Raw genomic sequence first — 57,671 nt, 5'->3', positions numbered from 1 at the left:
CGCCACCGCCTGCTCTGAGCGACGCGCCGAGACGCCTTCAGGATGGTTCGGCATTCGCCGCAAAGACGACCCAGCGTCTCCTGGATATCCGCACGGCCTCCGCCGAGCCGAAGAGCGTGCGTCCCGCGCTCACGCTGATTGGCCGCGTCATTGCGAATCCCGACCGCAGCAGCATCGTGCAAAGCGTCTACGGGGGCCGCGTCGTTCCCAGCGAGATCGCGATACCGCGCATCGGTCAGGAGGTCCGCAAGGGAGACGTGCTGATCCGGATCGAACCTCACCTGCCCGTGGCGGACCGGACGACGATCCTGGAGAAGGTGGGCGAGATCGAGCAACTGATTGCGGTCGCAGAAAACAAGATACGCCGGTTGCGCCCGCTGGCGGAACGGGGAGCCGTCCCCCAAGGTCAAGTCAACGATCTCGAGAGCGAGTTGGAAGGCCTGCGTGCCAGGCGCGAAACCGTTCGCAATTCCCGCAGCGACCATGAAGTGCTGCGCGCATCGACCGACGGAATCATCACCACGGCCAAGGTCGTGCCGGGCCAGGTCATCCAGCCTCAGGATGTTCTGTACCAGATCGCCGATCCCAAGGGGCTTTGGGTCGAGGCTCTGGCCTACGGCGACATCGACCTGAACGCGCCCGTCGAAGCCACGGCCGTCGCTTCGAACGGGCAATCGATTCCGCTGTCACATCTCGGAACGAGCCGGGCACTGAGGCAACATGCGTCCGTGGTCCATTTCGCCATTCCGGAGGCGCCGGCAGGGCTCAACATCGGCCAGCCGCTCACGGTGATGGTTCAAAACGGCACGCCCACTGAAGGGTTGATCTTTCCCCGCGACTCCGTGGTGCGAAGCGGCGCCGGCGAAAGCATCGTGTGGGTGCACGTGGCGCCGGAACGCTTCGAGCCAAGACCCGTGCGGGTCCTGCCGGTTGACGCCACCCGCGTGATCGTCGCCGCGGGTCTCGGCGGTGGCGAGCGCGTCGTCGTGCGCGGCACCGATCTCGTCAACCAGATCCGCTAGGAGCCACGATGTTCGAGCTCATTGTCCGGGCCGGTTTGCGCAATCGCCTGTTCGTGTTGGCCGTCGCGGCGGCACTTGTGGCCTATGGTCTGTATGTCCTGCCGCGCATTTCTGTCGACGTGCTTCCCGACATCAACCGGCCGACCGTCAACATCCTGACCGAGGCGGAAGGCTTGGCTCCTCAGGAGGTCGAGCAGCTCGTCACGTTCCCGATCGAGACGTCCATGAACGGTATGCCGGGCGTCATCCGCGTGCGTTCCGTCTCCGGGGTCGGCCTTTCCGTGGTCTATGTTGAATTCGACTGGGGCGTCGACGTCTATCGCGCCCGGCAGTTCGTCTCGGAGCGCCTCGCGCTGATCCGCGAGCAACTGCCGTCGTCGGTCAATCCGCAGATGGGGCCGGTGACCTCCATCATGGGCGAGATCATGCTGATCGCGCTCACCAGCGACGGCAATGCGTCGCCCATGGAAGTTCGCGAGATCGCGGATTTCGTCGTCAGACCGCAGTTGCTGGCCATCCCCGGTGTCGCCCAAGTGATACCCATCGGCGGAGAGGTCCGCCAATACCGGGTGACGCCGAACGTGGCGACCATGCAGGCACTTGGCATCAGTCACGACCAGATCGAAAAAGCGATCGCCGGGTTCGGAACCAACAGCGGCGGCGGATTCGTTGACCAGCATGGCCGCGAATACCTGATTCGCAATGTAGGACTTTCCCGGCAGATCGACGACCTTGGCAACACGGTGGTTATGGAGCGCGAAGACCAGCCCATACTGCTCAAGCAGGTCGCTCTTGTCGAATTCGCCGCGCGTGCCAAGCGCGGAGACGCAGGCTATAACGGAAAGCCGGCCGTCATCGTCAGCGTGCAGAAGCAGCCCGCCGCCGACACGGTGGCTCTGACTCGAAGCATCGAAACTTCCTTGCGCGACCTGCAGCGCACGATGCGGGCGGGAGTCACCGTCACGAACGTCCAGTTCCGACAGGCCACATTCATCGAGACATCGATCGGCAACGTAAAACGGGTGTTGATCGAGGCCGCCGTCGTCGTCGCGCTGATTCTCTTCGTCTTCCTGATGAATGCGCGCGCGACGCTGGTTTCCTTGACCGCAATCCCGATATCGATCCTGATCACCATCCTGGTCTTCCGCGCCTTTGGAATGACCATAAACACGATGACACTCGGCGGCCTGGCCATTACGATCGGCGAACTGGTCGACGATGCAGTGGTGGACGTCGAGAACATTCTGCGGCGCCTGAGGGAGAACTCCGCGTTGCCGGAGCCCCGGGCTGTACTCGAAGTGATCGTCCAAGCGAGCCAGGAAGTCCGCTCCAGCATCGTCTATGCAACGGCGATCATCGTCCTCGTTTTCGTGCCGCTGTTCGCCCTCCCCGGCATCGAGGGAAGGTTGTTCACGCCGCTGGGCATCGCCTACATCGTGTCGATACTTGCTTCACTGCTGACGTCGGTGACGGTAACGCCGGTCTTGTCCTACTACCTCCTTTCCGGCAGGGCGCATTCGGGCGAGCGTGACAGCGCGCTCGTTCGGATTCTGAAGGAGGGCAACCGCCGTCTGCTGGGCTGGGCATTCCAACGGCGCGGGCTTGTGCTTGGCACGGCGGCCGTCGCCGTCGTGTTTGCGGGCTATGCGGCGACGCTGATGCCGCGCAGTTTTCTGCCACCCTTCAACGAGGGAACGCTTGTTCTTTCCCTGCAATACAATCCCGGCATTTCGCTCGCCGAATCGCATCGGCTTGGACTTCTTGCCGAACAATTGCTTGCAAAAGTCCCCGGAGTGAAATCGGTGGGACGCCGCACCGGCCGCGCCGAACTCGATGAGCATGCCGAGGGGGTTCATTTCAGCGAGATCGACGTCGATCTCGTCCCGTCGAAGCGCCAAAAGGCAGACATCTATGCCGATGTCCGGGACGCTCTTTCCGGCCTGCCGGCTTCGGTCGCCATCGGGCAGCCCATCAGCCATCGCCTCGATCACCTGCAGTCGGGCATCCGTGCGCAAGTCGTTCTGAAGATCTACGGCCAGGATATCGAGGTGCTGCGCCGGCTTGCGGAAACGTCGCGCCAGCGCCTTTCGACGATCTCCGGCCTGGTCGATCTCCAGGTGGAGAAGCAGGTACTCATCCCGCAGGTGCGGGTGCATATCGACCATGCACGCGCGGCGCTGCACGGCGTGACGCCAGCCGCCGTGACGCAGGCGCTCGACACCCTGTCGAACGGACGCAAGGTCTCGCAGATCGTCGACGGCAACCGCCGGTTCGACGTGGTGTTGCGGCTATCGGACCAAGATCGCTCGACCACGGGTCTACACAACCTCCTGATCCCTACTTCGTCCGGATTCGTGCCGCTGCACGCGCTGGCCGAGATCATCGAGACCGACGGGCCCAACCAGATCCAGAGGGAGGGCACGCAACGCAGGATCGTGGTCTACGGCAACGGGGACGGCCGCCGCGATATGGCCGAAATCGCTACCGACATGCGCCGCGCCCTTACCGAACTGGACTTCCCGCAGGGCTACACGGCGAACCTGGAGGGCACGTTCCAGGCACAGGAGGAAGCCGCATTGCACATCGGCATCCTGTCGCTCGCTTCGCTGGCGATGATTTTCATCGTTCTCTACAGCCGCTATCGGTCCCCAGCCCTGGCGCTCATCATCATGGGCGGCATTCCGCTCGCCCTGATCGGCAGTGTCCTCGCCTTGAAGATCGCCGGACAACGCTCTCGGTCGCATCGATGGTGGGTTTCATCACGCTGGCCGGCATCTCCGCCAGAAACGGGATTCTCAAGATTTCCCACTATATCAATCTGGCCCTCCACGAAGGCGAGCGCTTCGGAACGGGCTTGATCGTCCGGGGAAGCCTGCAGCGGCTCAGCCCCGTTCTGATGACCGCGCTTTGCGCCGGGCTCGCGCTGACCCCGTTGTTGTTCGGGGTGGATGAGCCGGGACGCGAGATCCTGCATCCGGTCGCCGTCACGATCTTCGGCGGTCTACTCAGCGCCACGATGCTGGATACCGTGGTGACACCCATCCTCTTTCTCTTGTTCGGCAGAAAACCCCTCGAGCGTCTTCTGACCGAACGCAGCGCAACGTTCGAACCGGCCCAAGCGTTCTAATCCACCACACTCACCTATGGAGAACAAGATGATCAAGTATGCATTCCTGGTGTTCATCGCCGCAATCACCGCCATGCCCGATTTTGCCGCTGCACAAACCAAGAATGGCAAAAACGGCGGTCCCGTTGTCACCTCCCAGGGGCATCCGATCGAATTCGTCCGGAAGGGCATGGAGATCGTCTTCTACGTCAGCGACGACGACGGATCTCCGCTTTCGACAAAGGAAATGCGGGGGCGCGCGACCATTCAGGACGGCGGCAAGACCGTTACGGTGCCGCTCACTCCGGACAGTCCCAACATGATGGTCGGCAAGATCCAGGCCGAACTCACACCCAAAGCGCGGGTGGTTTTTTCGGCCAACCTGCACGGCCACTCCCTGACCGCCAGATACACGACGGAATAATGCGGGAGTTTCCATGCTGTCCGTCCTAGCCGATCGGACCTACCGCCATCTGTTCTCCGCGCAGGTCATCGCGCTGATCGGAACGGGCATGATGACGGTCGCACTCGGGCTACTGGCGTTCAAGATCGCCGACGACAAGGCGGGCGCCGTGCTCGGCACCGCGCTCGCGATCAAGATGGTCGCCTACGTAGGTGTGGCGCCAGTCGTCGGTGGATTTGCCAACTATCTGCCGCGGCGGGCGTTCCTGGTATCGATGGACCTGATGCGCGCGGCGGTCGCGATCGCGCTGCCGTTCGTCGACCAGGTCTGGCAGGTCTACGTCCTGATCTTCGTGCTGCAGGCCGCCTCCGCCGCCTTCACCCCCACCTTCCAGGCCACCATCCCGGACGTGCTCCCCAACGAGGCTCAGTACACCCGCGCATTGTCGCTGTCCCGTCTCGCCTACGACATGGAAAGCCTGCTCAGCCCGACGCTCGCTGCGGCCCTCCTGACGCTCATCACCTACAACTGGCTGTTCGTTGGCACCGTCGTGGGTTTCCTGTGCTCGGCCGGGCTGGTGCTCTCCGTCACCGTGCCGCAACCCGAGCCGTCCGCGCGCAAGGGCGGCATCTATGCCAACACGACGCGCGGCATCCGGATCTATCTCGCCACTCCGCGCCTGAGGGAGCCTGCTGGCACTGAATTTGTCGGTGGCCGCCGCCGGCGCCATGGTGATCGTGAACACGGTCGTCCTCGTGCGCAGCGTCTTGGGCGGATCCGACAGCGAGGTGGCTCTCGCGCTCGCCTGTTTTGGCGGCGGCTCGATGACCGCAGCACTTCTGCTGCCCAGGCTGCTGGACCGGCTGTCCGATCGTGCAGTCATGCTTCCGTCGGCAGGCGTGCTCGGAGGGGCGCTTCTCGCCTTCGCGGCGATCGCGTCAGTGCCCGAGACCGCCGAGTGGCTCTGGCCGGCCCTGCTGTCGGCGTGGACGCTATTGGGTGCCGCCTACTCGGCGGTGATGACGCCCTCCGGCCGCCTGCTGCGGCGATCCGCCCGCGCTGCGGACCGCCCGGCAGTGTTTGCGGCGCAGTTCGCCCTCTCCCATGCCTGCTGGCTGCTGACCTACCCGCTCGCCGGCTGGATCGGCTCTACGATCGGAATGATCCCGACCCTGCTGGTCCTCGCCGGGATCTCTTTCTGCGGCGTCTTCCTCGCACGCGTGCTATGGCCGTCCGATGATCCCGATGTCGTGCATCACGAACATCCGGAGCTCCCCGCCGAGCATTCACATCTGCGCGGTGGGCGATCTCATCACGCTCATGCCTACACGATCGACGAGCTTCATCACCGGTGGCCATAGGCCACGAAGACCGGCCGCGCCATTCTCCGGTAGGATGTGCGACAAAGGCCATGTGACGGCGTACCAGGGGCAATAAGACTTATGCTATCGATCGAACTCGGAATTGTGACTGTTCTCATCGTGGTCAACGGTCTGTTGTCCATGTCTGAACTGGCCATCGTCTCCTCGCGTCCTGCCCGTTTGGCTGCACTCGCTGAAAAAGGCGTGCCAGGCTCGCGGCGCGCGCTCGCTTTGGCCTCGGACCCCGGGAAATTCCTGTCGACGGTTCAAATAGGCATCACCCTGATCGGTGTATTGTCCGGCGCCTTCTCGGGAGCCACCCTTGGCCTTCGGCTGACGAATTGGCTTGTCGAGACTGGAGTTTCACAGGGAGTCGCGGATGCCATCGGCGTGGGGGCCGTCGTAACGGTCATCACCTATACCTCGCTCATCGTGGGCGAACTGGTTCCCAAGCAGATTGCCTTGCGCAATCCTGAACTGGTGGCGGTCCGTGTCGCACCCTACATGGTGCTGCTTTCCAAGATTTCCCTGCCGCTGGTTTGGCTGCTTGATCGCTCCGGAAAGGTCCTGTTGTGGCTGCTTGGTCATCGCGGGCAGGCTGAGGAGAAAGTAAGCGAAGACGAAATCCGGTCCTTGGTTGTCGAAGCCGAGAACGCGGGCGTACTGGAGGCCGGAGAAAAGGAAATGATCGCAGGCGTCATGCGTCTCGGCGACCTTCCCGTCGCCGCCGTGATGACCCAGCGCCATGAAGTCAGCATGATCAGCCTGACTGATGCTTCGGAGGTTATCAACACGGCATTGGCCAACAGCGCCCATTCGCGTTTCGTGGTTTTCGAAGGCGATCGAAACTCAGCAGTGGGAATTATCCAGGCGAAGGACCTTCTCGATATCTATCTGTCCGGCAACACGCCGGATTTGCGCAAGCTGGTCCGGGACGCGCCGGTGATTCCTGAGTCGCTCGACGCGCGCGACGTGGTCTCGATTCTTCGGGATTCGCCCGTGCATATGGGTTTGGTGCACGATGAGTACGGCACCTTCCAGGGCGTGGTGACCAGCGCCGATATCCTGGAGTCCATTGTCGGCAGCTTCCATACCGACGAAGGGCCGGCCGAACCCGCAGCGGTCAAGCGTGATGACGGATCTTATCTGATCTCGGGATGGATGCCGGCGATCGAATTTTCCGAATTGCTCAAGATCCCGCTCCTCATCTCCCGGCGGTACCAGACCATCGCGGGCTTCCTGTTGCACGAGTTCGGCACCATTCCTAACGTCGGCGAGCATGTTGAGACGCATGGATGGCGGTTCGAAATCGTCGATGTAGACGGACGGCGCATCGACAAGGTGCTGGCAACGCCGCTCTCGACCTGAGTGGTACAACTTGAGTGGATCCCCCGCGTCCATTTTGACGGCCCGCACCGCGGCCGCGCAGCCACGCCCCTGTTACCGTCTCATTGGCGGTTCGACCGATATGAGGCTGGGCACAAGCGCATCGATGTGCCCAATGATGACGTCACGGGCGGCGGTGTAGTCAGTGGTCGGCAGCGGCACATCCGACCAATATGTGACCTCGGACGTTCCGCGGCGATCACCGGACACGGGGTCGAAAGCGAGCACCCTAATTGCCGCTTCGGCCTGTCCCGAGGTCAGCTCCAGCGGGACGTCGTTGACGGGCTCAAGGCCATCCAGGCTTAGGCCGTCCCTGATGCGGGTGGGGATCGAACCATCCACCTGAATTCCACGGGAGACCGCCGTAAAAGGCAGTCCCCGTTCCCTCGCAACGCGGTTGAAGTGGGCCGCAGCCATCTGGCTCTTCACCGAACCATGGAGGCAAACGAAGACGATCGTATTGTTGCGACCCTCCGCTACCGTATCCGAAGCGAGCGTTGGTGAATCGAATCCGATCGACAGTAGACCTGCAACGAGCCACGTGCGAAGCGAAGATTTCCGAACCGATTCCGTCACGATTGACTCTCCTCCATTGCTCCCTGATCCGATCAGCGCTGCGCGACGGCGGTCTTGTCGAGTGCCGCACGCACGCCTTTCGCCAGCTTCATCGCGTCATCGTTCGCCCAGAAATGGATGAAAAACATGCGCGGCTGCTCGTCGAGCATGTGACTGTGGATCGCGGTGACTTCGATGTCGCCGGCGCGCAGCGCCCGGATGAGCGGATTGACCTCGTCGCCGGTCACCAGAAAGTCGCCCGTGATCGCCGCCTTGCCGCCGCCGGTCGGCTGGAAGTTGATCGCGTTTGCCCCGCCCAGCGCCGGGCTGACCGCCATGCCACCTTCCGTCGCCGGCTGCCGGCGCGGAATGCCGAACTGATAGACGCCGCCGGTCGCATTGCCCTTGGCTCCCATGATCTCGTCCAGCTTCGCGGTTTCGAGATCGACCGCCGGCGCCGCTGCGGCGGCGGTGGCCGGCGGATCGAACGGCGTCTTGCTTTCCGAGGTTAGCGCCGAGCGGATCGCGGTGGCCATCTTCTCCGGATCGCCGTGGCCGGCCATGTGCATGTAGAAGGTCGCCGGAGAGGCGCGAAGAATGTGGTTGTGGATGGCGGTGATGTCCAATCCGCTGTTCAGCAGTTTGGTCATGACCGGGGTGATTTCGGTCTCAAGCAGGACAAGGTCGCCCATGACCATCGCCTGGCCGTGCATCGGTGCAAATGCGACCCAACCGCCCAGCGCCAGTGCGGGCTTGATCTGGACCCCGTCCAACGTGATGTGCAGGTCCGACCGCGGCAGGCCGTAGCGGTGGACCTCACCGCTGACGGCGGCGGTCTTGCCGAGCGCCGCATCCACCTTCTTCCAGTCGATGTCGGCCGCCCTGGCGCCGTACCCTTGCAGGGCAAGCCCGAGCGCGATGATAGCGAACGTGCGTTTCATGTATCCTCTCCTTTGCTTCGCCCCTTTCCCTAGATGACGCCCGCTGCGCGCAGCAGGACGCCGGTGATGCATGATGCGGCGAGGACGACGAGCATCCCCACATTGAAGCGGAAGATCGCGGTGGCGGCGGCGATCGAAAGGACGAGCGCCGGAACATCGACGCTGGAGAATATCGGCGCGTCAAAAGAGAAACCAAATCCCTGAACGGGAACGGTCTGCCTGAACAGCGTGTGCAGCGCGAACCAGATCGACAGGTTGAGAATGACGCCGACGACCGCCGCCGTGATGGCGGTGAGCGCCCCCGCGAGCGACTTGTTGCCTCGCAGCTTTTCGATGTACGGCGCGCCGAGAAATATCCAGAGGAAGCACGGCGTGAACGTGACCCAGGTGGCAAGCAAGCCGCCGAGGGTTGCCGCAACCAGCGGTGAAAGCCCGCCGGCATCGCGGAAAGCGGCCATGAAACCCACGAATTGGACGACCATGATGAGCGGTCCGGGCGTGGTCTCCGCCATGCCCAGGCCGTCGAGCATCTCGCGCGGCTGGACCCAGTGATAATAGTCCGCGGCCTGCTGGGCGACGTAGGCCAGCACCGCGTAGGCGCCGCCGAACGTGACCATCGCCATCTTGCTGAAGAAGATCGCGATCTGGCTGAAGACGTTCGCGGGGCCAAGCCCAAAGACGATCGCGCCGACGGGGATGAGCCAAAGCGCGAGCCAGACGGCCGCGACGCGCAGCGCCCGGGCCGGGGTCGCGCGCACATGTTCGGGCACGGCCTCATCCATCATGCTGTCGACCGCCGCGTTGCCCTTGCCGCCATGCTCGACGGCAGCGAACTCCGGCCTGCCGGCTCTCGCCCCGGCGAAGCCGACGATGCCCGCGGCGACGATGATCAGCGGAAACGGCGCGCCGAAGAAGAAGATCGCGATGAAGGCAAGCGCCGCGATGGCGATCATGACCCGATTGCGCAACGCGCGTTTGCCGACGCGGAACACAGCCTGGATCACGATGGCAAGCACCGCGGCCTTCAGGCCGAAGAACAAGGCCTCGACGAAGCCGACATTGCCGTAGACCGCGTAGATGTAGCTGAGACCCATGATGGCGATGACGCCGGGCACAATGAAGAGCACGCCGGCCATTATGCCGCCGGCGGTCCTGTGCAGCAGCCAGCCGATATAGGTCGCAAGCTGCTGCGCTTCGGGTCCCGGCAGCAGCATGCAGTAGTTGAGCGCATGCAGGAAGCGACCTTCCGAGATCCAGTTCTTCTCCTCGACGAGGATGCGATGCATCACCGCGATCTGGCCCGCGGGCCCGCCGAAGCTGAGCATTGCGACGCGAAGCCATACGACGAACGCTTCGCCGAACGAAATGCCGTGCGCGTAGTCGGTCGACGTGACCTTTGGATTCGCCGCAACGTCCGTCATGGCTTCGCCTTGTTGGTCGGCCAATTGTGCGTTTCCTTGGTCGCGTCACGGCACCAGCGGAAAAACGCGTCGTACAGCAGCATTCCGGCGCTCAATTGCTCGAGGTCGTCGTCGTACATGCGCGACAGGCCAAGGGACGCCGCGAGCAGCCCGGCTGCTTCGGGCGAGAGATCAAGACGACCGGTATCCGCCGCGCGCACCATTGTCGCCAGGCGTTGCAGAGGCGGCGTCGCGAGCCCGAACTCCTCGACCATCACGTCGAAGGTGCACAGATCGCCGCGGTGGCTCCAGAACACGTTTTCCACGTCGAAGGGGGTGGCGTCGAACCGCTCGGCCACGGCTTGGACTTCGGCCGACGCGACGAACAGGAAGACGGCGGCGGGATCGATGAACCGGCGGATGAGCCACGGGCAGGCGATGCGATCGATCTTCGGGCGGGACCGCGTGACCCATACGGTCCGGCCGCGTCCGTCGCGCTTCGGAATTTTACCGGCAGGGACGGTCGGCAGTTCAGCCTCCTTCCAGCCGACGTGCCCGTCTTCGAGGACCTCCGCCGCAACTTGGGCGTGGCGCAGCCACGCGGCAGTACCCTCGCTCAATTTCTGACCCTTTTGGCAGACGACCACGACCGACTGGCCGGTCAGGCGCGAAGCCCATTCCTGGACCTCGGCGTGCGGCCGTCGCATTGCGCCCGGAATCAGGCGTGGGTCGGCGGCGAAATCTTCGTCGATGCGGACGTCGATCAGCGTAGGCGCGTTGGCAGTGCCAATGAGCCGGGACAGTTTCTCGGTGGATATGGAGGTATATGAAGACATGCGTGCGCCCTTTGTGAAATCAGGACGCGATACTTGGGCATGTCGCCTCGCGAGGGGATCGCGACCCCCGTGCCTCGAATTAGACCCTTGAGGAGCCGGCTGTCAATCCGCGTTCATAGGTTCAACTCCACGTCGGAGAGTAACATGGGCGTAATACGATCTTTCGGATGGTGGCTTCGCCGATAGTCTCGCGAAAGCCGGCGGCCGAGCGACGTCCCACCCGTACGCGCAGCAGCCTCATCACGAACATTTTAACCGTGCCGGACGCAATGGTTCCCGTTCCAGCCAGGTCATCCGACGTTCGCTCAACTCTTATCGGCTGTCGCGCCAGGCGATCAAATACAAGGGAGACCTGCGCACTTCATCGACGGTCGTCCTCGATATGCCCATGTCGGCGATCAGCCGGTCATCAAGTTCGAGAAGTTGCTTGTACTGGCGTCGCCGTTCCCATCCCAGGCTCGTTGCGACCAGCCACGCAAGCGGCGTTTTCCGTGCCCACCTGAGGTCCCGAAAAGAGAGGGAAGCTGCGTCCAGAATGCCGGTTGAGGTAGTGCTGCCGCAAGACATGGTTTCACCTCCGTAATGGAGCGAAACAACGCTTGGCTGCGGGAGCTCATCGGGCGGTTGTCAAAGGCCCGAGTGATTACTGTATCATGCCAACTTCCACTGCTCAAGCGAAGCATGTGATTCCCTCGTCAAATGGTCACTGCGCAGCGAGACGGGCGATCAAGTTCTCGACGCGGCCTGTAATGAAGGTCCAGGCGATATCGAAATCGTCGCTAACCGCGGGACATTCATCCCAACGTTCCTCAGGTTTGGAAGACGCAAGTCGTCGAGCGGCATCGCATGCGAAAGACACGATCAAGTCAGCGTTGGTGAGCTGATCTGCCGCGATCAGAGTAGGACGGTACTGCCCGACATCGATGCCGCGGCTCTTCAAACCGGCCACTATGTTTTCAGGCACCTCATTGTCGGGTTCAGGACCCGAGGTGGTGGCTCGAAGCGGCAGGTTTCTCTCGGTCGCAATGCGATTGAAATATTCCGCCGCGATAAGGCTCTTTGCCGAGCCGTGCAAACACACAAATGCGATCTTCTTCGGGTCCATGACTTTCTCCTGATATGTCCTTGAATGCTTTCGATTGATCCGCTCGCGCGGTGCGACGGTATCAGTTCATGAAGTCGCCGTTCGGCTTGCCGCGCTTTACCATCTCGCCGCAGTACGCATAGAGCGCGTCGTACACGATCCACTCCGCCGCATTGTGCTCATGGTCGTCCCGGAAGCCGAGATGCCGGAAGCCTTCGGCAATGGCTTCGAGGCCGGGTCCCTCCGGCTGGTGGTACAGCGTGTTATCGGTGTCGGCACCATTGACGATCCGCCCGAGCAGCACCAGCGCCGGGTCGCCGGTCAGCTTGTACTTTTTCAGGATCGCTTCAAAGGAACATTCCTTGCCGTGGTGACCAAGTTCGACGTCCTTGACGTCGTAGGGAATGGCATCGAGGCTCTTCGCCTCCGCCATCACCTTATCGCCGGGCACGAACACGAATTCGGCATCCTTGTCGACGAACTTCTTGATGAGCCACGGGCATGCGACGCGGTCGACCTTGACCTTCTCGCGGGTGATCCATTTCATGTTGCGTCTCCTGTGTAGTTGTTGTGTCCGCGGACATCAGGTGTCCGAGAGGACGAGGATTCCGCCATGCGCGGGTGAGATGACGTAAAGCCGGTCCGGCGCCACCAGCGCCGTCGTATGCGCCCCGGCGCCGGTCACGGTTCGCGTGGTATGGCCGTTGCGCGGGTCAATGGAGTCGACAAGCCCGGGCTCCCCGATCGCGACGTGAACGAGCCCGGTTGCCGGGTTGAAGAATGTGACATCGGGTGGGCCTCCGATCGGCCAGACGTTGGTGACTTCGCCCGAGGTGCTGCTCATCTCGACAAGGGTTGCATCATCACAGGCGACATAAAGACGGCCCCTGGAATGGTCGATGTCGAGACCATGCGCGCCCGACGACGGGACCATCCATTGGGTCACCTCGCCGAGATCGGGCAGGCGCGCCACCAGCACCATCGAGGGCTCGCGGATGCAAAGGAATATCCGCTCGGCGGCCGCGTCGGTGACGCACCAGCGTGGCCGTCCCGGCAGGTTGATCGATACATGTCGTCGATCGCTCAAGCCGTAAAGCTGCAACGTCGGCGTTTCTCCATCGACGCCGATGCAGGCTGCGATTCCGAGACCGAGGCGGGCGACGATCACGGCACCGTTCGGTCGCCCGCCGGTCTTGTACGTGGCGCGCGTTTCCAGTGTGCCGGCATCGAGCAGCGCGATGCTGGCGCTGCCACGGTTGGTGATCAAGATCTGTCCGTCGTCGGCGACGGCGCCGGCCACGCCCGGAAACCCCGGCAGCGTCGCCAGGTGCCTGCTGGCGTCGTGGTCGATCACCTCGACGCGGTCGCGAGCAGTGTGAGCTATGAAGACGCGTCGGCTCTTGGCATCGAAGGCGCCGTGATCGAACTCGCTTCCTTCGGCGTTCGGTATGGCGATAGTTCCAACTGTTTTCAGCGACATGGCGTCCTCACGGTTTGGCAAGCACGGCCGGCACGATCAACGACAGGCCGGCGAGCAGGATCAGTATCAGCACCACTTTCCGGAACATCTCCTCGTCGATCTTTCCGTACAGCTTGAAACCGCTCCAGAGGCCGACGAGCAGAAACGGCAAACCGAGCCCGTACAATTTGAGGGTTTCCGTCGTGAAGGCGCCGGTGGCGGCCATCGAAATCGAGATCACCACAAAGGCCGCGAACAGCACCGGCTGGAACACCGCGCGTTGCAAGTCCCTCGTCCAGCCCCGCCATTGGCAGGAGATGGTCGAGACGACGCCACCCAGACCGGTCAGCCCTCCGACCAGGCCGTTAACGAAGCCGATGCCGATGTCGGGTGCTGCACCGATCTTCATCGGCTTGATCGCCGGTCGGGACAGGCTGTAGATCGCATAGAGCACTAGCAGCACGCCGACGCCGAGCCTCAGATAAACCGGGTTGAGGTAGGTCAACAGATACACTCCGACCGGGATGCCTATCGTCGTGCCGAGCGACAGCGGCCAGATGGCCTGCCAGTTCAGCGCCAGGCGTAGTTTCAGGATGCCGTAACCCTGCGTGAGCAGGCCGTATCCTGCGATCAGCGCCGCGGTCTGGATCGGCGTGATGATGTGCAGCCAAACGCCGGACACGACGAGTCCCATCGCGAATCCCGAAAACCCGCTGACGAAGCCGCCGGCAAAGGCGGCGAAAACAAACAAAACCAGAAACAGTCCATCCATCGGCCGCTCCCCAAGGCGTCTACACTTTCGTGGGCCCGCCTATTTCCCTTCGCCGTAGGTGATTTGATCGAACAGAGTCACGCTGTCGGCCTTGGTCCACAGCCCGACCTTGCCGGCATCGGCGAAGGTGGAATCCTCGACCTCGAAAAGTTGTTTGCCATTGAACGACAGGCGAAAGCGCGAGCCGCTGAAATCGACGCGCAGGCTGTGCCACGTGTTGGCCGGAACCTTGACGTCGGTTCCGTACCCTCCCTTGCGGCCGGCAATGTCCAGCGGGCTGCGGACGCCGTTGACGGTCTTGTAGAGAACGACGTTGTCCTCAAGGGCATTGGCGCGGGCCACGTAGTAGTTGTTCGCGTCCTTTGCGCGCCAGACGACGCCGGCGGCGCGGTCCTGCGATCCCGAGATGGCCTTGAACTTGACCTCGACAAAGCCGTCCTTGATGCTGCTGTCGTTCTTCAGCAGCAGCGGGTAGGTCGCCCGGCCGGATTGCTTGATCACCTTCGATTTTGACGGTGCGGTCTCGTCGCTTTCGACCGTCCACTTAGGATCGCCCGAGCCCGTGAGGGTGGAGGTCCAGCCCTCGGGCGCAGCACCCGTCTGCGTGCTCTCGAAACTGATCGCATGGTTCGACATGGCACTCACTCCAATGAAGAAAAGTATGGCCGCGATGATGGCCCTGCGGCGTTGCGGATGTGACATGGCCGGGCTCCTGCGCTATCGGTCACTCAAGAGCTTCACCGGGCCCTTGATTGCCTTCCAGGCATAGTGTCCGCCCACCATGTACCGGGCATCAAATCCTGCCTTGCGCAGCGCCGAAGCGGCCTGACACCCGATGTGGAAGCCATAGACACAGAAAGTGACGACGGGTTCGGTCTTCGACAGGGTGCCGATCCAGTCGTCGAGGCGCTCGGGGTCGCGCCATACGGCTCCGTCCATGATATCCTGGGCTTTCGTGGTGTAGTGCTTCGGGCGCGCATCGATGATCTGAACCGGCGTCCCCGACCTCATCATCTCCCGGACTTCCTCGACCGAGATCGACGGCACGTCGGCAAATTCCCTTTGCTCGAGTGGCCGCGGTGGCGCGACCTTGATGGCATCCTCATAGCGCTGCTCTACGGCGGACCAATCGATGTTACGCATGAAGGCGGCGATGTAGGCGCCGGCGTTCGCGCCGAATTCCAGGTGGAAGGCGTGCTCGTACATGTCCAGGGCGAGGATCGGGACGCCGCCCGCGATGCTTTGACTGTGTTCCGCCGCTATCTGATTGATGAGCCGTCCGTCGCGCGGAACATAGGTTAGCAACACCCAACCCGAGCCACCGGCCAGTCCGGACGCAATGCCGACGAACTCTTGGCGCCAGCGATCCACCGATCCAAAATCCTTCGCGATGGCGCTTGCGATGACGTCTGGCACGACGCGTCCGTCGCCGCCGAGACTTGCAAAATACAATTCGTGCAGAAGCGTCGAGTTGAGCGCGACGATTTCGTCGCGCTTCAGCCGGGCAAGCGACGGGTTCGGAGCATTACCAAGATCGAGGCATTCAATCTCCTCGGAGATGGCGTTCAAGCGATTGAGGGCGCCGCCGTAGTTATTTTCGTAGTGGCTTTCGATGAGGCGTGCGGAGATCCCGTTCAACGTCCACGGACGGCAATAAAGCGGTGCCAGTTGGTAACGCATCGTAATTCTCCTTTGGCGGTCTGACTTTTCCAACTAATGGAGGGTTGAGACTTCGAAGTTTTCGAACACGTTCATGCTGTCGGCCTCGGTCCACAGGCCAACCTTGCCTGCAGGACCTGGACGCCTTCTGTCGGTCGCGACAAAAAGCTCCTTGCCGTCGAAAAATACCGTGAGCCGGTCCTCGCTCGCCGCGATGCCGAGCGTATGCCGCGCCTGGCCCGACACGTTGATGTCCATACTTCCGATCGTCTCTCGCCGTCCGGCAGCGATGCGATAGAGGTTCACGTTATTTTCGAGTGCGCTGGCGCGTACCGCGTAATAATCATTAGGCGATCTAAACCGGACGAATACACCGGCAGCCCGGTCAATCTTGCTGGAATCGATCATGAAGCACGTTGGCACGTAGACGTCGCGTCCGGCGAGCGGACGGTAAAGCGCAAACGCCAGGGGATTTTCAATTGGATCAGAGGCGACCTGCGCCAATCCTCGACCAGCGTCGCTATCAATGACCAACCATCGGTGCGGCCTGCCGTCGCCCGAGGCAAAAAAGACAAAATCGTCAAGCCGTTTTGCCGTGTCGAACGTGATGGCATCGGGGGGGCCACGCGATGCCGTTGGAACACATGCAAACAACAGCATGCAAAATGGTAGCCAGTATGGAATTACGCGCGTCTTCATGGCTTTCCACCTCCGTAGGGAGGCTTCACGCGCTCAGGGTGTTGTTCGACGTCGACGACCCCCATTGCGCGCAGCGCAATCAGGAATCCTTCGCGTACTTCCGCCTCATCGCGGTAATAGACGGCGACCGAAGGCGCGTCCGGGGGATCGTTTCGGCAGGGCTCGGGCGGCGGATCGATATCCGCAGAAGTCCGCTCGAAAGCAGACCGCAAAGGAAAATCGCTGGGAGGAATGGGAGGGCCGTTCTCGTCCATATGTGCAATTCCTCGACAAGTCGAGCGTTGCACAGTTCTTGGACCGAGGCCTCAAGGGGAGACTGCATTTCCCCTGGACACGACATAATTCAGTAAAGCGACAAATGCAATACAGCTGTTGATCGGCACTGACGTCCGTTTCGCGCTGCCTTACCTGTTGCACGCGTAGTTAGATTCAAATGACGGCGCCGATTGCTGCGGATCAAGAGTCTGACTTCGCTGTTCCGCCGGACGACCGCTTTGCGCCAGAAGCGTCCAGTCGCAAATTGCGTCCGCCAGATGGGTCATCAAGGCCTATGGACACGTCGTGCCGCGTGTTTACATCGACCCCGCCACATTCCCAGACTGATGCGCCGCCCATGGCACAAGCCCGGACAGCGCCGGACGCAGAAAGTTCGTTGCGGCTGCGGTAGCCGAGAGATACGGCCGATGACCGGCACCGTCTTGGCGGGACGCCGGCCATCGCCAACCCAGCCTCGAACAGCACGGTGGGCCGGGCCTGCCCTGCAACGTCGTCGGGGGAAAACAAGCCGACCAAGGCCACGCCCGATACATCACCTCGTTGATAACGCCACCGACATAGGGATTTCGGACGTTCTGCCATTCGCACGGCGCGAGATCGTGTGCCCCGGAGAATCATCCTCTAATCGAGTGGTACATCAAGCTGGATAGTTGTGCCCTTTGGCGACCGCGATGCGTCCATTGAGTTGGGCAAGCAGGCTCTTGATCACCTTGAAGCCCAGGCTCGCTCGCGGCTGGTCCATATCGAAATCCGCCGGCAGTCCCGCTCCCTGATCCGCTACCACGACATGCAAATCGGCTCCGCGCCCCGCGCCCGCCACCTGGATTTCGCCGGACTTGTCGGAGTAGGCGTGCTTCGCCGCGTTCGTGACAAGCTCATTGATCAGGAGGCCAAGGGGAATTGCCTTGTCCGCCGGAATCATCAGGTGGTCGAAGTTGCAGTCAATCTTGTAGGCGAGCGTTTCCTGCAGCTTCCTGCAAAGCTCGCCCGCGAAGTCCGCAATGTCGACAAACCCGATCCTGGTGCTGCGCCACAGGTGGTCGTGAACCTGGGCGATCGTGGTGATGCGGGAAGCGGCGTCCTTGAGCGCGTTTTGAACTTCCTCGGACTGTGCGCTGCGGGACTGGACGCGGAGCAGGCCTACCACCGACGCCAGGCTGTTCTTGACACGGTGGCTCATCTCTCGGGTTAACATCGCCTGGTGCTCCAGGGCTTTTTGGAGTTCGGCGTCGGCCTGCTGCCGTTCGATGGCGATGCCGAGCAGGCCCGCAAAGCCCGCAAGGAAATCGGCATCCGCAAGATCGAACTGACCCGAGTCCGCGCTGTCGACTTCCAGAACGCCAAACGGTAGATGACCTTCGCCGCCCCGCGCGATCAGAACGTTGATGGCACGCTTGATGCCGTGCTCCGACAGCAGTTTCGGCGTTCGAAAGCGGGTTTCTTCCTGAAGGTGGTTGGAAATGACGATCTGGCCGGTATGGAACGCGTAGCCAGCGGGAGACTCTAGATCGACGCCCAGGGATACCTGGCCGATCGTGTCCGGCGCCCATCCAACGCCTGCGCTCACCAGCAACCTTTTTTCCTCCGGCATGTACTCCAGGACTTTGGCGAAGGGTGTTTCGAGACCCTGCGCGCAGAGCTCCGTCGCACGTTGCAGTATCTGGCCGATGTCCCGGGTCTGCAGCGCGGTTCGGCCGAACGCGCCCAGCAAGGACTGTTGTCTTAACCGGTACGGAAGTTCCTGTCTCGTTGCAGCGGTCGACGCGACTGGAGACGATACGGACTCTTTCCCCGCAGGGGTTGGCATGAATTCGTCCCTTCGAAATCCCGGCGTGGCTGGCCCGCTTTTTTGCTTGTAGCATGATAAGTTGCCCGGTTGGGACGAGTTCGCTTCGAGTTTGCCCTGCGGGATGGAAGATCGCGCGCGCAACCTCTTTCCAAGCGTCTAGTGCTTGGCGCGGCATTGCTGGAAAACCCCTCGGTAGGTCTTAAAGACGGAACTTATTGTTCCACCACCTCTTACCCTGCCGGGGACTGCAACGAGGCAGCCAGGGGGAGATTGGCTTTGAACGATGCGGTTACGATTCTGGTCATCGAGGACGACCAGCTTATTCAGGCTTTGGTCGAAGAAGCGCTTTCGGACGGCGGCTTTGCCTCGGCCCTGACGGCGTCCGGCGAGGAAGCAATTACACTTCTCCAGGACGACAAATCCAAATACCGGGCGGTCGTGACCGACATCAACCTGCTGGGAACGCTCGATGGATGGGAGGTCGGTCGCTCTGCCCGGGAGATCGATCCGACGATGCCCATCATCTACATGACCGGCACTCACGGGGAGGAATGGGCGTCCAAGGGCGTCCCTAACAGCCTACTGCTTGCAAAGCCCTTTGCCCCTGCCCAGATCGTTATCGCGATATCCCAGCTTCTTAACGCGACCCCGCCGATCCCGCCCGCAGTTTAGCGAGCCGGGCCTCATGGCGAGAAAGCTGAAAAACCTATCAAACCTCGCTGGGTTTTTTCGACCAAGCCATCGCGGCCGAGCGGGCCGCATTAGCGCTCGCAAGCCGAGAACGCCCGTTCGGAGAAGCAGAAGCGAAAGCTGGACCTCGCCGTGCGCCGGCCCGCAATAGACTTACGGCGAAGGGGGGAGCGACATCAAGGTGCCCCTGCCCGCGCTGCCGTAGCGCCCCGGCCAGGCGATCCAGATCAGGCCAAAAAAATTTGACTCCCTCTTGAAACCAAAAATCATTTTTGTAATTTCTAAGTCGCCACCGCAGGGTGGCTCCCGGGCGCCTGATGGGCTCGGGAAATACAGACGGGCACCGGTCGTGTCCGGTGCCGCTATTGACCATTTTGCTCCTAGGAGGATCTGGCTATGCGCACTTATGACTTCGCTCCCCTCTTCCGGTCGACCATCGGTTTCGATCGTCTATTCGACCTCGCCGAGACCGCCCAGCGCGGTGCCGAGGAAACCTATCCGCCCTATAACATTGAACGGCTGGCCGAAGACCGATACCAGATCACGCTGGCGGTCGCGGGTTTCTCGCCGGATGAAATTTCGATCACTGCAGAGCAGAACGTCGTCACCATCGAAGGCGGCAAGACCGAGAAAGCCGAGCGCGAGTTCCTTTACAGGGGTATCTCGACCCGGCAGTTCAAACGCCAGTTCAACCTGGCCGACTACGTTCAGGTCAAGAACGCGTCCTTCGACAACGGTCTGCTGAAGATCGAACTGGTCCGGGAGATTCCCGAGGCCATGAAGCCGCGGCGGATCGCCATCAACGGCGCGGCGCAGGCCGACGTGCACCAGATCGAGTCCAAGGCGGCTTGAGCGAACGGGTATAGCGGCGGCACGGAGTTCGGGCTGCCGCCCCACTCGTCTTCGAACGGAGGAAACCATGCGGCCGACGACCGCCACAGACGACAACGTCTTCGACTTTCAAGCGCTCCTTCACCCCGGCACCGTCTTCGAACACCCCAAGGACGTGGTGATGCACCCGTCCCTGACGCTGGCCGAGAAGCGGGCAATCCTCGCCTCCTGGGCTTCCGATGCTTCGGCGATCGCCTCTTGTCCTGCGCTGCGTGCTCCGGAAGGCCTGAATGCGCCTGTCAGCATCGACGCCATCCTCGAAGCCTTATGCGAGCTCGATGGCGGCCCACGGAACCCGCCCGGCGGAAAGCCGCAGCGTCGCTTTTCCACCGCGCGCGCGCAGGCCGCCTGAAGGTACGGGGTCGAAATCCGTCTACCCGGCAGGTGCACGCCGGCCGCTGAGCGCCATTCAGAAACCATCCCTTCCAACCGGCAGGAGATGCGCTATCTCCGCGGCAAGTTGATCTTGCGTGTAAGGTTTCGCGAGACGTGCGACGTCTACCACTTCACTTCCTTCCAGCTCAGCGAACCCCGTCGCAAGCAAGACCGGAAGTCGAGGATAGTGGCGGCGCACTTCCCTGGCCAGTTCGATTCCTGTCATCCCTGGCATCGCGTGGTCGGTTATCAAAAGATCAGCAGCCAATCCACCTTCAAGAAGCCGCAACGCCTCTTTGGCGGAGTGCGCTTCAACCACCTGATGTCCCAGATCTTCTAGTAGATCGACAGTACTGCCGGCGATCAGAAGATCGTCATCCACAAAGAGAATCTTCGCTGGGCCTGAGGCTTTAGTGAGGATATTCCGCGTCTGTCCGGAAGGGACCGCCGTTTCACTGGCAACGGGAAGCCAAAGTCTGGCGATTGTTCCACTTGAGGGGGCGCTTTCGAGCCGCAGGGCACCGCCGGATTGTTGCGCCAGGCCGAACACCATAGACAAACCTAAACCCGTGCCCTTGCCCACTCCCTTCGTTGAGAAGAACGGTTCTACGGCTCTGGCCAACGTCTCTGCGTCCATCCCTTCTCCAGTATCTCGCACCGAGAGCACCACGTATCGGCCCGGCTGGACACCCAGCTGATCGTCGACATCGACAATTTGCTCGGACAGCCCGATCGTGAGGACGCCGCCCGTTATCATCGCGTCCCGGGCATTCACGGCGAGATTGAGCAGAGCCATTTCGAGCTGGTTCGGGTCGACGTCGACGACCGGCATATGGTCTTCGGCGTGAAGCTCGATCCGAACCATCGGACCCACCGAACGATCTATGAGGCCTATCATGTCCTCCACAAGGCTTCGGACATCTGTGGCTTGCGCTTTCAGTTCCTGCTTGCGGGCAAAAGCGAGTAGTCGTTGCGTCAAAGTGGCGCCACGGCGGGCGCCCTCCATGGCGCCATCCAGCAGCCTGTGAAGTCGCGCATCTTCGCCAAGTCTTTTGGAAAGCAGGTCGAGATTACCAATGACAGCCATAAGTAGGTTATTGAAATCGTGCGCGACCCCACCGACAAGCTGGCCCAACGCCTCGATTTTCTGGGCCTGCAGCAACGCTGCCTGAGCCCGTTCGCGACCCGCAATTTCCTCTCGGAGTTGACTGTTCGCCCGCTCAAGGTCGGCTGTTCTCTCCGTCACCAATCGCTCAAGTTCTGCAGCGGCGCCGCGCTGGGCTTCAAGGTGCGCACGAGTTAGATACTGTCGTCTTCGAGCGCGCTCTGCGGAAAGTATCGTGGCCTGAAGCGTGATGGCTTGCAACGGGCGCTCAAGAAAGCCCACGTTACGCAGGCGCATGACTAACTCGCGCCTGAACGCGGCAAACTTGCCACCTTCATTGTGGTTGGTCAGTACGACAAAGGGTTGATCGGACCACGGTGGCTGACGGCCCACCCAGTCCTCCAAAACGCGGGCATTATTGCCGTAGAGCGCCTCCTCCGCCACAACCACGACTTCAACGACCCACTCGAGATTCTCTATCAATTCCTGAAGAGTGTTGCAGACCACGGGACGTAAGCCGGCCATTTCGATCAACCTGGCAACAGTTGCGGCGTCACGTCCGACGGGCATCAGGACCAAAACCACGCCTTTTGGCGTTTCAAGGCCGACCATCGGTGTCCCGAGACATCAAAGGTGTCTCCTCCCCTTTGTACACCGGCGTACCGCCGAAAATGCCGCTAAAACCCCTGAGCGGAGGGCCGACGGTGATGCCTTGGTGGCTGAGTTTGAATTCACGGATGGAATGTTCATGAAGGCCGCTTCGTTTCTTCACGACGGACAGTGCACGCCTCACGCTGCCGTCGAACTCGAAATAACGCAGCATCAGCACGCCGTCGGCGAGATAGCTGATGTCCAGCGGCGTATCCATGGGTCCGACGAGGCCGTGCTGCGCCAGCACGAGGATGGTTAGAACGCCGCGATGGCTGAGATAGCTCAGCAACTCGTGCATCTGAAGAATCAAAAAGCGCTCGTCCGGCATCGCGTTGAGATAGCCATTGAGGCTGTCGATTATCACTATCCGCGCGTCAGCACGTTCTACGCTACGCCGCACCGCGTCGGCAAACTCCCCAGGTGCCATTTCAGCAGGGTCTATTTGCTGAAAATCGATCAGGCCTTTGTCGAGCCCGTCCTGAAGCGGAAGTCCCAACGTCTTCGCACGCGCAATCATGGTTCCGCGTCCTTCGTCGAAGGCAAAAATCACGGAGCGCTCGTTCCGTGATGCGGCTGCGATTGCGTAAGTAAGCGCCATGGATGATTTTCCGACGCCCGCTGAGCCGATCAGGAGCGCATTTGTTCCGCGCTCAAGGCCGCCGCCTAGCAGAGCGTCCAGTTCCGCATTTCCGCTTAGGACGACCTCCGTGTCGAAATCCTGATGATGCTCGGCCGCGACAAGTCGGGGGTAAACTTTGAGACCCCCATGCCTGATAGTAAAGTCGTGAAATCCGCCCTTGAAATCGATGCCGCGCATTTTCACGACGCGAAGGCGTCGCCGCTGCGCACCGTAGTCGATCGCCAGCTGCTCAAGCAGCACGACGCCATGGGCGATCGAGTGCAATTGCAGATCGTTCTGCTGTGATGAAAGGTCATCAAGCAAAACCACCGTGGACTTGCGACCTGAGAAGAAGTGCTTCAACGCGAGGATTTGACGGCGGTATCTAAGCGGGCTTTGGGCCAACAGTCGAAGCTCTGATAGGCTATCGAGTACAATTCGGGCCGGCGCCAACGCCTCGACCCGGTCGAAGATCATTTGCGTCGTTTCGCTGAGCTCCATCTCAGCAGGATGCAGCACAGTGAGTTCCTGGCTCGGATCCAGACTGGTCTCAGCCGGAATTAGTTCAAAGATCGTGATGCCGTTGAGCGACCACCCATGACGCTTCGCGACCAGACGCAGTTCTCGCTCGGTCTCCGATAGCGTGATGTAAAGTGTCGGTTCGCCGGCGCGAACTCCTTCGAGCAAGAATTCCAAAGCCAGGGTGGTTTTTCCCGAACCAGGCTGCCCTTCGAATAGATACATTCTCTCGGGGTCGATGCCGCCGCCCAGTATGTCGTCTAAACCGGCATTTCCAGTGGACATCCTCGGAAGCTCATCCCCGTCGAGCAACTGCTTACCATCATCCATGTCAAACCCCCGTTTCGCCGCAGGCGAACCCTCAACATCGATGTACGGAAACTTTTACCACGGGGCTGGGTTCCCAACCCCAGCTGCTCGGGTGAGTTCACGGGAAATTCTCAGCGCGGAGGGCCTCACATGCCCGCGCACTTTCGATGAGCATTCCACCCACTGCTGGCAACGACGGCGCATTCATCTCAGTGGAGAGTTCGATACGTGGAACCAATGCGCATTCTGCTACGTTGAGTCTGTTTGGGAGCGCTCGACCCGTTGGATAAACCACAATCAAAGCTCGACGGGGTCGCCGACGGCCGGCGACTTCAACTGCTCATAGACGCCATCGTGGATTACGCAATCTACATGATAGATGTAGATGGCACTGTGCGTAGTTGGAACGCCGGAGCGGAGCGGCTGAAGGGCTACTCGGCTCACGAGATTATCGGCAAGCCATTCTCATCGTTTTATCCGCCGGAGGATCACGCTAAAGGGCTTCCCCAAACCGCATTGAGAATTGCAGCTGAAACTGGCCGCTTTAGCTCTGAGGGCTGGCGCGTCCGCAAAGACGGGAGCCGCTTTTGGGCGCTCGTCGTGGTTGATGCAATTCGCGACGAGCAAGGTCAAGTGATCGGCTTTGCAAAGGTCACGCGCGACATCACCGAACGTCAGCAGGCCCACAACGAACTGCTTGAGAGCGAGCGACGATACCGTCGATTGATCGAGGCTGTCGTCGATTATGCGATTTTTCAGCTGGATCCTGCCGGCAACGTAACTACGTGGAATCCGGGTGCACAGCGCATCAAAGGCTACGATCCGCACGAAATTATCGGTCAGCACTTCAGCCGATTCTACACTCCTGAAGATATTCAACTTGGCGTGCCTAAACTGGCTCTCGTCGAGGCAGCCAAACAAGGACGCTTCGAGGCTGAAGGCTGGCGAATGCGAAAGGACGGCAGTCGCTTTTGGGCGTCAGTTGTCATCGATCGCATCACAGATGAGGCCGGCGAACTGGTCGGATTTGCAAAAGTAACGCGTGACGTAACCGAGCGAAAGCAGGCCCAGGACGAACTCCAGCGCGTTCAGCAGCAGTTAGCCGCTTCTCAGAAGCTCGAAGCGGTAGGCCAGCTCAGCGGCGGGATTGCGCACGACTTCAATAATCTCCTGATGATCGTGCTTGGCAACCTTGAGACCGCGGAGCGAAACAGTCGCGGCTTGGCTAACAGCACGAATCTTCAGCGGGCACTGGCCAATGCTAAGCGGGGCGCGCAGCGTGCAGCAGCACTGACTAGCCGCCTACTCGCATTCTCCCGCCGGCAAGCGCTGGATCCGCAGCCTATCAATCTGAATAATTTCCTGAATGGATTGCAGGAGTTTCTGCAACGTACACTCGGCGAACGTATCGAAGTTCAGACCGTCGGAAGTGCAGGTCTCTGGTCGATCGAGGCCGATACCAATCATCTCGAATCGGCCATCATCAATCTCGGTATCAACGCACGCGATGCAATGCCGGATGGCGGCAAACTCACGGTCGAAGCTGTGAATGTTTTAGCTGATGAGGGATATTGCCGGGTAAATCCTGAGCTCTCCCCGGGCCAGTATGTCATCGTTTGCGTAACGGACACAGGTACCGGCATGACCGCGGACGTCCTGAATCATGCCTTCGAGCCGTTTTTTACGACGAAAGAGCTCGGGCAAGGGACAGGCCTTGGACTTAGCCAAGTCTATGGTTTTGTAAAACAGTCTGGTGGGCACGTGAAGATCTACAGCGAGCTCGGCCAAGGTACCAGCATCCGAATGTATTTCCCCCGGTACCATGGAGAGGCCCGACCGGCCGACAGTGATGTAGACGAATTTCGCCCGGAAGGCGAGAAACTTGAGACGATACTCGTTGTCGAAGATGATGCGGAGCTGCGTGCATATGTTTCTGAGCTTCTGCGAGACTTGAATTATCGCGTCGTTCCGGCTTCCAGCGCCCAAGCTGCCTTGACCATCCTCCTGCAGGAAGAGCCGAAGGTTGATCTCCTACTGACGGATGTCGTCATGCCCGGAATCAATGGACGGGAGCTCGGTCGGCGCGCGCAACAGATCCGCCCAAGCGTCAAGATCCTGTATATGACAGGGTACTCGCGAAACGCCGTGGTCCACCAAGGGCGTCTTGATGAGGGCGTCGAGCTATTAGAGAAGCCGATTTCTCAGGCAAAACTCGCTTTGCGTGTGCGCGAAATGTTAGACCGGTTTGGACCAGAGCCATGAATCGACCCCCGCGCGCAGCGAGCAGTCACACATTCCTGCCCCTTCTCGTTGGTCGACCTCACAACTCTGAGGGACAGGGCCACCTGCCCCAATGGTAGCGCCTTTGCCAACCAACTGGGCCTCAAGGTGAGCCCAGTAATGAGACGAGAGACCGCGTCAATTGCAGCCTCACTTTGTCAGTTTGCAGACTTCGCCGGGCTTGAGGTTTAGTTGTTCCAGCGCCGCCTGTGGCTGTTTCGTCACGGGGTTAGTCACTAGCTCCGCCGTCCAGCCCTCCGGGACGGCCGCAAGCACCAACGTCAGCGCTTGACTTGGTTTGGCTGCCGCGACCCAAAACTCCTTCCTTGGTCGTCCCGCAGACCAATCGTCTGCCGTCACCTCAACGATGGTGAATGCGCTGCCAAACGACTCTGCCATGGATAACTAATACTGCGGCCAGCCACTTGTTCAAGTTGGATTCCTCCAAAATCGACTTAGGCCCCAAGGGCTAGTTCCAGTGCCGCTGTGAGAACCTAAGCTGAGTTCGGGTCGATCCGAGAACAAGTTGCGCGGGCCGGACCCGCCGGCTTCGGCTCATATGTCCGCGGCACGACCGCCGATGCCCTGTCTCTCTTCCGTGGAGGGCGTCATCACTGAAAGGGCTCGACCGAGAGGATCTGGGCAACACAATTGCTCTGAAGTCAGTTGAGCAAGAGCCGTCGGACGCCGTACGCATCAGAAGCTCTTGCCGGATTTCTATGAAGCAGGATTAGGCGAGCATCGAGCCTTTTCGATGCTCGCCTTATGTCTGGCGGCGGACGCGCGACGCAGAAACAGGTGCCGCGCGCAAACTCAACTTCGTGGTCGTCATCGCCAGTGGCGATCGCTTGAAGGAGGTCATGCTCGAGCCGCCCAGGGGGTCGGTAGGCAAGGGGCAAGTCGCCACTAAAGGTGCAGCCGAGTCACACAACAAAATTGCACGAGAAGTCGGATTTGGCCAACGGCCGCTTTGCGCCAACAGCGGCCCTTCCCTCATCGAATGTTATGGAACGGCTCTAGCCAACTACTCGTCCAGCAACTCAAGGAAGTCGCTTATTCGTTCGAACGGCTTCGCATTGCGATTGCCGATATAGACCACGCGATCGCCTTCTCGCTCTAGCGACTTCGCTCTCGACTTGCGAAGCCGACCAGGGAGAAACGTCGCCGCAACAGCCTCGGGGCCGACATCAAGCCTCATAATGCCGCGCCGCTTGCAATCTAGCCTGAGCCTCGCCGCCGCGAAAAACTCGCGCGCTTCCAGCGGCAGCCTGCCGAAACGACGTGCGGTTTCGTCCTCCAAATCCGCGAGATCATCCTCGGTGCGGCATCTGGCGATACGGCCATAGATTTCCAGGCGAACAGCGTCCGACTGTACGTAGCCCGTGGGCAGCATGTCGGCGATCGGCAGGTTCAGATCAGGCACCCACAGCTCGGCGCCACCGTCGGTGTCCTTCTCCGACGCCCGCTTGAGAAGATGGCTATAGAGCATCGGCCCGAATACCTGCAGATGGCCAGACTGCTGTTCGGAGAAGAGGTCTCCGGCGCCCCGGAGATCCAGATCACGCTCGCTGATGGCAAAGCCGGCGCCGGGCTTGCTGAACTCTTCCAGCACAGCCAAACGCCTCTCGGATTGTTCGGAGTTCGACTCGTTTAACAAATACGCGAAAGCACGCGTGCCGCCCCGTCCGACGCGGCCCCTTAGCTGATGAAGCTGCGACAGACCAAACTTCTCCGGCCAGCAGATGACGATGGTGTTCGCCCGCGGAATGTCGAGGCCACTCTCCACGATATTGGTCGCGAGGAGCACGTCCGCTTCGCCTTGGACGAAGCTTATCATTCGATCGTCGATATCTGCGGCTGGCAACCGACCATGGAGACATACGATGCGAAGGTCCGGAGCAGTCAATTTTATCCTTGCCAGCATCGGCTCCAAATCCTGGATACGGGGGCAAATCAGGAAGCTCTGCCCGTGGCGCCTTTGCTCACGCAGCAAAGCCGCGGCGATCGCGGCGTCCGATAGCGGAGCAACCTTGGTGACGATAGGCAGCCGATGAACCGGTGGCGTAGCAATAACGCTTAGATCCCTGAACCCCGCAAGACCCGCCGCCAGCGTGCGCGGTATCGGCGTGGCGCTCATCCAAAGAGTATGAACGCCCTTCGCAAGACCCGAAAGTTTCGCCTTCTCCGCCGCACCAAAGTGCTGCTCCTCATCGATGATGACAAGGCCGAGGTCAGCAAACCTCACGTCAGTCGAGCCGAGAGCTTGTGTACCAATAACGACTTTCAGTTTGGCTCGGCGGAGTTTTTCTTTCGTATTTCTTATGTCCGCCGCCGACGCAGCCCGCGACAAATTCGCCACTTCGATTCCGAGCGGGCCGAACCGCTTGCGAAACGTCTCGACATGCTGTCTGGCCAGGACGGTGGTCGGAACCGCAATAGCGACCTGTTTTCCTGACAGCGCGACAGCCGCCGCCGCCCGCAAGGCGACCTCAGTCTTGCCGAAGCCGACATCACCACAGACCACCCGGTCCATCGGGTGACCAGCCGCCAGATCGTCCAGCACGTCCCGGATCGCCTTGGCCTGATCAACCGTCGTGAAATACGGAAAGCGCGCGACGAATCTCTCATAGGCCGCCCCCGGAGCGACCAGCTTGGGAGCACGCCGGCGCCGTCGTTGGGCGATATGTTTCGCAAGCTGCTTGGCTGCTGCTTCGATTTCCTGCTCAGCCTCGCCACGTCTGTTCCACCACGTACTGCCATCGGCCTTGTCTAACGTGAGCTTACCGGGCTCTACAGCGTAGGGCCAGATCAAGGCGAGATCGGCAGGCGGAACAAGCACAGCATCGTCGCCGGCGAATTCGAGCCTGATCATCTCGCGGTTTGTACCGTTCCCCATGTCGAGGGTCTGCAAACGATCCAGTAAAGCCAAGCCCCGCTGGAGATGAACGACGGCCGCGCCGCGCGCGGGAATATCCGGGTGATTGAAGGCGACGGTCCAGGCTTTGGCCATCGGTTGCGGATGATGGGCACGGCTACCGAGCACGTCAGACGCGGTCACAACCAAGGTCTGCTTTTTGCCGGGAGCGAAAAAGCCCGCGTCGAAGTCGGCCAACAGCGCGCCCTCGCGTCTTCTGGCCTCCGCCGCCTCGTCCCAGTTGGCGAAACGATCCGCCCTGATCCCACTCATGCGCTCCATCGCGCGCAGATCGTCTTCGACCGCGGCGACGAAGAGCAAACGAGATCCGGCGCGTTCCGCTCTGGCCACGAACGCGCGAAGCGCTTTCCTCGGCGCCACAACCTTCGAGAAGTCGGGCGTGGCCACAAACGCGGTCTTAGCAGGAAGCACACTCATCCGCTTCTTCAGCTTCTTCCAGTCCCCTCGCCCCAGATACTCTCGTTCGGAATCCCTGCGACCGGCCGCCTCCTCGATCGTGCTGAACCAGCTCTCGGCGTGAGCAGGAACTTGCGCGTCCGCGATCCATCGTGCCCGATCGCAATAGTCCGGGAAGGTAGCCCGCGGCGCCCGGTTGCCGCCCAACGCGAGGCGTTCCGACATCGGATCGACAATCAGTTCCTTGAAATCGGATATGGCGTCATGCTCATTCGGGTCGACGGCAACAATTCTGCGGATCGCACCGCCTGAATGCTCGATCCGGTACGGCCCGAGAGCACCGGCCGGGAAGATCTCGAATGTCTTGCCGTGAAAGAGCGCGGCGCCCGGATATTCTGCCTCTTCGTCGAGATCGTAGCCCAATTCCTCAATGCGTGCCTCGAGGTACTGCTCGGCATACGACGCTTGCACCTTGAGGCCTAGGCTGATGCGCGACCAACTCGCCGGCAAAGGCAGCCGCTCCATGATTGCTTCTGCCGTTGAGACGAGCAGAATCGGCTTCTTTCTTCTGGCAAGACGGCGCAAGACCGAACTCCGCCGGCCGGCGATCTCGCGCGACGGTTCGAGCCCATCGAACGGCAACGTATTCAATCTAGGGAATACGAGAACATCGAGCGATGGATCGAGTGCATGGACGATGCCGCCGAGCCGCTCGGCCCTGTTCTCGTCTTCAGCGAGAAACACCAACCCATCGCGACCGGACTTTTTCCACTGCTCGCGAAGATGAAGCGCCAACATGCCTAGGGGCGAGGACGTCGAGATCGCGGAACCCGAGGATTTTCCCTTCTTGGTCGCGCTTCTGGTCGCACCGCGGGCGCTGACCTTTTTACTCTTCTTCTTCACGAAACTTCCATCGCATTCGAGAACCTAGCTGCTGCGAATCTTCCTGAAACGTCGCGTTAGTGAGCACGCTGCTTCAAGTCAGTCGGTCTAATCCATCATCGGCAAGTAAGCTAGGTCCAGACAACGCGAGCAAATCAAGTCTAACTCCTACGCCTCAACGATTGCTTTGCGCCAACAGCCGCCGGTCGCGAACGCCGTCGTCGAGCCGATCCAGCCGAAGGCCATGCCGGTCATCCTGATGACAGACGAGGAGCGCGACGTCTGGATGCGCGCGCCTTGGGATGAGGCCAAGGCGCTGCAGCGGCCGCTGCCCGATGATGCGAGCAGGATCGTCGCTCGCGGCGCGGAGAAGGAAGACAAGGCCGCCGCATGAATACCTCGCCGTCCGCCGCTCTGCCCCAGAACCAGCCGCGCGCCGGATCCTCGAAATCGCCAAGCCTCTCGGGCCATCTGCTAACAGTTCCCAAGGGATGCTTCGCGGATGTCGGCTACCACACAGACGGCTTGTGTGCTGTTTGGTACACTAGTCGGCATGGCGCAGTCCGATTCGCTCAAAGCTCCCCCGCCGAAGTGCAGCCGCTGCGGTAGCACCGTGTCCCCGCTCTACCGCTTTCTTGACCCGGTCTCCGGCAAGCAGGTCCGCACATTTCGGTGCGAATGCGGCGAGCGCTCCCTGGGCGACGCCTAAAGAGCCGCCCAACGTGTCTCCCCCTGAAAAGGAACCATTCTTTTCCACTGTCACTTACGAAGGCGAGGAAACCGCACAAGCTGGGGGAAAACAGGGCGTGGACGAGCGTATAACCGTTCTGGTGGTGGAAGACGACCACCTCATTCAGGCAATGCTCGAGGAAGCTTTGTCGGATGGCGGGTTCGCAACGGCGACCGTCGCCTCCGGAGAGGAAGCTATTGCCATACTGAAGCCTGATAGCAGCAAATCGAAAGTTTGCGCGGTCCTGACAGACATCAATCTACTCGGCAGCCTAGACGGTTGGGAAGTCGCGCCGAATGAAACGTAGCCGCGCCAGGCGCCGCGGCGGTCAAGTTGGTCTCGACCGAGATTCTTCGCGGACGCAGACGGTCGTTAGCGGGGCTTGTCGTTGCCACCTGTCTGGCTAGTCGAACCCGTGGTCTGGTCCCTTTCTGGTCTGCCCGGAGGATGGGCAGAAGCGCCGGACTTGTCTTCACCGCCCACGTATCCGGACTCTCCAGAGTTGCGGGTCTTGATCCCTTTGTCAGCATCACGCTGCATCTGGATCTGCTCGCTGGTTAGCTCGCTAGGCGCGGCTTGCTGCGCTCCAGGCTGCTGTTGCGCCGTTGCAGGGAAAGCGACCGTGCTTCCAGCGATAACAATGATCGCGAAAATTGATGTTCGCATAGGCTCTCCTCCAGTGGGTTGCCCTAGTGTGGTAACGCGTCAAATTCCGGACGTTTCCAAGCTTAGGCATTTTTAATGAGGCCCTTGCGTCGGATTCCACCATAGCCCCTACGCCGATCCAGAAAAGGCCGCGCGCCGGATCCTCGAGCTAAGGTTGACCTGTCAGGTCTGCGGTCGCCTGGGCGATGTCAGGCGGGTGTTTGAGACGGCGAGGATAGGAACGGGGTTCGTAGGCGCGTTTGATGCTGGCGCCAGTCACGGTCGCCCCCCTGGCTTGGCGCATGGAATGACGGCCCCAGTCTCCCTTCCGGGAGCTGGGGCCGTTTCTCGTTCAGAGCCGGCGAGTTGCTGCGCGCTCAAAGACCCCCCAGCGGGTTAGGGCTGGGCGCCGAGTGTATGCCTCGGAGCATTGGGGAAAGGGCACACGCGACCGGTGCGGGAAAGGCCCGGCGGCATGAATTGGCGGCGAGTAGAGCAAAGGAACGATTTTCACGGCGCCAATGTTAGCCATAGAGACAACGAGGAGCCGCTGATGATCTGCTTTGCTTGCCCTGGAGCCTTCCTAGTAGCTTTCGCTCTTACTGGGCCAGCCTGGGCTACGGGGGGATGCGGCATTGGCTGTCGCACCACGTCAGAAGGAGCGTGCGTTCGCGATGGGTGGCAGGAAGGTTTGCCCGTTCGGAACGTGTGCCCGGCCACATCCCAGCCAACTCCCCCTTGCGGACCATATCACCGATGGAGTCCGCAATCCATGATGTGCATACCGCGTTGAGCAGCCCGAGATACCTGCCCTCTTGGGCAAAGCATCCCATTCGGAAAATGAGAAGACCCGCCAGGCCGCGCAAAGTGCAGCGCCCGGAGGTGAACACGAACACCTCGCAGTCTCGACCGACTTGCCACGTGGTTTGCGGAGAACGACGCCGAGGGCGTTGCCTTTGAGTACGAGGTTTTGGAATAGATGGATGAGGCCCGCCAGCGTAAAACCGCAACTTAGGAACGAACGCGATTGGTACCTGTTTCCCAAGGGTCAATAAGACGAACCCCAGGGAGACCCAATGAAGAAGATACTATTAGCTTCAGCCTGCATCTTCGCACTCGCAACACCCACCGCCTTCGCGCAGACCACGCAGCCCACTGGCGGCGCGTCTAGCCAAGGTAATGTTGGACCAGGCGCGTCCGAAGGCGCGATGAAGGACGGCACCACGAACCAGGGCACCACAGGTACGAGCAGCAAGCCCTCACCCCGCGGCGACGCCAGCACTTCCGGCGCAGATACCGCAGCTGGGACGCACAACACGGGCACTGCAAAAGAACCGGGGGCCGTACAGAAGGGCGTAAACAAACAGTAACAGACGCTGCAAGAAAAGAGGCTGCCCCCGACGGGCGGCCTCTTTCATGACAACAGGTCCACCCGTCTAGAAATCCACCAGCGTGAACCGGCGGGCTTGAATCATCCCACTCTTAGATTTTCCGCAGACGACTTGCCCCGGTTGCTCATTTCTTCGTAGCTCACCTTGGCGCCCTCATTGAGACTGCTAAGGCCCGCCTTCTCGACGGCTGAAATGTGAACGAAGACATCCTTGCCGCCGCTGTCGGGCTGAATAAATCCATACCCCTTAGTCGCGTTGAACCACTTTACCGTACCTGTCGCCACGTTCGTTCTCCCTATTGATTCTAAAAAACACGTAATGTTGGTGACAGAAATCCGGCGAAAGAAAGGGCCCGCCAAGGTGCCCCCGCACGGAAAAGCCCCACTGGGCTGAGACAGCGACGGCTCGTACGCATTATTCTCGCGCAGTGATGACCTCCGCGATTGCTCGGATCCCAAACGCCAGCGCTCGAACCGGAGGCGATACCGGAATCAACGAGCCGTTTCTCTTCCGTGACCGCGGCAGCCCGGCCGAGCGGGCAGTCGGGCCGTCGGAAGGGCCTTCGCGTGAAGTTCCGGCGGTGCATTCCCAGTTATTTTGGTCCGGCAACCTGACGGCTAATCACATCCGCACGCAGGGAGGAAATCAAGTGCGCGGACGTGGACGGGGATAGTCGTCAAACCAACCCGTTCCATCATTCCGCGCTCAATAGGCGATGGCCGGGCGCCCCTCCTTGAATTCGGTGTCCCCCCGCCGCGCCCACGACGGCCTGCAATTTGCCAATGCTGCAAAAAGCTCAATTCCCTCAGGACGAGCCCATACGGGAATTTGCCAAGCTAAGTGTATGAGATAGAGCGCTTTGTTAGTTCTGCAGGGATTGCCACTTTCGTGTTTTTTCGATCACTTAGTCATTCGTTTTCAGTGTCGTTTTTCAGTATCGATCAGGTTTCGTTCGGCACGTGTTCGCGTTGAGCTCAGTAGTCCGCAAAAGGTGAGGCATGGCGGAAGAAGAGCTGTCGGGGTTTCCCATCAAAGGCATTCGATTGAGCCGGGCGAATTTACTCTGGACCTTTATCGACTGGTCTGCATGGTCTCTAGCAGACAGGCAGATCGCGAACCCACGCACAAGCAAAGCCCACGGGCGCTGAAGTTCACTACTGACGCTTCGCGTTCTTCGACGCCCCGAGGTATTAAGCTGCTCAAAAGCCGTTGCGGCTGGCACCTCTACGGGATTCCCGCTCTCGCTGCCGTCAGGCTGGGGACGTTCGCATCCATGATCACCAGGGACATGATTAGGTGGCAATATTCCTTGCAGACCTTGCCAAGATAAGCCTGCCGCCTCACAGCGCTCGCGCTAGATACTTGGCTGTCCGGCTCTGAGGGGCTGACGCAACCTGCTCCGGCGGCCCGGAGGCCACTATCCGTCCACCCTCGGCGCCCGCGCCCGGCCCAATATCAATGATCCAGTCGCTTGCTGCCGCGACTTCCATGTCATGCTCGACGACGAGGACAGTGTTTCCGGATTCGACAAGGCCTTGGAGCTGCTTCAGCAGCTTCGCCACGTCGAACGGGTGCAAGCCCGTAGTAGGTTCATCGAGCACGTATAGTGCCTGGCCTCGTTGCGAACGCTGCAATTCGGTAGCAAGCTTGATGCGCTGAGCCTCGCCCCCGGAGAGTTGCGTAGCGGCTTGCCCGAGCCGAATGTATCCCAGACCGACTTCTCGGAGAACGCCCAGGGATCGACGAAGTGATGTGTCGTTCGAGAAAAACTCGAACGCCGCGTCGACGGTCATGGCCAAGACATCAGCAATCGACCGGTCGCGGATCTTGATCTCGAGCGTTCTGGCATTGTATCGCGCTCCTTTGCAGTTCGGACAGGGTGCGTACACGCTCGGAAGAAAAAGAAGTTCAACGCATACGAACCCTTCCCCTTGACACGTTTCACAGCGTCCCTTCGCGACGTTGAATGAAAATCGGCCCGCATCGTAACGCCTGGCGCGAGCCTGCTTTGTCGCAGCGAACAGCTTGCGGACGTGATCAAAAAATCCCGTATAGGTCGCAAGGTTCGACCGTGGAGTTCGGCCGATCGGCTTCTGGTCCACCACGACCAGCCGCTTGATTTTGTCGAGGCCTTCCGTGATCACGCCGCCTAGCGTCTCTACAGCCCTGTCCAACCTCTCGTCGTCTTCGCTGGACTCTTTGAGCTCACCCATTGCGTCGGCGACGGCCTCGACCAAAAACTGGCTTATCAGGCTCGACTTCCCAGAGCCCGAAATTCCAGTGACGCTTGTAAAAATGCCCAACGGAATATCAACGTCCAAGTGGTCGAGGTTGTTGCGAGTGACCCCCCGAAGTTTCAACCAGCCGTCGCGGGGATGCCTGGTCGGGGCCCCTAGCGGCTTTCTCCTTTTGCGGGAACAAGTAGCGCCGCGTATGCGACCGGCGCACCTTTTCGAGCCCCGATAGAGTGCCGCAATATAGGACCTCGCCCCCCTGCTCCCCTGCGTCCGGGCCGACGTCGACGATCCAGTCAGCACACCGAACTATATCGAGTTCGTGTTCGACGACGAAAAGCGAGTTTCCGGAGGCTTTCAGACGGTGCAGTGCGCGGAGTAGTGCCTCGGTGTCCGCCGGGTGTAGTCCCGCGGACGGTTCATCCAAAACATAGACCACCCCAAAAAGGTTGGATCGGACCTGGGTCGCCAGACGAAGCCGCTGCAGCTCGCCGGGCGATAGCGTCGGCGTGCTGCGCTCAGGGGTCAAATAGCCGAGTCCGAGGTCGAGCAGCACGTCCAGGCGCGCCAACATTTCTTCCATGATCCGTTGGACGACGAGAGCTTTCTCGGGGTGACCGTCGTAAGCTTTGCTCTCGCCGTGGAGATACGGTTTCAGAAGCTGGTCAAGTTTCATCAACGGTAGTCGCGAGATTTCGGCGATATCCATTCCTGCGAAGGTTACCGATAGCGGCTCCGGTCGTAGCCGCTTGCCCTTACAAATCGAACAGTCCGCGCTGGTAAGAAATTGTGCCACACGACGCTTCATCATCGCGCTTTGGGTGGTGGCAAAGGTTTGCAGGACATATTTGCGAGCCCCCGTGAAGGTCCCCTGATAGCTGGGCTCTTCCTTGCGTTTGAGCGCTCGCCTCGTCTCGGCCGGAGTATATCCGGCGTAGACCGGTACCGTCGGCTGTTCTTCAGTGAAGAGAATCCAGTTACGGTCCTGCTTCGGGAGCTCGCGCCACGGCTTATCGACGTCGTATCCGAGTGTCACCAAAATATCTCGAAGGTTCTGGCCCTGCCAAGCAGTCGGCCACGCAGCTACTGCTCTCTCGCGAATGGTCCGTTTGTCATCAGGCACGAGTGTCCGTTCAGAGACCTCGTGTACCCGGCCAATGCCATGGCAATTCGGACAAGCACCTCCGGGGGTATTCGGCGAAAACGACTCCGCATAGAGCAGCGGTTGGTTGCGCGGATAATCGCCTGCGCGCGAATATAGCATTCGCAGCAGGTTCGACAACGTGGTTACGCTGCCTACCGATGACCTGGTTGTGGGTGATCCGCGCTGCTGTTGCAGCGCGACTGCCGGCGGCAAGCCCTCGATCTCATCGACCTCAGGCACCTCCATTTGGTGGAAAAGTCTGCGCGCATAGGGAGAAACCGACTCGAGGTAGCGCCGTTGAGCTTCCGCATACAGCGCACCAAGGCATTGCGAGGAATGTCGAGTGCTACATTCTTGAGATTATGCTCACGGGCGCCGCGGACGCGTACAAAGCCAGTTGAGGGATGTGAAGCCAATTCCTTGCTGTTATTCGGCCGCGCGTCCATGCGTTCTCCTTCCGGCGCGAGCACAAACGACTCGGCCTATTCACGAAGGAAAACCTGCGCCCCAGGCGATCGGTTCCATCCCCGCTCGCGAGTTGGCTAATTACCAAAGAGATGCGGACTGTCGCCCGCCAAAGGCCACAATGGCCGGTTCCTCACGCCTTTGAGCTTCCAACCGCTGCTTCGCCCTTGCAGCGGCGATCTTTCTGACCTTGCGCTCGGCCTGTCTGCGGGCTTCGACCCTTGACTGGCGCTCGGCCTTTCTCTGGTCGGCCTTCTCAACCTGCGCCACGGCTATGGTCGCTTCCTGAACTGGCTGGACCTCCGGCTTTGGCGCCAGCGTATCTGTCTGAGACTGGTCCGGCACGGCGATAACACCCGGCGCCGGCTCGGCATAAGCGGGCAAAATAACTCTCATGCGTGGCGCTGGTGCGGGGTCTGCCCGATTAGGCGCCGGCCTATCGTCAAAGGCGGCCTTTGTGAATACCAACCCGCCGCTAAATCCTGCTGTGAGGATAGCGAAGGTGGTTCCCACGCCTGCAAAGAAGAGGATCGCGTTAGAAGCCATTTGAGCGTTCCATTTGCCGACATGAACGCATCGCAACGACCGAAGTTTCCGGCCGGAAGATATTTATCGGGACAATTTGGCACCTACAGAAGTGCCAGCAAACAAGCAACGACCTCAGCATCGTCATGCTCAGGCTAGGCTTGTCCCAAACCGCGGCGGGGACGTTCATCAGCCTGGTTCTCGCAATCCTCTAACCCCAGCTCGAAAGCCTGCGGTGCCTTGAGGGCGAATACCTTACGCTTTCCGCGCTTGTGACGGGCTCGGTGACTAGCGCCGTGTCAACGCTCGCGCTCGGTGCGCTGGCGCGCGTTTGTGGCGCGAACAACAGGTAACCATCTTAGGCACCATTCGATGGGGACGACGTTAGAGTCTGATGGAGGATCGTTCACAAACGAGCGAAGGCGCCGTGCTGGACAAGCTCCGGCGTCACATTCGCATTTTAGTCGATATCGGGCGACTTTCAGGTGAGAGTGCCGATTTGGATCGCTTTTTGGACCAGACCGTTCTCCAAATCGCTCGGGGGGTAGAGATCCATCACGTAAAGATCCTTCAATATCGTCCGGAGACTTCCGATCTCCTGCTAGTCGCGGGAGTCGGATGGAAGGAAGGTGTCGTCCGCACAGCTACGTTCTCGGTCGACCTACGTTCACCGCCTGGGCGGGCATTCCAAACGGCAGAGCCGGTCAGCATTAAAAATTTCAGCGATCAAGAGGAATACGTGCGCTCAAATTTCTTAAAAGAGCACGGTATTGTCTCGGTGAGCAACGTGCCTGTGCTAATCGGTGGTGCGGCATGGGGGGTGTTGGAGGTGGACAGCACTACCCCGAGAGACTTCACTGAGGATACCACCGAATTTCTCACCGCCGCTGCCGCTCTGATTGCAACCGTGCTGCGCCAAAATGCACGGCCGGACGAACAAGCACAATTGATGGCTGCCGTTGCCGAAGCTCAAAAAGGAGAGATTTTGCTTCGCGAAATGCAACATCGTGTCAAGAACAACTTTCAGCTGGTTCTATCCTCTATCTCCATTCAAAAACGTCGGTACCACGACGCTGAGGCCCATCGGGCGCTGGATCACGTAGCGAGCCGCATCAATGCGATCTCACTGGCACATGATCAGCTTGCTCCTCGACAAGAAGGCCAGATCGTCAGGCTATCCTATTACATTCGTGCTCTTTGCAGCGCGATCCGACAGCAGGTTGAGGAAATCGAAATCGATGTCGAGTGCGACGAACTCGAATTGGGTATTGACCGGGCGCTACCAGTTGGCCTCATTTTGAATGAGACTGCGATGAACAGCATCAAGCATGCGTTCGGCACGAAGGGCGGCAAAATCAGAGTGAGCTTGGTAGGAGGTATCGGCTATGGTGAGGCCCGTCTGACAGTTTCGGACAACGGACGCGGCATGCAGAACTCTAACGAAAACGGGTCCGGCCTCAAGTTGATTGCCTCTCTTGCTAGACAGATCGGCGGCACCGTCGATCAGGAAAGTGACAGTAAGGGCACGACCACAACGCTCACGTTTCCATTGATGACGTGATCGGTCGGATGTTCGGGTTGTCGATCTGAGCCGTGATATTTTCAGCTTCGGCGCCCTGCACCGTCGACATCGCTCCGTACGTCGTCACTATAGCTATCGTGTGGCGAACGCACCGATGCGGCGATCGCCTAGAGCTTCCGCTTAACCAATTTCAATCTAAGCTCGGCGATTGCCTCCGATGGATTTAATCCTTTGGGGCACGCCTTCGCACAGTTCATGATAGTATGCACCTATAAAGGCGAAACGGATCCTCCAAATTATCTAGCCGCTCACCCGTCGCCTCATCACGGCTATCCTTAATCCATCGGGCTGCCTGCTACAGGGCGGCCGGCCCTAGAAAGCGCTCACAATTCCACCAATAGCTTGGGCACGAGGTCGAGCAGCAGGCACAAAGGATACATTCGTACAAGCCATCGAGCTTTTCCCTGTCCTCGTGGCTTTGCCGCCATTCCTTTTGAGGTGTCGGGCTCTTGGTCTGCAGCCAAGGCTCGATGCTTGCGAGCTGCGCAAAGAAATTGGTGAGATCGGGTACAAGGTCTTTGATCACGGGCTGGTGGGGCAAAGGATTTATCCTCACCGTCCCTCTCTCCGTATCCATTGCCCTGGTACAGGCAAGCGTATTCTGCCCGTTGATATTCATGGCGCAGGAGCCGCAGATGCCTTCGCGACACGAACGACGAAATGTCAGCGTCAAGTCGACGTTGTTCTTGATCCAGATCAAGCCGTCGAGCACCATCGGTCCGCAGTCGTTCGTGTCTACGAAATAGGCATCAATGCGTGGTTTCCTGCCGTCTTCCGGATCCCATCGATACACCCGGAATTCGCGCAAACTGTCGGAAGCATGTTTCGGCCAAGTCTTTCCAGTTCCGATCCTGGAATTTTGTGGCAGCCTGAATTGAACCATGTTCGGTCCCTTCGCAGCACAGCCCGCACCTCTTCAAACCGGCGACCCCGGGGACTGCTGAATGCCGGCTTGTGCTGATCGTTCCTAGCTCTTGGCAGATTTCAGGTGCAAAAGCCGTACGCAGCTGGCTGGTTGCACGTGGCCACTGGAAAGCGGAATGAGCAACAAACGCGCAATCGTTCGGCCGGTCTCTGCAGTCATCCGTAATCAATGCGGATTGTTCTAAGACTTTCGGAGAATTGGCCCAGTGATACTCAAACAATCTGGGAGTTAGGCTCTTGAACGCTCGCTTTTGCTACGGCCGCAAACGCATCGCAAGCAGTTGAAGAAGTCGGCCGGTGGCCGACCGGAGCCGTAGAGGACCTGAGTAGACGTCGTTTCTCCTGCCAGCTCGAGGAGGTTCGATGACATGACTGCGCAAAATCCTCAAGCGGATTGCTTGCGCTTGCGGCGATGACCGATTTCAGTTCCCGGAAGGGTTATGTGCAAATCCGCGGCCCGCGCTTTAATAGATGCCATGGGGCGGTTGAGCTTAACGGTGATGAGCGTGAGGCTTTTGCCGGCTTCCGACATCGTGCGCAGTGCTCGGTCGTCTTCTTCAGACCTTCGTTCATATTGCTTACGGGTAAACATCGTCGTTGCCTCTAAGGCCAGTGAGGCAGGGCCAAGTTTCGGAATGTCAGAAGACCCAGCCTCGCCTTTTCTAATCACGGACGCTGGATCTCGGTTGAAGGGCGGTTGTTGCGCTCTCGCTTGATCGGGAGATATTCCCAAGCCGCTGTTTTTCAATCTAATTACGAAAATGCAATAGCGCCGGAGACTCACTTTTTGCTCCTATCAATGCGGCTCATGCTGAGCTGACTTCGTCTCCTCAAGGCGCCCAATCCGGTCCTAGGAACGATCCCATCTTGATCGTGTTGCGATCGGTATCGAGAACGCGGCTTTGTTTCAAGCAGGAGAGTGATGATGCGCAATACAATGTTGGCCTTTTTGGCGCTTTCGGCCGCGGCGGCCGTCACGGTAGCCGGCAACTCGCCAGCGGCGGCTTACGACTATCGTTATTGCCTCCAGGGTCGAGGCATCGGCGTTCCAGGCGACTGTTCCTACAGCAACTATGCGCAGTGCATGGCGTCGGCCTCGGGCCGCGGGCTCTACTGCAACATCAATCCTCGCGCCGCGTATGGAAGGCAGCAGCGGCGAGTGCGGACCTACCGGGACTACTGAGAGGCTCCGGGTCACCCCTCGCGGGTCGTTGGGCTGGAAGCCCTGGAACGTAGTTGCCGTGGTTCGCCGGCGCGGCCTCGCGGGCTGCCTGGTCATCGATCCTTCCGGGCGTCCGCTTTTTCCGTTTCGTAGCGGGCTTTTTCGGTCTGCCGCTAACGCAAGCCAGGTCCGTGGGCAGGGCGGCATGTTCGGTGAACGGCCCGCTCGATCAATCGAACTCCCGCATGATCGCGGGGATCTCCCCCGGTATCTCACGGGCAATAAGGCCAAGTGGCCCAACCCGAGCCGCCAATCGCCGGCCAGCTTCCGCATGCATGTATACGGCCCATGCGGTAGCAAGAAACGGTGCCGCTCCCCTGGCAACCAGGCCGGTTAAAATGCCGGCTAGTGTGTCTCCTGAGCCGGATGTAGCCAGTCCGATCGTGCCGTGATTGTTCAGGAGCGCTTCTCCCTGAGGTGAAACGACGTGAGTGCTTGCACCCTTCATCGCGATTACTGCTTGAAGACGCCGGGCGGCGGCGCGTGCGGCGCCCAGCGGATCCCTCTCGACGTCCTCGCGGTCCAACTTCAAAAACTTTGCCATTTCTCCGAAATGGGGCGTGCAGACGATCCGCCCCTGCTGACTACTTGGCAATTCGATATCACGAAGCGAAGTAAAGGCTGCTGCATCCAAAATAAAATGCGGCCCATCCACCTCCTCCAGGAGCTTGGAACACAATTCTCCTACGGACGCCTCATCCAGCATTCCTGGTCCGATCAAAACGGCGTCCGAGCTCGAGGCCAAATCCACAAGGCGCTGGGCGTCCCGAACGGCGATTTCCCCGGCGGAGGTTTCTGCGCAACCGACCACTATCGCTTCAGGCATTGCGGCGCCTATATGTGGGGCGTTTGTTCTACAAGTTGCGATGCGCAGCACACCGGCACCCGCCCTCAAGGCACCGAGACCGGCCAGAACAGCGGCGCCAGGTACGTCAAGATGGCCGGCAATTACTAGGACCCGGCCCCGGCTATGTTTGTCTCCTGATTGGTGCTTCGGAAGCGGATGAAAGTGCAAATATCGATCGTTGAGCGTGCCCTCAATCATCGAGCTGCCACCTTCGCATCCGGAGCAGAGGTGACGGGTGCCCCCTCTTCTTCAAGCGGTGTCACGAAATTGTACCGCTGCAGCTTGAGGACAGCGTCGTCTTCATTCTTTCGCGCCAGCACGTATTCCGTCACCGAACAATTGGCGACGTCACCCTCAGCGTCGATCGCCAAGATCGAGGCCTCATCCAGCTGTTCGATAAGGTATCGAAAACAAAGGACGACAACCTGGTGGCTCACAATGAGCACGCGCTTGTCCGAATAATGCAAGCTGATCGTATCCAGAACGCTGCGAAGGCGCAGGATGACGTCGCACCAGCTCTCGCCTGCAGGAGGCCTGAAGTAGAATTTTCCCATCAACTGGCGAGCGGCCGCCAGTTCGGGATGGCGCTGTTCGATACCGAACCTCGTAAGACGATCCAGAACCCCGAACTCTCTTTCCCGCAATCGCTCATCGGGAACGACGACACCCGCTTGCGAACGGGAGTTCAATGCCGCGCAGACCGCATCTGCCGTGCGTCGGGCCCGAAGATATGGAGAACTGAGTATGACCTCCGGTCGTTCTACGTCGGGCATCGATGCAAACCAGCGTCCGAGTGCTTCTGCCTGGCGCTTTCCCAAAGAGCTCAACGGAACGTCGACGTCGCGTGCCTCGATGGTGATAGCTTCGCTACCGATCGCGTGGGCCGCGTCGCGAGCGACATTACCTGCACTCTCCCCGTGCCGAACGAGCCATAGTCTGGCAGGCCAACGCTGCACGAGCATTCCTTCACTCCACGGCTTCGGAAGACGACGGCTGATCGGCCTTCAAGCAGGAAATCAGGTCGCGGACCTCTTGCGCCACTGCTAAACAGCCGGCCTGCAACAGGGTTTCTCTTGAGAATCCGCCGGTCAGAACGCCTGCTGACGCCGTCCCGGCGCCGCTCGCAGCTTCCGCGTCGTATGGCGTGTCTCCGATTACCACCGCTAGCGCCGCCGGCACTTGCAGCTTTCTCAGCGCCAAGCCCACGAGCCGCGGATCCGGCTTGCCGTGTTCTACATCGTCCCCGCACGCCATGGAATCTATCAGATCGTCCGCCGCAAGCAGGGAGAGATAATGCCGCAGCGTTGCGCCCTTGCAGTCGGTCGCGAGAGCGATCCTGCCGCCCTCTGCGGTCAGGGCCAGGAACACTTCGCGCACACCGGTAAATGCCTTTACGCTTGCGAGGTATTTCCTTTCGTAAAGCTTGCCTTGCGCCTCCAACACCCTCTTCCGATCGGCCTCCACCAATTCCGGTGCGACGAGCTGCAGCGTTTGATTGCCGTCCAAGCCGGTGTATAACTGGAGCTCTTCGTATGGAGCTTCTATTCCGAAGTCCGCTAAAGACTCCTGCAGGCTGAGTAGATTGTGCTGCACGCTGTCGATCAACGTGCCTTCGACGTCGAATATATAACCAGAAAACCGCATGTCGCCTCCAAGCATTGGGAACGTCCAGCGACAGATAAAGTTCTTAAACTTGCCAGATTGCACGGCGCGCCGGTAGGCCGGGCATAATTATGGGGGCCAGTGGTGAAAAACTATTCCGGCCTGACGATCGTTATGATCCGCCGGTCTAGACTGTCTCGGTGAGCCTCGTACTGGTCCTGCATCTCTTCGAGGTACTCGAGGAAGAGGAGCGCGTCGAGGTTGGCGCTCCCCTGCCTGTCCAGTCGATCGATGATCTTCCGTTGATGGGCCAGGCTTTTCTCACCATCAGCGACATGCCGACATGCATCAGCCAGCAGCTCTAGCTGCTTGGACCAAACACATACGCCGCTCCACGCACGCTTTAGTTTGTCCACATGCGACCGCTCGGCGTTGAAAGAACTAACTTTATCAATTGCCGTGGCGCTTGTTGTTAGAGCGCCGCATATGCTCGCTCAGCCCCTTCTTGCTGAGCTTCTTCTTGCGCTTCGCTGCCGATAATTTTTCAAACAAGTGTAGCACCTATCCGAGCGTTCGCTGTCCACATGTCCCGTTACCTCTTCGGTCGTCGTCCGGTGTCTTTGTTCAGGGGTCCTTTGCGCTCTTTCCTCAGACCCTCCGGCAACGGATAGCCCTCTTCGGGACCAGGGAGTGGTTCGGGCCGCACGTCCGCGCCCCACTGCGCTTTTTGGTGCGGGGTTTCCTTGTCTCGCACCTGCGGAGGCTGCGGGTTCCCAAAATCACTCACATGGTCATAGGCGCCGCCCCGCGTGTCTCTGTAATCACTCATAGCCGTCTCCTTTGCGGCTTAACCGGCATCGGCTGGAGTGGTTCCTGCCGCCGTCATCCACCACGAATGCCCAATATCGACGGCGTCACGCACCCCTCCCCAGCTCGGCTGGTAAGCTAGGAACTGCGATCATGGCAAAGCCGTTGACTCGGCAGCCATGGCAAAAACAGACCCGCAAACTGTCACCCGCCTGCTCCGAGCCGTGCGGCTTAGGGAACGGCGGTGAAAAAGGCTGCATCCGTCAAACAGAGCGCAGGTCTACTGCTCTATGGCATAGGGACGATGGTGTCGAAATCCTGCTGGGCCATCCCGGCGGGCCTTTCTGGCAGAACAAGGACTGGGATCGTGGTCGATTCCAAAAGGCTTGATCGCAGAAGGCGAAACACCCTTGGCCGCTGCAATGCGCGAATTCGGGGAAGAGACGGGTCACCGGCTACGCGCCAAGTCCCTGCCGCTTGGCGAAGCGAGACAACCGGGAGGCAAGATCGTTCACGTGTGGGCGGTGGAAGACGACTGGGAGCGGACCGGCCTCCAGAGCAATATGTTCGAGATGGAATGGCCGCCGCGATCCGGACAGCGGCAGACTTTTTCTGAACTTGACCGCGCCGAATGTTTGGAATTGCGGAGGCTCGTGCGAAGATTTTGAAGGGGCAAGCGGTCTTCCTCGACCGCTTGCTGACGGTTATTGCGAACAATTCAACAATGCCGCCAGCCGGCCGTTCGGCTCAGAAACATAGGAAGTAACCCATCATATCCGTCTCCTGGAATTCCCACCCGAATGCTGTGACGACAGGCCGTGGTGCGGCCTGTCGTTCATTTCCACTCATTTTCAACGATGCAGTCACGCTGCCCGCGGATTGACCACGGTGTATCCACGCAGTGAGCGCGCATGAATTCTCGTTGTGCGCCCACCTGAGTTCGCATCATATGCCATCCAGGCGTCGCCATCGATGTGCTGCTCTAGAACGAAGACGTGCCCGCGTCGCGCGGCAACCATTCCTGGTGCTGGTGCTGCCCGCGGAAAGTGTAGCCAGTTGGCCGCCAGATTTAATCCGGGCACGATACGCTGGGCTTGCCGGTCGAGCGCGACCTGCACTTCGCAGCGGACAGACCGCTATCCGCCTATGCCGCAGAGGCCAGAGCAGCGGGCCGTATCACCGCTTGACGTAGTCGGCGATAACGATGCCACCGATTTTGCTGCCCTTTCGAAGATGCTGGCCCAGTAGAAACCACCCACCTCAATCGCGCGTATCGCATTGATCTCTCTAGCACCAACGTTGGGTCGATCGGACCTCCTTCCAAAAAGTGGTTATTGCGCTTCCAAAAAACTCTGATGCTTGGAGCTTCGACCGCAAGAGCGGATCTTTTAGGGGAGTCGAAAGAAATTCAGCAGTTTCTTTCTCAACAAATGCACCTGACATAAATTTGGCAGCGTAAGCATCGCGCAATGTCCGCTTCGCTCCGAAAGAGACTGAAATGTTGCGTTGCCCGAAAATGACGCAATGGGCCAATTCCGGACTCATTCATCGCAACAAAACAGCATACTATTCGATCACCTCGTCAGCACGAGCGAGCAACGACTCGGGAATTACTAGTCCGAGGTCCTTGGCAGCCTTCTGATTGATGACGAGTTCGAATTTCGTCGGCCGATAGTAGGGAATATCACCGGGCTTCGCACCCTTGAGGATTTTGTCGATGGAACGAGCGGCCTGGTGAAAAAGCTCCACAAAATCGACGCCATAGGCCATGAGCCCCCCGCCGTCTTCTATATATGAACGAAATGGATAAATGGCCGGCAACCGGTATTTCTTAGCCAACTCGCCGATCAGTTGTGCCTTCGTAATGAGTTCCGGACTCGTGTCGACGAAGAGCGCGTCGGCACCTTCCTGCGACATGAAGGCGAAGACACGCTGATATTCCGCTTCGCTTGCATCCTCGAGATAGGAGGGCCCAACGACTACTACGCCCGCTTTCTCTGCCGCCTTCTGCATTAAGGCTACTTCCGGGCTTTGGCGCAGCCCCAGAATTGCGAGCTTCGATATTTTTGGGACGACTTCCCGGAAAAGCTCAAGCCGTTTGCCCCAAATCTCCGATCCGGCATCGATGCTGACGCCCGTGATGTTCCCGCCCGGCCGTGCGATGCTCGGCATAAGGCCAAGATCGATCGGATCACCGGTCATCGCAACGATCGGTATGGTGGACGTTGCCTCTTTGAGAGGCACCACCACCCTATTCGTAAACGCAACAACAAGATTGGGATTGCTGGCTACGATATCGCGGGCGAGCTTAGGATAGATCTCCGCATGACCCTCGCCGGAATAACGCTCGATTACCAGGTTCTGTCCCTCGACGTAGCCGAGCCGGCGAATTTCCAGGAAAAGCTCGCGCCAGAACCGATTGCTGCTACTTTCGGTCAGCTCGGCGACCGGCCACAATGGATGCAGTATCGCGATCCGGTACGCCTTCGTCGATTGCTGCGCTCGTGCACTAAGCGGCAGCATGACTCCTGAACCCATGAACGCGATGAACTCACGCCGTCGCATGTGTCCCTCCCCACAAGGATCACGTCTGTGGGTGGACGAGAGCCTAGCACCTTTCTGCGACGGCCGCTTCGGGTCAATCGCGTCGCTTTGACGTTCGGCCAGCCACTTCCGGTCTACCCCGAGCAACGGACATTGTCAGCGCCGGTCGCAGGTCTGTTTCGTGCCAGACTGTGACATTGCAGTGCTATTCTGTCGGCACCAACGAGGGTCGACGGCGGGGGGACGAGGGCGAGCACCTGGCATTTCGACTCAATGGCTATTCAGGAATTGGAGTGCGACCTCGCTAAAGGGCCCAGGCGACTCCAGACAAAGGGCATGCGAGGTGTCAGGAAGGATGACCTGTTGCACGTCCGGGATATAGCTCGCTAACTTTTGGCAGGTGATCCGAAAGATCGGTATGGTGCTGGCACCCTCGATCAGTAGTACCGGCATCGTTAGCCTTCGCGCGTTCGCAGGCGTGAACGGTGGCGGCGGAGGCCGCGGGCGAAACGCGGCGCCGATCACGTCCGCATTCTCATTGATGAAAGCGAAATGCTCCCCGCGAATCCGGTCGAGGGCTTCGTGCCCAAACACATAGAGGAGTTGCTCCTCGACAGCCTTGGTCCGATTGCCATTCTGCCATTCGTCGAAAACTATCTTCCTGTTCTCGCCAAATTCGGCCATCAATCTCGGCACTGCAGGATCGTCCAGCGCGATTGTAGCGACCGCCGGCTCCGCCAGCACTAGTGAACGCACAAGGTCCGGATGCTCGCTGGCGAATTGCGCGGAGACCCCGCCGCCATAGGAATGGCCGATGAGATGAACCGGCGGCAGGTCAAGCTGGCGCAGCAGGCTCGAAACGTCAGCGACATGTGTGGCGACACCAAATCCCGCTCCGTCATCGGGCCATTTGTTCGGGCAGTAGTAGCGCTGGCTGAGCGAAAGGACCCGGTAGTTCGAGCGAAGCACATCGACTTGTCGGCGCCACGAACGATAATCGCCTAGCAGCCCGTTGATCAGGATTACGGGAGGACCCACGCCCGCCTCGAGATAGGTCAGCTCGGCGCCGTTGATCTCAATCGATCGCCTGTTCATTGGCAACCTCCTCTATCGACGCAACATGTCCAGCACTTTTCGAGCAGCGGCAAGATCGACGATTTCGTGTTTGGTATGGAATGCGTTGATGATGGCTTGTAGGCGTGCCTCACCGTCCTGGGCACGCCCCTGACGTCCGAGAACTGATGCTAATTGTGCTGTGGCGCGGAGCTCGAACAGTCGCGCTTCCTGCCGCCGGGAAACAGCGATCGATTTTTCGAACAGGCACACCGCGCCGGACAGATCGTCTGCGCAAGCGGCGATTTGGCCGCGAATACGGATGCACTCAGCCAGGAAGCAAGCTTCGTCGGTATTGATGACGAGGGCATCGACCTCGTCCAGCAGATGCGATGCCTCCTCGAGACGGCCCGCCTGCACCAGAAGGTCACATAGCCTGCATACTCGATCCGGGGTAGTAAATACCACGCCCTGTCCACGCCACAGCATCATTCCCTCGCGGGCATCGTCGATGCCGGCATTCAGCTCACCCAATCGCGAGCGCGCAAGTCCTCGCAATGAAAGGCCACTGCTAACTCGGGCGGTGTATCCATGGCGTTCGCTGATCTCGATGATCTTCGCCGCGTCCCGCAACAGCACATCGTTTTGGCCGAGCAGCGCGCACAGAAGGCTCTTTGTCCCAAGAGCCCAGACGATGTCGTAGGGCTTCTCCATCCGGTCAATCGTTCGAACAAAGCACTCTGCCGTCTCGACGGCCTCGTCAACGAAACCCATCGTAACCAGTGATCGGAAAAAGTCTTGCTGGGTCGGTATGAGTTGATCCCCACCGCCCAGCAAAATACGGCGGCTGGCGTCAGTCCGATCAATCAGATCTCGAGCCTTACGCATGGCTTCGATCGCGAAGCGCCATTCTGCCCGGTTGAAATGAGCGGTCCCCTTTGTCGACCAAAGGGCGCTCACATAGGCGGGAGATAGCAGATCGGCGTGATTTTCCAATTGCTCATCGGCGAGCATCAGGTATTCGCGATTGCGACCGGTGGCATAAGAAAACGCAGCGATCGAAAGCACTACTTCACACTGCAATTCGACTAATGCAGTGTCCGCGGTGGCACGACGTGCATCATCAAGCGCCTGACCAACGCGCTCAGAACGATATTCGCCCGACTGCATCAAGGCACTGGCCATCGCCAGGTGGAGACGGGCTATCCGCTCGGCGCAGCCGGACGCATCGTCAAGTTTCTTGCTGCAGTCAATCGCATTGGCAAAGTGCGATACCGCCTCCCGGGCGGCAGCCCTTGCCATGGCGGCCATTCCCGCCTTTTGCCAGTATTCGAGCGCGCCGCCCCAATCGCCGGCTTCCTGAAGATGGTGCGCCACGAGTTCCGGGTTACGCTCGACCGCTGTGGCGCGAAGCTCGACCAGGACAACAGCGATCTGGCGGTGCAGTTGGGCCCGTTGGTTGCGAAGAAGTGTGCTGACGGCCGCGTCCTGGATCAGTGCGTGCTTGAACTGATAACTTTCGCAGTGGGGATCTCTTCGCGGGTAGATAAGCTCAGCCTCGATAAGGTCGTGCAGCGCCCGTTTGACCGCGGCAGCATCTCGCTGGGTCACTGCGATCAGAAGATCGGAATCGAACACCCGGCCCAAAAGCGCCGCCACCTGAATGATTTGACGGATCGGCGCCAGACGATCCAAACGGGTGTGAAGTGCGGCCTGCAAGGTCGCAGGGATCTCGATGGCCGCGCCGAAGGCGAGGTTACTCCTGCTTTCGGCGACCGATTTGGTAAGCTCTTCGATGAATAGTGGCACACCGTCGGTCTTGGCGACCAATTGCGCCACCATGGCTGCCGGCAGATCATCGGGCGCGACGCGACGAATCATCGCTTCGGTCTCACGACGGCTGAGCCTGGCCAGTGGCAAGATCACCATCTGCGACGAGTTCGACCACGGCGCCCGAAACTCCGGTCGGGCGGTCAGCAGAACGAAAAGCCGTTGGGACGCCATGTCGGTTAGCATCTGACCGACATGTTCGGTGGTCGAGGGATCAATCCAGTGGGCGTCCTCGACAACCACAAGCAATGGGCTTCGCCGCTGTACTGCAGAGGTAAGCCGCGACAGCGCAGCGAAGACAGCCCGGCGAACCTGCTCAGGATCCGCTGGGCCGGCATTCCACCCCGGATCCGCCGGAAGTCCCAGCAGCATGGCGAGTGGTTCGACCACCTCGGCGCTGTCCAAATCGAGATCGCCGAGAAAGTGTCGGAGGCGCTCGCGCCGCGTCAAGTCATCCTTCTCGCCGGCAAAACCCAGCGCTCGATGCAATTGTTGGATTACCGGCCAAAACGCGCTGGTCTGATGTTGTGGAGAACCATAAAAGACAATCTCGGTGTGCGGCGCTTCGCGAAGCTGCATGCGCAGCGTCTGCAGCAAGCGGGATTTGCCGATGCCGGCTTCTCCCTGCAGCAGCACGGCCTGGCCTTCGCCCTCCACCGCGTTCTCCCATCGCTTGGTGAGAAAGCCGAGTTCGGTCTCGCGGCCGATGAGCGGAGTCAGGAATTGTCCACCTCTCGCCTCAAAGCGGTTGGGCGCGGAGCTGGGCCGCAGCACTCGATAGGTCGCAATCGGTGCGCTGACGCCCTTGAGCATTTGCGGACCAAGCGGCTCGACCTCGAAGAAGCCCTCTACGAGGCGCAGCGTCGCCTCGCTCATGACCAGGCTACCCGGCGGTGCCAAGGCTTGCAGACGTGCGGCAATATTTGGCGCTTCGCCGACGATGCCGTCACAAAGGCGCTTCTCGCCAACGCCCAGTTCACCGACAACAACGGGGCCAGTGTGGACACCGCAGCGGGCTTCGAGACCTTCTCGCCCAAGCTCCGCTAATCCGGCCATGATGTCGAGGCCCGCCTGGACTGCACGCTGGGCGGAATCCTCGTGAGCCCTCGGATAGCCGAAATAGGCGGTCACGCCATCGCCGATGAAAAGGCCGATTTGCCCTTCATGGCGCTGAACCACATCTGCGCACACCTTCTGAAACGACAGTAGCAGATTTCTCAGATCTTCCGCATCTAACGTCTCAGCGAGGCGCGTCGAGCCGACGACGTCGCAGAAAAGGACGGTCAGTTGCCGTCGTTCCGCTTCAGTTGCCGGCTCCGTTGTCGGAACGATCGCCGGCGCCCCCCTTGACTGAATCGCCGCGTCGGAGAGGTTGCGCTGCCCCTCAATCGCGTGGAGCAGGCGCTTGCGGGCGCCAACGGGAAGACCGGCCGCCGTCAGGTCTGCATCTGTCAGTTGAGGCAGGATATCGAGTTCGATGTCCTGAGCCAATAGCGCGTCCGCGTAGCGGCCCAGTCCTCGCGCCTCAAGCCACTCGCGAAGTTCTGCCATATTGGCCCTCGCAGAGTTCGACGTACGTCTTGGCTATGTATGTGCGTCAGGATACACGCAAGCACTGCCTCGGTCAGCAACTATAACGAAATCCCTGTCCAGAAGACATTTGGTCGATTCGTGAGACCTCAACGCGATGTCGGGTATGGGGCAACTGCGCTGACCAACCTATCCCGCGTCTCAGCGTTTTGTCGCCCAAGCTGATCTACCACTTATCTTTGCAGCGCAGCGCGATCACAGCAAGGAGGGATGCCGCTCAGACCCATCCCAGTTCCTTCAGGGCCATACCAGAATGCCAGACCTTCGTCATGTGGCTGATCTTGTCGCCAGTGAATTGCATTACGTAGACATAGTCCGACGTCGTCTTCTTGCCGGTCGGCTCACACGGACCGCCGGGACCGGTGTGAGTACCCGAAAAGACAGCATAGGCAGCGACATTGTTTCGCTCGGCGTCGGTGGCGAAGGATTTCACCTCGTAGCTACCGTCCGGCATAATCGTCATTAGTCCCTTCATCCAATCCGCGTATTCTGCAAGAGTTTCGATCTCTGCAAGCGGTTCGGCCTGAGCAGCGAAGGTTGCGTTTGGAGCACAGTAAGTCTTGCAGACTTCCCAACCCTTTCCAGTCTCGCAAGCGGCAAAGAAATCGTTGGCAACTGCCGTGATCGACGCCATGACTGATTCCCCGGTGCGTTTGATTGAATGTTCACTCTTTTTAGCACTTCGGGGAGACTCAGGCCATGACGGCTTGTTGCCCCTGCTGGCAAGCGGCCCATTGCTCTTGACCGGGATTCCCCCACCTATGTCCGTTAATGGGTCAATCGCGTCATTTTGGTCGTCGGCCGACTACTTCCGGTCTTCCCCTGGAAACGGACATCGTCAGGGCCGGTCGCCAAGTCTCAAAGGTGCCAAAACCGGACTCATGCGCCACAGCAAGAAAACGCTATTCGATCACCTCATCCGCGCGCGTAAGCAGCGACGGAGGAATGGTGATGCCAAGCGTTTTGGCGGTCTTGAGATTCACGATTAGCTCAAACCGGGTCGGTTGCGCGACTGGCAAATCGGCCGGGCGTAAGCCCTTCAGTATCTTGTCCACGTATATGGCCACTTCCCGCCACTGGTCGGGATCAGAGGCGCCGTACGACATCAGACCGCCCGAAGAAGGAAACGAACCAACCATCGAGAACGAAGGCATCTGATGCTTCAGTGTGAGTTCGATGACATCCCTCCGTATCAAGGTTGGTTGAATAATAACTGCATCCACCTTGCTTTGGCTCATTCCCTCAAAATGACCCTCGGCATTCTCCGTTGGATGCATCATTACCCGATTGATCTCGATGCCAAGGGCCGGTGCTGCGAGCTCGATCTGACTGAGAAAGGGCTTGCTGAAGGGGTCCACCGTGTTCGCCAGAACTGCAACGCGGCGAGCGGCCGCCAACGTCTCACGAATGAGTTCGACGTTCTTAGCCATGACTTCTGCAGCGATAGCCGTATTTCCGGTGATGTTACCTTCAGGCCGTGCCAGGTTCTTCACAAGTCCGGTAGCAACCGCATCGCCGACTGCCGCCATGATGATGGGAATGCTGTTCGTGGCTTGCTTCGCCGCCATGGCAGATGGCGTTTGCCAAGCGACAATAACGTCGGCTTTGAGGCGAACCAATTCACTAGCCAAATCTCCAAGGGCTGCCGCATCGCCACCCGCGGATCGCAGCTCTAGGCGAAAACTCTGGCCTTCGATGTAGCCAATTTTTCCCAGTGCTTCTCGAAGAGCTTTCAAAAAGGGACCGGGATTAGGATTCCCCAAAACGAGTACGCCGATTGTCGGAACTTTGATCTGCTGCCCAAACGCAGCAAAGGGACATATTACGGCTCCGCCGAGGCTTAAGAGAAATTCACGCCGTTTCATCCTTGTCCCTGAGAGCAATGAAGCGCGGCTATTCATTTAATTGCCCGAAGCCCAACGTGGTTTCCGGTGCCTGTTTTAGCCGCTTAACAGCTACCTGTATATCCAATTGGACCCTGCGTGATGTCCGAGTTGGGTCACGTGTGGACGGCGCCCTGGCAAGAACTTTCTGACGTTTTGCAGCATTGGTCGGGTGCGGTCACGTGTCCGGCCTGTTGATGCGGCAGGTGTAGCCGCTGGCCCTAATGCTCTGCGCGGATCGGGTCCCAATCGTTCGCATGCACTTGAAAGTGCGTTGACCCAAACGGGCTCTCCCAATCCCCGGAACAACCGTATCTGCATTACGTCGTCATGCCCTCGCCAATCGTTGAAACTCCTATTGTCTATGCTGCTGGCAGCAATCTTGGCTCTTTGAACTGCTCTCCGCGTACCATCATGGCCCAGGCCATGCGCGCAATTTTATTGGCAAGCGCCACGGCGGCGACCTTGATCGGCCGGCGCTCCATAATATGCGCAAGCCAGAGGCGCCGCGCGCCATGCTGCCACGCATATCGGATAACGGCCATGGCGCCCGTGACGAGCAGCCATCGCAAATACCGGTTTCCCTGCTTTGAGATTCTACCCAGACGTTCCTTGCCACCGGTCGAATGCTGCTTGGGAACAAGCCCGATCCAGGCGGCCAGGCTTCGTCCGGACGAGAACTCTTTCCAATCACCGACTTCTGAGACCAGGGCGGTGGCGACGATGGGACCAACGCCTGGGATCTGCTCGAGCCGGCGACTTTCTTCGCTTGAACGATGCCAGGCATGGATGCGCTTCTCGATAGCTCCGATCTCAGCTGCGATCGCGGCGTGTTGGCGGGCAAGAACATCGAGGCTGAACCGTGCGGCCGCGGGTATCCGACCATCCTTCTCGTCAGCAATGATCTTGAACAGCTCGGCTGTGCCGTTGCGCCCCTTTGCCGAGATAATGCCGAGCTCGGCCAGGTGACCGCGGATCGCGTTCGACAGCATCGTTCGCTGACGGACCAGTAGCTGTCGGCTGCGATGCAGCATCAGGCCTGATTGTTGCTGCTCGCTTTTGGTCGGCACAAAACGCATCGACGGACGTGTCACTGCCTCGCAGATCGCCGCAGCATCATTAGCGTCGTTCTTACTGCGCTTGAGATAAGCCTTCACATAACTGGGCGGCATCAGCCGCACCGTATGGCCGAGCGCCTGGAGCTCACGGCTCCAATGATGGGCACTTGGGCAGGCTTCAATGCCAACAACGCAAGCCGGCAAAGTCGAGAAGAACTCCAGCACCTTGGCGCGGCTCACACGCTTGCGGATCACAACCGCGCCATCAACATCTGCGCCGTGAACCTGGAAGACTGACTTCGCAATATCGAGACCAATCGTGCTAACCTCGCCCATGGACGGCTCCCCTCAAAGTGGTTTGCTTCAACGCAACCACCCTATGGCACTTCGATGCCGCAGAGTGGGCGCCGTCCACAGCATCAATCACGTCACATTGACCGCTCGCCGCTCACTTCCGGTCTTCCTCCGGAAACGGACATCCTCAGAGCAGGGCGTCATGTCTCTAAGGTGCCAATAACGGTCATTCCGGCATGCCAGCGATCCGGAAAGCCTGCGCCAATTTTTCCATACCTTCAAGTCGAAGAACCGGCCCCCAGTCCTTAAATCCGGAAATGCGTAGGGTCGGGTTCAGTTGCATTGCGCGCGCACAGACTTCTCGTGCTTCCTGAACCCGTCCAGACATCGCATGGCATGCCGCCAGAATTAATTGTGCTGGCACAAACTTCGATTGTAGCCTGATAGCGGCTGCCGCCCATGATGAGGCATCCTCGTTGCGGCCAGCGAAAAAATGAGCATAGGCCAGCCCGGTCAAGGCATTAAAGCTCCGTGGATCCAGCGGGCTCAAACGCAGCGCAACTTTGAATTGCTCGATTGCGGCATCTACGTTACCGAGCCAAAGGTGAGTGAACCCGCTCCATTGTCGTGCGATAACCAGATTTGGGTCTAGATTTATCGCCCGCGTGAGGAGGGCGGCGCCTTCCTCCACCTCACCCACTACGTAAGCGAGCGCGTGTCCGGCCATTGCAAGCACCGATGGATCGTCCTTATCGAGCTCGATCGCTCGTCTCGCGAGGCGTCGGGCTTCAATTCGTTCCTGAGTAGCATCAGTGCTCCAGCCGAAAGCTTTCCTTTGCATATAGCAACGGGCGCCGAGCGCGTATGCTGCGGCGAATTCGGGATCGATACCGCTGGCAATTTCCGTGAGCTTGAGAGCTTCAAGGTGCGCTTCTCTGGTGAATCTGTAAAAGCTGGCGTACGCGCGAAGATAGTAGTCGTAAGCCTGAAGGCTTTCGGTCGGCTTGCGCTGGGCGCGCTCGATTTCGGCGCGCTCCAGTTGAGGGGAGATTGCGCCGATCACGCTGCTGGTCACCCGATCCTGCAGATCGAAAATGTCTTCGAGTGTACTGTCGTACCTGTCTGCCCAGATATGATTACCCGTCGCGGCATCAACGAGCTGCCCAGTGATGCGAACGCGATTGCTGGCCCTGCGGACGCTGCCCTCCAGCACGTAGCGGACGCCAAGCTCGCGGCCGACCTGTTTGATATCGAAAGCTTTGCCTTTGTAAGTAAAGGTGGAGTGTCGCGCGATGACGAAAAGCGATCTCGAACGCGACAGGCCCGTGATGATGTCTTCCACCATGCCATCGGCGAAATATTCCTGCTCCGGATCGCCGCTCATGTTCTCAAACGGCAGCACTGCGATGGAAGGTTTGTCGGGGAGCGCGAGGGGTCGCGCAGTTTCGGTCGGCGGGTTTGTTAGCATTGCCTGCGCAAAGCTTGGGCCGATGCGCGCGCGCCAGACGCGCATTGGTTCGGCGATATTCTTCAATACCTGCGGACCCATATCGTCATAATCGATACCGATCTTGCCACGAATTTGCCGATGAGCATCGTCTGAAATGCTGACGCCGCCTGGTTCTGCGATCCCTTCGAGACGCACCGCAATATTGACCCCATCACCGAAGATATCGTTCTCTTCGATGATTACGTCACCGACGTGAATGCCGATGCGAAATTCGATCCGCTTGACCTGCGGCACATCGATATTTTGTTCTGCCACGCCGCGTTGGATTTCGTCGGCACATCGTACGGCGTCGACCACGCTGGCGAACTCAACGAGAGCGCCGTCTCCGGTATTCTTGACGATGCGTCCGTGATGCTCAGCGATTTTGGGATCGAAAAGCGTCTTTCTAAGAGCTTTCAGTTGCGCTAGCGTGCCTTCTTCGTCGATCCCTATCAAGCGGCAAGAGCCAGCGACATCCGCCGCCAGAATAGCTGCCAGTCGCCGCTCTACGTGCGCGCTGCTCAAGATCGACCCCCGGGCTCGGGGAAATTGAATGGTTATATAGCAGGATTGTGGGCCGATGTCCGGCTATGCTCATGTCCGAAGCGGGTCAATCACGTCACATTGACCGCTCGCCGCTCACTTCCGGTCTTCCTCCGGAAACGGACATCCTCAGAGCAGGCCGTCATGTCTCTAAGGTGCCAATACCGGAAGTGACAAGCCTAGACCACAGCCGCCATTTATCGGATTTGGGCCATAGCCGGCGAGCGCTTCGCGCTGAGATAAGAACCTGGCCGCGCCACGCGTTTGTCGCCTGAATGCCGCGGAGGCGGACATGTGCGAGCAGGGCAAAGAACTCGACGCCAAGGTCGAGCACGACCAGAGGTCTGTAGGAACATCAGCGACCCGCAGACCGTCGACGGCCTGAAGAAACTCATCGCCGACATGCAGCGGAAGCGGCAGCCCTGCACCCCGAGCCATCTCGGGATGGTCCTGGGTAGGGAGCGATTCGCGCTATCAGTACAGATCAGGCGAGCGCCTGCTCATTGTTGTTGGCCACCCGCTTGGGATCACGGTGGCGGAAGATCTGGTCGACCTCGAACCTTGGGTCATAAGCTTCATCGGCAAGACAACCCGTCGCTTATCTCGCCCCAGAAGCCACATTGCGTCGCTGACGGCCCCCGCGCGTGAAGCTCGTTCCGGAACACCAATAGGATTGCGGCGGCGAGAAGCGCCGCCGATAGCAGGATGTGAAGTCTTGTTCGCATGCCCCGAATATGCGCCCCTAACCGCCTGTTTGCCAGTGTGGAAGTCCTTGGTTCACAGAACAAGTGCAACACCTGCTATGGTGTTGTTGCGATGGGACAATGTTATTGCCAGCTCAGCCTTGAAGAGCGGATCGAGATTTATCG

General features: G+C 59.7%; 43 protein-coding genes and 7 pseudogenes (1 of these 50 running past the window's edge). 16 read left to right on the top strand and 34 right to left on the bottom strand.

Annotation, left to right across the window (positions count from 1 at the left end; all coding sequences use genetic code 11):
* The 5 genes and pseudogenes from IVB22_RS26370 to IVB22_RS26350 all read left to right on the top strand — a co-directional run.
* Window positions 1-1,022 carry the 3' portion of an efflux RND transporter periplasmic adaptor subunit gene (locus IVB22_RS26370; RefSeq protein ID WP_247520171.1) on the top strand. 469 nt of this gene lie to the left of the window's left edge, so the window shows 1,022 of its 1,491 coding nt (coding positions 470-1,491); the start codon falls outside the window, past its left edge; the stop codon is at window positions 1,020-1,022.
* 8 nt (window positions 1,023-1,030) lie between these two features.
* Window positions 1,031-4,149 (top strand): annotated as a pseudogene (locus tag IVB22_RS26365) (efflux RND transporter permease subunit).
* 28 nt (window positions 4,150-4,177) lie between these two features.
* The gene (locus IVB22_RS26360) at window positions 4,178-4,552 is read left to right on the top strand and encodes a hypothetical protein (RefSeq protein WP_247520170.1); all 375 of its coding nucleotides are present in this window, start codon (window positions 4,178-4,180) and stop codon (window positions 4,550-4,552) included.
* 13 nt (window positions 4,553-4,565) lie between these two features.
* A pseudogene (locus IVB22_RS26355) lies at window positions 4,566-5,892 on the top strand (MFS transporter).
* A gap of 81 nt (window positions 5,893-5,973) precedes the next feature.
* Window positions 5,974-7,260 carry a hemolysin family protein gene (locus tag IVB22_RS26350; RefSeq protein ID WP_247520169.1) on the top strand — a complete coding sequence of 429 codons (1,287 nt, stop codon included), beginning with the start codon at window positions 5,974-5,976 and terminating at the stop codon, window positions 7,258-7,260.
* Between the two features lie 72 nt (window positions 7,261-7,332).
* On the opposite strand, the gene IVB22_RS26345 is transcribed toward IVB22_RS26350, so the two are convergent.
* From IVB22_RS26345 to IVB22_RS26280, 14 genes are all read right to left on the bottom strand, one after another.
* Window positions 7,333-7,695 (bottom strand): hypothetical protein, encoded by a 363-nt coding sequence (locus tag IVB22_RS26345; RefSeq protein WP_247520168.1) that lies wholly within the window; start codon window positions 7,693-7,695, stop codon window positions 7,333-7,335.
* 191 nt (window positions 7,696-7,886) lie between these two features.
* Window positions 7,887-8,774: a DUF1259 domain-containing protein gene (locus IVB22_RS26340; protein WP_247520167.1), complete on the bottom strand. Its 888-nt coding sequence runs from the start codon at window positions 8,772-8,774 to the stop codon at window positions 7,887-7,889.
* A 29-nt stretch (window positions 8,775-8,803) separates the two neighbouring features.
* Complete coding sequence (gene chrA, locus IVB22_RS26335; RefSeq protein ID WP_247520229.1) at window positions 8,804-10,195, bottom strand: chromate efflux transporter; 1,392 nt, start codon at window positions 10,193-10,195, stop codon at window positions 8,804-8,806.
* Window positions 10,192-11,010, bottom strand: a complete 819-nt coding sequence (locus IVB22_RS26330; protein WP_247520166.1) for a sulfurtransferase/chromate resistance protein — start codon at window positions 11,008-11,010, stop codon at window positions 10,192-10,194. Before IVB22_RS26330 ends, chrA begins: the two co-directional genes overlap by 4 nt.
* Window positions 11,011-11,322: 312 nt before the next feature.
* The gene (locus IVB22_RS26325) at window positions 11,323-11,577 is read right to left on the bottom strand and encodes a DUF1127 domain-containing protein (protein ID WP_247520165.1); all 255 of its coding nucleotides are present in this window, start codon (window positions 11,575-11,577) and stop codon (window positions 11,323-11,325) included.
* A 136-nt stretch (window positions 11,578-11,713) separates the two neighbouring features.
* Window positions 11,714-12,115, bottom strand: coding sequence for a low molecular weight phosphatase family protein (locus tag IVB22_RS26320; protein ID WP_247520164.1), 402 nt, complete (start codon window positions 12,113-12,115; stop codon window positions 11,714-11,716).
* A 61-nt stretch (window positions 12,116-12,176) separates the two neighbouring features.
* On the bottom strand, window positions 12,177-12,641 hold the full coding sequence (locus IVB22_RS26315) for a chromate resistance protein ChrB domain-containing protein (RefSeq protein ID WP_247520163.1): 465 nt from the start codon (window positions 12,639-12,641) through the stop codon (window positions 12,177-12,179).
* A gap of 36 nt (window positions 12,642-12,677) precedes the next feature.
* Entirely contained in the window at window positions 12,678-13,574 is an 897-nt protein-coding gene (locus IVB22_RS26310; RefSeq protein ID WP_247520162.1) for a YncE family protein, read from the bottom strand.
* Between the two features lie 7 nt (window positions 13,575-13,581).
* Entirely contained in the window at window positions 13,582-14,325 is a 744-nt protein-coding gene (locus IVB22_RS26305; RefSeq protein ID WP_247520161.1) for a sulfite exporter TauE/SafE family protein, read from the bottom strand.
* A gap of 39 nt (window positions 14,326-14,364) precedes the next feature.
* Window positions 14,365-14,961 (bottom strand): family 16 glycoside hydrolase, encoded by a 597-nt coding sequence (locus tag IVB22_RS26300; protein WP_247520160.1) that lies wholly within the window; start codon window positions 14,959-14,961, stop codon window positions 14,365-14,367.
* 81 nt (window positions 14,962-15,042) lie between these two features.
* Window positions 15,043-16,005: a Fe-Mn family superoxide dismutase gene (locus IVB22_RS26295; RefSeq protein ID WP_247520159.1), complete on the bottom strand. Its 963-nt coding sequence runs from the start codon at window positions 16,003-16,005 to the stop codon at window positions 15,043-15,045.
* Between the two features lie 33 nt (window positions 16,006-16,038).
* Window positions 16,039-16,683 carry a hypothetical protein gene (locus tag IVB22_RS26290; RefSeq protein WP_247520158.1) on the bottom strand — a complete coding sequence of 215 codons (645 nt, stop codon included), beginning with the start codon at window positions 16,681-16,683 and terminating at the stop codon, window positions 16,039-16,041.
* Window positions 16,680-16,937 carry a hypothetical protein gene (locus IVB22_RS26285; RefSeq protein ID WP_247520157.1) on the bottom strand — a complete coding sequence of 86 codons (258 nt, stop codon included), beginning with the start codon at window positions 16,935-16,937 and terminating at the stop codon, window positions 16,680-16,682. The genes IVB22_RS26290 and IVB22_RS26285 overlap by 4 nt, the downstream gene beginning before the upstream one ends.
* Window positions 16,938-17,596: 659 nt before the next feature.
* Entirely contained in the window at window positions 17,597-18,670 is a 1,074-nt protein-coding gene (locus IVB22_RS26280; protein ID WP_308200457.1) for a histidine kinase dimerization/phosphoacceptor domain -containing protein, read from the bottom strand.
* Between the two features lie 354 nt (window positions 18,671-19,024).
* On the opposite strand from IVB22_RS26280, the gene IVB22_RS26275 reads away from it, so the two are divergent.
* From IVB22_RS26275 to IVB22_RS26265, 3 genes are all read left to right on the top strand, one after another.
* Window positions 19,025-19,420, top strand: a complete 396-nt coding sequence (locus IVB22_RS26275) for a response regulator (protein ID WP_247520155.1) — start codon at window positions 19,025-19,027, stop codon at window positions 19,418-19,420.
* A 414-nt stretch (window positions 19,421-19,834) separates the two neighbouring features.
* On the top strand, window positions 19,835-20,290 hold the full coding sequence (locus IVB22_RS26270) for an Hsp20 family protein (RefSeq protein WP_247520154.1): 456 nt from the start codon (window positions 19,835-19,837) through the stop codon (window positions 20,288-20,290).
* 67 nt (window positions 20,291-20,357) lie between these two features.
* Window positions 20,358-20,681 carry a hypothetical protein gene (locus IVB22_RS26265; RefSeq protein WP_247520153.1) on the top strand — a complete coding sequence of 108 codons (324 nt, stop codon included), beginning with the start codon at window positions 20,358-20,360 and terminating at the stop codon, window positions 20,679-20,681.
* 57 nt (window positions 20,682-20,738) lie between these two features.
* Here the strand turns inward: IVB22_RS26265 and IVB22_RS26260 are convergent, their stop codons facing one another.
* Both IVB22_RS26260 and IVB22_RS26255 read right to left on the bottom strand, forming a co-directional pair.
* The gene (locus tag IVB22_RS26260; RefSeq protein ID WP_247520152.1) at window positions 20,739-22,421 is read right to left on the bottom strand and encodes an ATP-binding protein; all 1,683 of its coding nucleotides are present in this window, start codon (window positions 22,419-22,421) and stop codon (window positions 20,739-20,741) included.
* Window positions 22,408-23,928 (bottom strand): ATPase domain-containing protein, encoded by a 1,521-nt coding sequence (locus IVB22_RS26255; protein ID WP_247520151.1) that lies wholly within the window; start codon window positions 23,926-23,928, stop codon window positions 22,408-22,410. The genes IVB22_RS26260 and IVB22_RS26255 overlap by 14 nt, the downstream gene beginning before the upstream one ends.
* Window positions 23,929-24,171: 243 nt before the next feature.
* Between IVB22_RS26255 and IVB22_RS26250 the strand changes: the two genes are divergently transcribed.
* Window positions 24,172-26,169, top strand: a complete 1,998-nt coding sequence (locus tag IVB22_RS26250; RefSeq protein WP_247520150.1) for a PAS domain-containing sensor histidine kinase — start codon at window positions 24,172-24,174, stop codon at window positions 26,167-26,169.
* Window positions 26,170-27,211: 1,042 nt separating this feature from the next.
* Here the strand turns inward: IVB22_RS26250 and IVB22_RS26245 are convergent.
* Entirely contained in the window at window positions 27,212-30,316 is a 3,105-nt protein-coding gene (locus IVB22_RS26245) for a DEAD/DEAH box helicase (RefSeq protein ID WP_247520228.1), read from the bottom strand.
* 295 nt (window positions 30,317-30,611) lie between these two features.
* Here IVB22_RS26245 and IVB22_RS26240 point away from each other — a divergent pair.
* A pseudogene (locus IVB22_RS26240) lies at window positions 30,612-30,794 on the top strand (SOS response-associated peptidase); the annotation flags it as partial.
* Between the two features lie 328 nt (window positions 30,795-31,122).
* Entirely contained in the window at window positions 31,123-31,437 is a 315-nt protein-coding gene (locus IVB22_RS26235) for a response regulator (protein ID WP_247520149.1), read from the top strand.
* 65 nt (window positions 31,438-31,502) lie between these two features.
* Here the strand turns inward: IVB22_RS26235 and IVB22_RS26230 are convergent, their stop codons facing one another.
* The 4 genes and pseudogenes from IVB22_RS26230 to IVB22_RS26215 form a co-directional block, all read right to left on the bottom strand.
* Window positions 31,503-31,796, bottom strand: a complete 294-nt coding sequence (locus IVB22_RS26230) for a hypothetical protein (protein ID WP_247520148.1) — start codon at window positions 31,794-31,796, stop codon at window positions 31,503-31,505.
* A gap of 1,450 nt (window positions 31,797-33,246) precedes the next feature.
* On the bottom strand, window positions 33,247-33,450 hold the full coding sequence (locus tag IVB22_RS26225; RefSeq protein ID WP_247520147.1) for a cold-shock protein: 204 nt from the start codon (window positions 33,448-33,450) through the stop codon (window positions 33,247-33,249).
* Window positions 33,451-34,506: 1,056 nt separating this feature from the next.
* A pseudogene (uvrA, locus tag IVB22_RS26220) lies at window positions 34,507-36,990 on the bottom strand (excinuclease ABC subunit UvrA).
* Window positions 36,991-37,090: 100 nt separating this feature from the next.
* On the bottom strand, window positions 37,091-37,555 hold the full coding sequence (locus IVB22_RS26215; protein ID WP_247520146.1) for a hypothetical protein: 465 nt from the start codon (window positions 37,553-37,555) through the stop codon (window positions 37,091-37,093).
* Between the two features lie 406 nt (window positions 37,556-37,961).
* Between IVB22_RS26215 and IVB22_RS26210 the strand changes: the two genes are divergently transcribed.
* Complete coding sequence (locus tag IVB22_RS26210; RefSeq protein WP_247520145.1) at window positions 37,962-39,095, top strand: sensor histidine kinase; 1,134 nt, start codon at window positions 37,962-37,964, stop codon at window positions 39,093-39,095.
* Between the two features lie 128 nt (window positions 39,096-39,223).
* On the opposite strand, the pseudogene IVB22_RS26205 reads toward IVB22_RS26210, so the two are convergent.
* Together IVB22_RS26205 and IVB22_RS26200 are read right to left on the bottom strand one after the other, a co-directional pair.
* A pseudogene (locus tag IVB22_RS26205) lies at window positions 39,224-39,999 on the bottom strand (succinate dehydrogenase iron-sulfur subunit).
* 426 nt (window positions 40,000-40,425) lie between these two features.
* Window positions 40,426-40,632, bottom strand: a complete 207-nt coding sequence (locus IVB22_RS26200; protein ID WP_247520144.1) for a hypothetical protein — start codon at window positions 40,630-40,632, stop codon at window positions 40,426-40,428.
* 333 nt (window positions 40,633-40,965) lie between these two features.
* Here IVB22_RS26200 and IVB22_RS26195 point away from each other — a divergent pair, with 333 nt between their 5' ends.
* On the top strand, window positions 40,966-41,223 hold the full coding sequence (locus IVB22_RS26195; protein WP_374207671.1) for a DUF3551 domain-containing protein: 258 nt from the start codon (window positions 40,966-40,968) through the stop codon (window positions 41,221-41,223).
* A gap of 208 nt (window positions 41,224-41,431) precedes the next feature.
* On the opposite strand, the gene IVB22_RS26190 is transcribed toward IVB22_RS26195, so the two are convergent.
* The 3 genes from IVB22_RS26190 to IVB22_RS26180 are packed head-to-tail and all read right to left on the bottom strand — an operon-like array spanning window position 41,432 to window position 43,753.
* Window positions 41,432-42,307, bottom strand: a complete 876-nt coding sequence (locus IVB22_RS26190; RefSeq protein ID WP_247520143.1) for an NAD(P)H-hydrate dehydratase — start codon at window positions 42,305-42,307, stop codon at window positions 41,432-41,434.
* Window positions 42,304-43,071: a histidine phosphatase family protein gene (locus tag IVB22_RS26185; protein WP_247520142.1), complete on the bottom strand. Its 768-nt coding sequence runs from the start codon at window positions 43,069-43,071 to the stop codon at window positions 42,304-42,306. The genes IVB22_RS26190 and IVB22_RS26185 overlap by 4 nt, the downstream gene beginning before the upstream one ends.
* A 4-nt stretch (window positions 43,072-43,075) precedes the next feature.
* The gene (locus IVB22_RS26180) at window positions 43,076-43,753 is read right to left on the bottom strand and encodes an HAD family hydrolase (protein ID WP_247520141.1); all 678 of its coding nucleotides are present in this window, start codon (window positions 43,751-43,753) and stop codon (window positions 43,076-43,078) included.
* A 158-nt stretch (window positions 43,754-43,911) separates the two neighbouring features.
* On the opposite strand from IVB22_RS26180, the gene IVB22_RS26175 reads away from it, so the two are divergent.
* On the top strand, window positions 43,912-44,076 hold the full coding sequence (locus IVB22_RS26175; RefSeq protein WP_247520140.1) for a hypothetical protein: 165 nt from the start codon (window positions 43,912-43,914) through the stop codon (window positions 44,074-44,076).
* 828 nt (window positions 44,077-44,904) lie between these two features.
* Window positions 44,905-45,186: an NUDIX domain-containing protein gene (locus tag IVB22_RS41665; protein WP_308200456.1), complete on the top strand. Its 282-nt coding sequence runs from the start codon at window positions 44,905-44,907 to the stop codon at window positions 45,184-45,186.
* A gap of 195 nt (window positions 45,187-45,381) precedes the next feature.
* Here IVB22_RS41665 and IVB22_RS26165 read toward each other — a convergent pair.
* Window positions 45,382-45,606 (bottom strand): annotated as a pseudogene (locus IVB22_RS26165) (hypothetical protein); the annotation flags it as partial.
* Between IVB22_RS26165 and IVB22_RS26160 the strand changes: the two are divergent.
* Window positions 45,607-45,705, top strand: a pseudogene (locus IVB22_RS26160) (DUF2958 domain-containing protein); the annotation flags it as partial.
* A 379-nt stretch (window positions 45,706-46,084) separates the two neighbouring features.
* On the opposite strand, the gene IVB22_RS26155 reads toward IVB22_RS26160, so the two are convergent.
* From IVB22_RS26155 to IVB22_RS26125, 7 genes are all read right to left on the bottom strand, one after another.
* A complete protein-coding gene (locus IVB22_RS26155; RefSeq protein WP_247520139.1) occupies window positions 46,085-47,083 on the bottom strand; it encodes an ABC transporter substrate-binding protein in 999 nt (332 codons plus the stop codon).
* Window positions 47,084-47,332: 249 nt separating this feature from the next.
* Window positions 47,333-48,157: an alpha/beta fold hydrolase gene (locus IVB22_RS26150; protein ID WP_247520138.1), complete on the bottom strand. Its 825-nt coding sequence runs from the start codon at window positions 48,155-48,157 to the stop codon at window positions 47,333-47,335.
* 12 nt (window positions 48,158-48,169) lie between these two features.
* Entirely contained in the window at window positions 48,170-51,496 is a 3,327-nt protein-coding gene (locus IVB22_RS26145; RefSeq protein ID WP_247520137.1) for an AAA family ATPase, read from the bottom strand.
* Between the two features lie 256 nt (window positions 51,497-51,752).
* Complete coding sequence (locus tag IVB22_RS26140) at window positions 51,753-52,169, bottom strand: ester cyclase (protein ID WP_247520136.1); 417 nt, start codon at window positions 52,167-52,169, stop codon at window positions 51,753-51,755.
* A 268-nt stretch (window positions 52,170-52,437) separates the two neighbouring features.
* Complete coding sequence (locus IVB22_RS26135) at window positions 52,438-53,400, bottom strand: ABC transporter substrate-binding protein (protein ID WP_247520135.1); 963 nt, start codon at window positions 53,398-53,400, stop codon at window positions 52,438-52,440.
* Between the two features lie 380 nt (window positions 53,401-53,780).
* Window positions 53,781-54,812 (bottom strand): IS110 family transposase, encoded by a 1,032-nt coding sequence (locus IVB22_RS26130; protein ID WP_247520134.1) that lies wholly within the window; start codon window positions 54,810-54,812, stop codon window positions 53,781-53,783.
* Window positions 54,813-54,996: 184 nt separating this feature from the next.
* On the bottom strand, window positions 54,997-56,784 hold the full coding sequence (locus IVB22_RS26125; RefSeq protein ID WP_247520133.1) for an adenylate/guanylate cyclase domain-containing protein: 1,788 nt from the start codon (window positions 56,782-56,784) through the stop codon (window positions 54,997-54,999).
* Between the last annotated feature and the right edge of the window lie 887 nt (window positions 56,785-57,671).

Source organism: Bradyrhizobium sp. 190, from assembly GCF_023073415.1.
In the GTDB taxonomy this organism is placed as follows: Bacteria; Pseudomonadota; Alphaproteobacteria; order Rhizobiales; family Xanthobacteraceae; genus Bradyrhizobium.
Note: the sequence above shows the minus strand (reverse complement) of the source record. Positions and strands in the feature narration are given on the sequence as shown.

What these genes read in the sequence shown, in the direction of transcription:
- IVB22_RS26360 (WP_247520170.1), top strand. Translation starts at nt 4,178, where the DNA reads ATGATCAAGTATGCATTCCTGGTGTTCATCGCCGCAATCACCGCCATG.
- IVB22_RS26195 (WP_374207671.1), top strand. Translation starts at nt 40,966, where the DNA reads ATGCGCAATACAATGTTGGCCTTTTTGGCGCTTTCGGCCGCGGCGGCC.
- IVB22_RS26190 (WP_247520143.1), bottom strand. Translation starts at nt 42,307, where the DNA reads ATGATTGAGGGCACGCTCAACGATCGATATTTGCACTTTCATCCGCTT.
- IVB22_RS26270 (WP_247520154.1), top strand. Translation starts at nt 19,835, where the DNA reads ATGCGCACTTATGACTTCGCTCCCCTCTTCCGGTCGACCATCGGTTTC.
- IVB22_RS26130 (WP_247520134.1), bottom strand. Translation starts at nt 54,812, where the DNA reads ATGGGCGAGGTTAGCACGATTGGTCTCGATATTGCGAAGTCAGTCTTC.
- IVB22_RS26290 (WP_247520158.1), bottom strand. Translation starts at nt 16,683, where the DNA reads ATGAAGACGCGCGTAATTCCATACTGGCTACCATTTTGCATGCTGTTG.
- IVB22_RS26145 (WP_247520137.1), bottom strand. Translation starts at nt 51,496, where the DNA reads ATGGCAGAACTTCGCGAGTGGCTTGAGGCGCGAGGACTGGGCCGCTAC.
- IVB22_RS26215 (WP_247520146.1), bottom strand. Translation starts at nt 37,555, where the DNA reads ATGGCTTCTAACGCGATCCTCTTCTTTGCAGGCGTGGGAACCACCTTC.
- IVB22_RS26140 (WP_247520136.1), bottom strand. Translation starts at nt 52,169, where the DNA reads ATGGCGTCGATCACGGCAGTTGCCAACGATTTCTTTGCCGCTTGCGAG.
- IVB22_RS26300 (WP_247520160.1), bottom strand. Translation starts at nt 14,961, where the DNA reads ATGTCGAACCATGCGATCAGTTTCGAGAGCACGCAGACGGGTGCTGCG.
- IVB22_RS26185 (WP_247520142.1), bottom strand. Translation starts at nt 43,071, where the DNA reads ATGCTCGTGCAGCGTTGGCCTGCCAGACTATGGCTCGTTCGGCACGGG.
- IVB22_RS26265 (WP_247520153.1), top strand. Translation starts at nt 20,358, where the DNA reads ATGCGGCCGACGACCGCCACAGACGACAACGTCTTCGACTTTCAAGCG.
- chrA (WP_247520229.1), bottom strand. Translation starts at nt 10,195, where the DNA reads ATGACGGACGTTGCGGCGAATCCAAAGGTCACGTCGACCGACTACGCG.
- IVB22_RS26245 (WP_247520228.1), bottom strand. Translation starts at nt 30,316, where the DNA reads ATGTTGGCGCTTCATCTTCGCGAGCAGTGGAAAAAGTCCGGTCGCGAT.
- IVB22_RS26325 (WP_247520165.1), bottom strand. Translation starts at nt 11,577, where the DNA reads ATGTCTTGCGGCAGCACTACCTCAACCGGCATTCTGGACGCAGCTTCC.
- IVB22_RS26345 (WP_247520168.1), bottom strand. Translation starts at nt 7,695, where the DNA reads ATGGCTGCGGCCCACTTCAACCGCGTTGCGAGGGAACGGGGACTGCCT.
- IVB22_RS26150 (WP_247520138.1), bottom strand. Translation starts at nt 48,157, where the DNA reads ATGAACAGGCGATCGATTGAGATCAACGGCGCCGAGCTGACCTATCTC.
- IVB22_RS26295 (WP_247520159.1), bottom strand. Translation starts at nt 16,005, where the DNA reads ATGCGTTACCAACTGGCACCGCTTTATTGCCGTCCGTGGACGTTGAAC.
- IVB22_RS26315 (WP_247520163.1), bottom strand. Translation starts at nt 12,641, where the DNA reads ATGAAATGGATCACCCGCGAGAAGGTCAAGGTCGACCGCGTCGCATGC.
- IVB22_RS26305 (WP_247520161.1), bottom strand. Translation starts at nt 14,325, where the DNA reads ATGGATGGACTGTTTCTGGTTTTGTTTGTTTTCGCCGCCTTTGCCGGC.
- IVB22_RS26340 (WP_247520167.1), bottom strand. Translation starts at nt 8,774, where the DNA reads ATGAAACGCACGTTCGCTATCATCGCGCTCGGGCTTGCCCTGCAAGGG.
- IVB22_RS26310 (WP_247520162.1), bottom strand. Translation starts at nt 13,574, where the DNA reads ATGTCGCTGAAAACAGTTGGAACTATCGCCATACCGAACGCCGAAGGA.
- IVB22_RS26260 (WP_247520152.1), bottom strand. Translation starts at nt 22,421, where the DNA reads ATGGTCGGCCTTGAAACGCCAAAAGGCGTGGTTTTGGTCCTGATGCCC.
- IVB22_RS26330 (WP_247520166.1), bottom strand. Translation starts at nt 11,010, where the DNA reads ATGTCTTCATATACCTCCATATCCACCGAGAAACTGTCCCGGCTCATT.
- IVB22_RS26255 (WP_247520151.1), bottom strand. Translation starts at nt 23,928, where the DNA reads ATGGATGATGGTAAGCAGTTGCTCGACGGGGATGAGCTTCCGAGGATG.
- IVB22_RS26230 (WP_247520148.1), bottom strand. Translation starts at nt 31,796, where the DNA reads ATGCGAACATCAATTTTCGCGATCATTGTTATCGCTGGAAGCACGGTC.
- IVB22_RS26350 (WP_247520169.1), top strand. Translation starts at nt 5,974, where the DNA reads ATGCTATCGATCGAACTCGGAATTGTGACTGTTCTCATCGTGGTCAAC.
- IVB22_RS26285 (WP_247520157.1), bottom strand. Translation starts at nt 16,937, where the DNA reads ATGGACGAGAACGGCCCTCCCATTCCTCCCAGCGATTTTCCTTTGCGG.
- IVB22_RS26180 (WP_247520141.1), bottom strand. Translation starts at nt 43,753, where the DNA reads ATGCGGTTTTCTGGTTATATATTCGACGTCGAAGGCACGTTGATCGAC.
- IVB22_RS26155 (WP_247520139.1), bottom strand. Translation starts at nt 47,083, where the DNA reads ATGCGACGGCGTGAGTTCATCGCGTTCATGGGTTCAGGAGTCATGCTG.
- IVB22_RS26135 (WP_247520135.1), bottom strand. Translation starts at nt 53,400, where the DNA reads ATGAAACGGCGTGAATTTCTCTTAAGCCTCGGCGGAGCCGTAATATGT.
- IVB22_RS26200 (WP_247520144.1), bottom strand. Translation starts at nt 40,632, where the DNA reads ATGTTTACCCGTAAGCAATATGAACGAAGGTCTGAAGAAGACGACCGA.
- IVB22_RS26320 (WP_247520164.1), bottom strand. Translation starts at nt 12,115, where the DNA reads ATGGACCCGAAGAAGATCGCATTTGTGTGTTTGCACGGCTCGGCAAAG.